General features: G+C 68.8%; 43 protein-coding genes (2 of these 43 running past the window's edge). 34 read left to right on the top strand and 9 right to left on the bottom strand.

The features are described 5' to 3' along the window. The 5 genes in view from ACQUSX_RS07810 to ACQUSX_RS07790 are tightly spaced (at most 28 nt apart) and all read left to right on the top strand, a layout consistent with a single transcriptional unit that may run on beyond the window. Nucleotides 1–792, top strand: partial view of an ROK family protein gene (locus tag ACQUSX_RS07810; RefSeq protein ID WP_428906377.1) — the 3' portion only. The gene continues 354 nt to the left of window position 1, outside the view; the window shows 792 of its 1,146 coding nt (coding positions 355–1,146); its start codon lies beyond the left edge, outside the window; it ends in the stop codon at nucleotides 790–792. Then, a complete protein-coding gene (locus ACQUSX_RS07805) occupies nucleotides 789–2,048 on the top strand; it encodes a Gfo/Idh/MocA family protein (protein ID WP_428906376.1) in 1,260 nt (419 codons plus the stop codon). The genes ACQUSX_RS07810 and ACQUSX_RS07805 overlap by 4 nt, the downstream gene beginning before the upstream one ends. A gap of 1 nt (nucleotide 2,049) precedes the next feature. Beyond that, the gene (locus tag ACQUSX_RS07800; RefSeq protein WP_428906375.1) at nucleotides 2,050–3,339 is read left to right on the top strand and encodes an ABC transporter substrate-binding protein; all 1,290 of its coding nucleotides are present in this window, start codon (nucleotides 2,050–2,052) and stop codon (nucleotides 3,337–3,339) included. A 4-nt stretch (nucleotides 3,340–3,343) separates the two neighbouring features. After that, entirely contained in the window at nucleotides 3,344–4,291 is a 948-nt protein-coding gene (locus tag ACQUSX_RS07795; protein WP_428906374.1) for a carbohydrate ABC transporter permease, read from the top strand. A gap of 28 nt (nucleotides 4,292–4,319) precedes the next feature. Beyond that, the gene (locus ACQUSX_RS07790; RefSeq protein ID WP_428906373.1) at nucleotides 4,320–5,171 is read left to right on the top strand and encodes a carbohydrate ABC transporter permease; all 852 of its coding nucleotides are present in this window, start codon (nucleotides 4,320–4,322) and stop codon (nucleotides 5,169–5,171) included. Between the two features lie 85 nt (nucleotides 5,172–5,256). Here the strand turns inward: ACQUSX_RS07790 and ACQUSX_RS07785 are convergent, their stop codons facing one another. Continuing rightward, the gene (locus tag ACQUSX_RS07785; RefSeq protein ID WP_428906372.1) at nucleotides 5,257–6,186 is read right to left on the bottom strand and encodes an aldose 1-epimerase family protein; all 930 of its coding nucleotides are present in this window, start codon (nucleotides 6,184–6,186) and stop codon (nucleotides 5,257–5,259) included. Nucleotides 6,187–6,424: 238 nt separating this feature from the next. Between ACQUSX_RS07785 and ACQUSX_RS07780 the strand changes: the two genes are divergently transcribed. Next, nucleotides 6,425–8,620: a DEAD/DEAH box helicase gene (locus ACQUSX_RS07780; RefSeq protein WP_428906371.1), complete on the top strand. Its 2,196-nt coding sequence runs from the start codon at nucleotides 6,425–6,427 to the stop codon at nucleotides 8,618–8,620. A gap of 32 nt (nucleotides 8,621–8,652) precedes the next feature. Here ACQUSX_RS07780 and ACQUSX_RS07775 read toward each other — a convergent pair whose 3' ends face one another. Continuing rightward, complete coding sequence (locus ACQUSX_RS07775) at nucleotides 8,653–10,728, bottom strand: intein-containing Rv2578c family radical SAM protein (RefSeq protein ID WP_428906370.1); 2,076 nt, start codon at nucleotides 10,726–10,728, stop codon at nucleotides 8,653–8,655. Between the two features lie 96 nt (nucleotides 10,729–10,824). Here ACQUSX_RS07775 and ACQUSX_RS07770 point away from each other — a divergent pair, with 96 nt between their 5' ends. Continuing rightward, the gene (locus ACQUSX_RS07770) at nucleotides 10,825–11,751 is read left to right on the top strand and encodes a M15 family metallopeptidase (RefSeq protein ID WP_428906369.1); all 927 of its coding nucleotides are present in this window, start codon (nucleotides 10,825–10,827) and stop codon (nucleotides 11,749–11,751) included. Nucleotides 11,752–11,930: 179 nt separating this feature from the next. Next, nucleotides 11,931–13,094 (top strand): acyl-CoA dehydrogenase family protein, encoded by a 1,164-nt coding sequence (locus tag ACQUSX_RS07765; RefSeq protein WP_428906368.1) that lies wholly within the window; start codon nucleotides 11,931–11,933, stop codon nucleotides 13,092–13,094. Nucleotides 13,095–13,168: 74 nt separating this feature from the next. Here ACQUSX_RS07765 and ACQUSX_RS07760 read toward each other — a convergent pair whose 3' ends face one another. The 4 genes from ACQUSX_RS07760 to ACQUSX_RS07745 all read right to left on the bottom strand — a co-directional run bounded on the left by ACQUSX_RS07760 (nucleotide 13,169) and on the right by ACQUSX_RS07745 (nucleotide 16,710). Continuing rightward, on the bottom strand, nucleotides 13,169–14,002 hold the full coding sequence (locus ACQUSX_RS07760) for an energy-coupling factor transporter transmembrane component T (protein WP_428906367.1): 834 nt from the start codon (nucleotides 14,000–14,002) through the stop codon (nucleotides 13,169–13,171). Then, nucleotides 13,999–15,717, bottom strand: a complete 1,719-nt coding sequence (locus ACQUSX_RS07755) for an ABC transporter ATP-binding protein (RefSeq protein ID WP_428906366.1) — start codon at nucleotides 15,715–15,717, stop codon at nucleotides 13,999–14,001. The genes ACQUSX_RS07760 and ACQUSX_RS07755 overlap by 4 nt, the downstream gene beginning before the upstream one ends. Before the next feature lie 114 nt (nucleotides 15,718–15,831). Beyond that, nucleotides 15,832–16,374 (bottom strand): ECF transporter S component, encoded by a 543-nt coding sequence (locus tag ACQUSX_RS07750; protein ID WP_428906365.1) that lies wholly within the window; start codon nucleotides 16,372–16,374, stop codon nucleotides 15,832–15,834. 39 nt (nucleotides 16,375–16,413) lie between these two features. After that, entirely contained in the window at nucleotides 16,414–16,710 is a 297-nt protein-coding gene (locus tag ACQUSX_RS07745; protein ID WP_428906364.1) for a GNAT family N-acetyltransferase, read from the bottom strand. Between the two features lie 100 nt (nucleotides 16,711–16,810). Between ACQUSX_RS07745 and recQ the strand changes: the two genes are divergently transcribed. Then, on the top strand, nucleotides 16,811–18,793 hold the full coding sequence (gene recQ, locus ACQUSX_RS07740; protein WP_428906363.1) for a DNA helicase RecQ: 1,983 nt from the start codon (nucleotides 16,811–16,813) through the stop codon (nucleotides 18,791–18,793). A 6-nt stretch (nucleotides 18,794–18,799) separates the two neighbouring features. Here the strand turns inward: recQ and ACQUSX_RS07735 are convergent, their stop codons facing one another. Further along, entirely contained in the window at nucleotides 18,800–19,216 is a 417-nt protein-coding gene (locus tag ACQUSX_RS07735; RefSeq protein ID WP_428906362.1) for an OsmC family protein, read from the bottom strand. A gap of 113 nt (nucleotides 19,217–19,329) precedes the next feature. Here ACQUSX_RS07735 and ACQUSX_RS07730 point away from each other — a divergent pair, with 113 nt between their 5' ends. The 24 genes from ACQUSX_RS07730 to ACQUSX_RS07615 all read left to right on the top strand — a co-directional run bounded on the left by ACQUSX_RS07730 (nucleotide 19,330) and on the right by ACQUSX_RS07615 (nucleotide 52,377). Continuing rightward, a complete protein-coding gene (locus tag ACQUSX_RS07730) occupies nucleotides 19,330–20,109 on the top strand; it encodes a methionine ABC transporter ATP-binding protein (protein WP_428906361.1) in 780 nt (259 codons plus the stop codon). Continuing rightward, nucleotides 20,106–20,777 carry a methionine ABC transporter permease gene (locus tag ACQUSX_RS07725; protein WP_428906360.1) on the top strand — a complete coding sequence of 224 codons (672 nt, stop codon included), beginning with the start codon at nucleotides 20,106–20,108 and terminating at the stop codon, nucleotides 20,775–20,777. Before ACQUSX_RS07730 ends, ACQUSX_RS07725 begins: the two co-directional genes overlap by 4 nt. Before the next feature lie 26 nt (nucleotides 20,778–20,803). Next, nucleotides 20,804–21,625, top strand: a complete 822-nt coding sequence (locus ACQUSX_RS07720) for a MetQ/NlpA family ABC transporter substrate-binding protein (protein WP_428906359.1) — start codon at nucleotides 20,804–20,806, stop codon at nucleotides 21,623–21,625. A gap of 137 nt (nucleotides 21,626–21,762) precedes the next feature. Beyond that, a complete protein-coding gene (locus ACQUSX_RS07715; protein ID WP_428906358.1) occupies nucleotides 21,763–23,823 on the top strand; it encodes an acyl-CoA dehydrogenase family protein in 2,061 nt (686 codons plus the stop codon). Nucleotides 23,824–23,950: 127 nt separating this feature from the next. Beyond that, nucleotides 23,951–24,526 carry a DNA-3-methyladenine glycosylase I gene (locus ACQUSX_RS07710; RefSeq protein WP_428906357.1) on the top strand — a complete coding sequence of 192 codons (576 nt, stop codon included), beginning with the start codon at nucleotides 23,951–23,953 and terminating at the stop codon, nucleotides 24,524–24,526. 192 nt (nucleotides 24,527–24,718) lie between these two features. Continuing rightward, complete coding sequence (locus tag ACQUSX_RS07705; protein ID WP_428906356.1) at nucleotides 24,719–30,817, top strand: Ig-like domain-containing protein; 6,099 nt, start codon at nucleotides 24,719–24,721, stop codon at nucleotides 30,815–30,817. A gap of 62 nt (nucleotides 30,818–30,879) precedes the next feature. Further along, nucleotides 30,880–31,851, top strand: a complete 972-nt coding sequence (locus tag ACQUSX_RS07700; protein ID WP_428906355.1) for an AAA family ATPase — start codon at nucleotides 30,880–30,882, stop codon at nucleotides 31,849–31,851. Next, nucleotides 31,851–33,110, top strand: a complete 1,260-nt coding sequence (locus tag ACQUSX_RS07695; RefSeq protein WP_428906354.1) for a DUF58 domain-containing protein — start codon at nucleotides 31,851–31,853, stop codon at nucleotides 33,108–33,110. The genes ACQUSX_RS07700 and ACQUSX_RS07695 overlap by 1 nt, the downstream gene beginning before the upstream one ends. Continuing rightward, the gene (locus ACQUSX_RS07690) at nucleotides 33,107–35,488 is read left to right on the top strand and encodes a transglutaminase-like domain-containing protein (protein ID WP_428906353.1); all 2,382 of its coding nucleotides are present in this window, start codon (nucleotides 33,107–33,109) and stop codon (nucleotides 35,486–35,488) included. Before ACQUSX_RS07695 ends, ACQUSX_RS07690 begins: the two co-directional genes overlap by 4 nt. Beyond that, the gene (locus tag ACQUSX_RS07685) at nucleotides 35,485–36,906 is read left to right on the top strand and encodes an RDD family protein (protein ID WP_428906352.1); all 1,422 of its coding nucleotides are present in this window, start codon (nucleotides 35,485–35,487) and stop codon (nucleotides 36,904–36,906) included. The genes ACQUSX_RS07690 and ACQUSX_RS07685 overlap by 4 nt, the downstream gene beginning before the upstream one ends. Continuing rightward, the gene (locus ACQUSX_RS07680) at nucleotides 36,903–37,721 is read left to right on the top strand and encodes a PP2C family protein-serine/threonine phosphatase (RefSeq protein ID WP_428906351.1); all 819 of its coding nucleotides are present in this window, start codon (nucleotides 36,903–36,905) and stop codon (nucleotides 37,719–37,721) included. The genes ACQUSX_RS07685 and ACQUSX_RS07680 overlap by 4 nt, the downstream gene beginning before the upstream one ends. Continuing rightward, the gene (locus ACQUSX_RS07675) at nucleotides 37,718–39,067 is read left to right on the top strand and encodes an FHA domain-containing protein (RefSeq protein ID WP_428906350.1); all 1,350 of its coding nucleotides are present in this window, start codon (nucleotides 37,718–37,720) and stop codon (nucleotides 39,065–39,067) included. The genes ACQUSX_RS07680 and ACQUSX_RS07675 overlap by 4 nt, the downstream gene beginning before the upstream one ends. Continuing rightward, nucleotides 39,064–40,710, top strand: coding sequence for a serine/threonine-protein kinase (locus ACQUSX_RS07670; RefSeq protein ID WP_428906349.1), 1,647 nt, complete (start codon nucleotides 39,064–39,066; stop codon nucleotides 40,708–40,710). The genes ACQUSX_RS07675 and ACQUSX_RS07670 overlap by 4 nt, the downstream gene beginning before the upstream one ends. Further along, nucleotides 40,707–41,420, top strand: a complete 714-nt coding sequence (locus tag ACQUSX_RS07665; protein ID WP_428907614.1) for a hypothetical protein — start codon at nucleotides 40,707–40,709, stop codon at nucleotides 41,418–41,420. Before ACQUSX_RS07670 ends, ACQUSX_RS07665 begins: the two co-directional genes overlap by 4 nt. 78 nt (nucleotides 41,421–41,498) lie before the next feature. Beyond that, nucleotides 41,499–42,851: a type VII secretion integral membrane protein EccD gene (gene eccD, locus ACQUSX_RS07660; RefSeq protein ID WP_428906348.1), complete on the top strand. Its 1,353-nt coding sequence runs from the start codon at nucleotides 41,499–41,501 to the stop codon at nucleotides 42,849–42,851. Between the two features lie 3 nt (nucleotides 42,852–42,854). Then, entirely contained in the window at nucleotides 42,855–44,171 is a 1,317-nt protein-coding gene (gene eccB / locus ACQUSX_RS07655) for a type VII secretion protein EccB (protein ID WP_428906347.1), read from the top strand. Then, nucleotides 44,171–45,451: a S8 family serine peptidase gene (locus ACQUSX_RS07650; protein ID WP_428907613.1), complete on the top strand. Its 1,281-nt coding sequence runs from the start codon at nucleotides 44,171–44,173 to the stop codon at nucleotides 45,449–45,451. Before eccB ends, ACQUSX_RS07650 begins: the two co-directional genes overlap by 1 nt. Nucleotides 45,452–45,567: 116 nt before the next feature. Then, a complete protein-coding gene (locus tag ACQUSX_RS07645; RefSeq protein ID WP_428906346.1) occupies nucleotides 45,568–46,317 on the top strand; it encodes a hypothetical protein in 750 nt (249 codons plus the stop codon). 16 nt (nucleotides 46,318–46,333) lie between these two features. Further along, the gene (locus ACQUSX_RS07640) at nucleotides 46,334–48,016 is read left to right on the top strand and encodes a type VII secretion target (protein WP_428906345.1); all 1,683 of its coding nucleotides are present in this window, start codon (nucleotides 46,334–46,336) and stop codon (nucleotides 48,014–48,016) included. Nucleotides 48,017–48,042: 26 nt separating this feature from the next. Then, on the top strand, nucleotides 48,043–48,918 hold the full coding sequence (locus ACQUSX_RS07635; RefSeq protein ID WP_428906344.1) for a hypothetical protein: 876 nt from the start codon (nucleotides 48,043–48,045) through the stop codon (nucleotides 48,916–48,918). Further along, complete coding sequence (locus tag ACQUSX_RS07630; protein WP_428906343.1) at nucleotides 48,894–49,685, top strand: hypothetical protein; 792 nt, start codon at nucleotides 48,894–48,896, stop codon at nucleotides 49,683–49,685. The genes ACQUSX_RS07635 and ACQUSX_RS07630 overlap by 25 nt, the downstream gene beginning before the upstream one ends. 118 nt (nucleotides 49,686–49,803) lie before the next feature. Then, on the top strand, nucleotides 49,804–50,559 hold the full coding sequence (locus ACQUSX_RS07625; protein WP_428906342.1) for a DUF2510 domain-containing protein: 756 nt from the start codon (nucleotides 49,804–49,806) through the stop codon (nucleotides 50,557–50,559). Between the two features lie 85 nt (nucleotides 50,560–50,644). Beyond that, entirely contained in the window at nucleotides 50,645–51,004 is a 360-nt protein-coding gene (locus tag ACQUSX_RS07620) for a hypothetical protein (RefSeq protein ID WP_428906341.1), read from the top strand. A 116-nt stretch (nucleotides 51,005–51,120) separates the two neighbouring features. After that, nucleotides 51,121–52,377 (top strand): hypothetical protein, encoded by a 1,257-nt coding sequence (locus ACQUSX_RS07615; RefSeq protein WP_428906340.1) that lies wholly within the window; start codon nucleotides 51,121–51,123, stop codon nucleotides 52,375–52,377. A gap of 86 nt (nucleotides 52,378–52,463) precedes the next feature. On the opposite strand, the gene ACQUSX_RS07610 is transcribed toward ACQUSX_RS07615, so the two are convergent. Then, on the bottom strand, nucleotides 52,464–54,053 hold the full coding sequence (locus ACQUSX_RS07610; protein WP_428906339.1) for an FHA domain-containing protein: 1,590 nt from the start codon (nucleotides 54,051–54,053) through the stop codon (nucleotides 52,464–52,466). Next, nucleotides 54,050–55,390, bottom strand: coding sequence for a hypothetical protein (locus ACQUSX_RS07605; protein WP_428906338.1), 1,341 nt, complete (start codon nucleotides 55,388–55,390; stop codon nucleotides 54,050–54,052). The genes ACQUSX_RS07610 and ACQUSX_RS07605 overlap by 4 nt, the downstream gene beginning before the upstream one ends. Nucleotides 55,391–55,475: 85 nt before the next feature. Between ACQUSX_RS07605 and eccCa the strand changes: the two genes are divergently transcribed. After that, nucleotides 55,476–57,671, top strand: partial view of a type VII secretion protein EccCa gene (gene eccCa / locus ACQUSX_RS07600; protein ID WP_428906337.1) — the 5' portion only. It continues 1,812 nt past the right edge of the window; 2,196 of the gene's 4,008 nt are visible here — the first part of the coding sequence; it begins with the start codon at nucleotides 55,476–55,478; its stop codon lies beyond the right edge, outside the window.

Raw genomic sequence — 57,671 nt, 5'->3', positions numbered from 1 at the left:
CTCATCCGTCGTGCGCTGGACGATGCGGCCTCCATGCCGGCGAAGGTCGTGGCGATGACCGTCGCCGTCTCGGGCATGGTCGACACTGACGGCAGACTTCTCGCCTCGGTGCTCCTTCCCGACTGGGAGGGCGTCGATGTCGCCGGGTATCTGCGCGCCGAGTTCGGCTGCGCTGTGATCGTCGAGAACGACATGCGCCTGGCCGCTCTGGCCGAACATCGCCTGGGCACAGCCCAGCTCATGGACGACGTCATCTTCTTCTTCCTGGGCCACCGTGTCGCGATGGGGCTCGTGATCGACGGTGAGCTCCGGCGCGGCCACCACAGCGCGGCGGGAGAGATCGGCGACATGGCCTTCGGTGATCTGCTTGATTCTTCCGGTGAGCTCGTGTGGACCACTGCCGCCAGCGGCGAAGAAGTGTTCCGTCGCGCTGCGGAGGGACACGCGGACTCGAAGGCGGAGGTCGACGCCTTCGTAGAGGGGCTGGCAGCGGGGATCGCCGTGGTCACGATGGCGATCGACCCCGACATCGTCGTCATCGGCGGTGGTCTCTCGCGTGCGGGGGACGTGCTGCTCGATCCGCTTCGCCGATCTGTGAGCTCCCGTATCAAGGTTCCCGTCAGGCCGTCGATCAAGGCGTCGGAACTCGGCACGGAATCCGTCGTCCTGGGTGCCCTTGCCTTGGCGAGCAGTGAGGCATCGGCGCTCACGTTCGGCGTGCGAGGGCTTCCCGATCCGGTGATCGACGTGGCGCGTGCGCGGCGGGCAGCAGAGATCGGTGCGGCCGCGTGACAGACACCTTCGTGGCCGGGGGAGCGACCTCGGCCCTGAATGCCCCCTTGCGCATCGCCGTCATCGGAGTCGGAGCCCGTGCGGCCATTGCGCGATTCGCGGTGGAGTCCGGCGACGGGCTGATCGTCGCGGGCGTCGACCCTGATGACCGCGCCCGCGCCCGGGTGCAATCCGAGCTCGCCCCCGAGGCTGCGACCTTCGCGACGCACGACGAATTGCTCGCGAGCGGCGTTCCTGTGGACGCCGCGTTCGTCACATCACCCGATCACACTCATGCCGAGATCACGATCGACCTGCTCGAGGCCGGAGTCGCCGTCTATCTGGAGAAGCCGCTCGCGACCTCGCCCGCCGATGCGGACGCGGTCCTCGAAGCGGCCGCGAGGTTTGGCACGCCGCTGTACGTCGGCCACAACATGCGTTATTTGGGCGTCGTGCAGCTGATGCGCGACATCATCGACCGGGGCGAGATCGGCGAGGTCAAGGCGATCTGGTGCCGACATTTCGTCGGCAACGGCGGCGACTACTACTTCAAAGACTGGCACGCCGACCGGTCGCAGTCCACGGGGCTCCTGCTGCAGAAGGGGGCTCACGACATCGACGTGATCCATTGGTTGGCGAACGGCACCACCACCGATGTCGTGGCGATGGGTGACCTCAGCGTCTATGGCGCGATTCAAGACCGGCGCAGTAATGCCGACCGCAGGATGCCCGACTGGTTCTCTCTCGATGCGTGGCCGCCGCTTGCTCAGAAGGAACTGAATCCCGTCATCGACGTCGAGGACATCTCGATGATGCTGATGCGTCTTGATAACGGGGTGCTCGCCTCATATCAGCAGTGCCACTTCACGCCCGACTACTGGCGCAATTACACCGTGATCGGTACAGAGGGGCGACTCGAGAACTTCGGCGACACCGGAGGCGGCGTGGTGCGTGTCTGGAACTCGCGTACGACCTACGCCCCCGAAGGTGATCTGGTCTATTCGATCGCCGGTGACGCCGAGGGGCATTCCGACGGCGACGCACTCGCCGTCGGCGACTTCGTACGATTCGTTCGGAGTCGCACATCCACGCAGACCTCGCCGGTGGCCGCGCGGAACGCCGTGGCGGCGGCGGCCGCCGCGACGGAGTCGCTTCGTGATGGGGCGACACCGCGCAAGGTGGCCCCGCCGTCTCCCAACATCGTCGACTACTTCACCCCGAATCAACGTAAGCCCTCGGGTCCTGACCTCGGACCCGCGACCCACAAGGAGAATTGACATGCGACGCACGACATTGGCAGTGGCGACAATCGCGTCCGCTGCGCTCTTGATCACCGGATGCTCGGGAGGGGGTGCACCCGCAGCCGACGACGAAGAGCTCGCGACTGCTGAGACCGAGGCCTCGATCGATTTCGCCATCTGGAATGCAGCGCAGCAGCCGGCCTTCGAGCTCGTCATCGATGCGTTCAACGAGCAGTATCCGAACATCGATGTTCAGATCCAGGTCACGCCGTTCGATCAGTACTTCACGAAGCTTCAGACGCAGGGCAGCTCGAAGACGCTCCCCGACGTGTTCACCATGAACTCGCTCAACTTCGACAAGTACGTCGATGGCAAGCTCCTCGCACCGGTGACCCCTCTCATCGACGCCGACCAGCTCGACCCCGCGAACTACCCGACCGCGCTCGTCGACGGCTACTCGGCCGATGGCACGCTCTACGGTGTTCCGCAGAACTCGCAGACGGTCGCGATGTGGTACAACAAGGCGCTCTTCGAACAGGCAGGCGTCGAACTGCCCACCGACGACTGGGACTGGGATGACCTTCGCACCGCCGCCAAGTCGATCAGCGACGCGCTCGGCGACCAGGGCGTGTTCGGAATCGCCACGGACCTCACCGGACAGCAGGCGTACTACAACACGATCCTTCAGGCAGGAGGGGACATCATCTCGGAGGACAAGCAGACCTCGGGTTTCGACAGCCCCGAGGCCATCGAAGGTCTGCAGTTCTGGACCGATCTCATCGCGGACGGCTCGTCGCCGTCGGTGCAACAGCTCGCTGACACACCCGCCCCGCAGATGTTCAACAGCGGCAAGGCCGCGATCATGTTCAACGGCGCGTGGTCCGTCGCCGAGGTGCTCGCATCCGATGTCGCCGACGTGTCGGACATCGCGCCGCTGCCCCAGGGCGAACGTCGTGGAGTTGTCGTCGCGGGAACCGCGGCGGTCGTGAGTGCATACTCGGACGAGCTGGCGGCCGCTCGCGCCTTCCAGGCGTTCCTCGGCTCGCAGGAGGCGCAGGAGATCATCGCGGGTGAGGGGCTCGGCAACCCGGCGTTCCTCGAATCCCAGCACGTCTTCGTCGAGGCGACACCGCAGTACAACGTTCAGGCCTTCGCCGACGCCAGTGAGTACGCGTTCCCATACCCCACCTCGCGCGACACGTCGGCGTGGAACCTTCTCGAGTCGAATCTCCTGCCCGCCGCTTTCTCGGGCGAACGCCCGGTCGCGGAGGTCGCTGACGAGCTTGCCACGGAGATGAACGCTCTCCTCGAGGCCGAGGCCAAGTAGATCCATGGCTGACCGGTCCGTTACCCCGGTGGGTGCGTCGAACGCGCCCACCGGGGGGATGGCGAAGCGCCGCAAGCTGCTCGGGTCGGACGGGTGGTGGCCCGCGCTGTTCGTGCTGCCGCTCTTCGCCGGTATCGCGGTCTTCTACCTCTTCCCCATCGTGCAGACCGCGTACTTCAGCTTCACGAGTTGGGGCGTATTCGGCGGAGCGACCTTCACCGGGTTGGACAATTACGCCAAGCTCCTGTCCGACCCTGAGGTCGCGCGATCCCTCGTCAACACGATCGTATACACGGCCATCGTGGTGCTGGGTGTTCCGATCGGCATCGTCTTCGCCGTGCTGATCTCGCGTCCGAAGCTGCGCTTCGCCGCGCTGTACCGCGTGCTGTTCCTCATGTCGTACATCGCCATGCCGGTCGCCATCGCGCTGGTGTGGCGCATGATGTTCAAGGGCGACTACGGCGTCATCAACTGGTTCCTCTCGCTCGTCGGAATCCAGGGGCCCTTCTGGCTCTCGACCGAGTGGTTCGCGCTGATCGCGGTGTCTGTGGTCGGTCTGTGGATCGCTCTCGGGTTCAACATCATCATTCTCGCCGCGGGGCTGCGCGGCATCCCTCCCGAGCTCTACGAGGCATCCGCGCTGGACGGTGCTGGCCGCTGGTATCAGTTCACCCGGATCACGATCCCGTTGCTGACACCGTCGATCTTCTTCGTGCTGGTGATCAACATCATCGGAGGGTTCAAGCTGTTCGATCTGCTCTACATCCTTCTCGAGCCGTCGAACCCGGTCATGCCGAAGACGCAGTCGCTCGTGTTCCTCTTCTACAACGAGTCGTTCGTCGTGAACGACAAGGGCTACGGCGCGACGATCGCGATCGTGATCCTGCTGCTGATCAGTCTGTTCACTGCCATCCAATTCCGGCTGGAGAAGAAGTGGGTGCACTATGTCTAGTTCTTCTGTGAAGATGTCTGGTTCTCCTGTGAAGACGCCCACGCCCTCTGCGAAGCCGGCCACCCAGCGCGGCAGTTACGCCGCGACGCACTTCATCCTGGCCGTCGGTGGCGTCCTGATGATCTTCCCGTTCGTCTGGCAGATCATCATGTCGCTATCGACGAACAACCAGGTCACGTCGGTGCCGCCGACATTCTGGCCCGGCACGTTCCAGTGGGAGAACTTCACCAAGGTCTTCGAGCAGATTCCGTTCCTCGATCAGTTCTGGGTGTCGGTGAGCATCACCGTGCTGCGCACGCTGGGCCAGCTCATCATCTGCTCCCTCGCGGGGTACGCCTTCGCTCGGATGCAGTTCCCCTTCAAGCGGATTATCTTCGGTCTCGTCCTGGCGATTCTCATGGTGCCCTCCGAGGTGTACATGATCCCCCAGTACCAGATCATTCAGAGCCTCGGGCTACTGAACACAATCGCGGGAATCGTACTGCCGGGCATCTTCGGCGCCTTCGGGGCGTTCCTGATGACGCAGTTCTTCCGGGCGATTCCGCGCGAGCTCGAAGAGGCAGCGCGCCTGGACGGATGCAACCCCTGGCAGATCTACGTGAGGATCATGCTTCCGCTCGTGAAGCCGGGTCTCTCGGCTCTCGCGATCCTCACGATCGTGTGGTCGTGGAACGATCTGCTCTGGCCGCTCGTCGTGACCACGGACGACACCAAGATGCCGCTGACGGTCGGCCTCGCGTCGCTCCAGGGGCAGTACACGACCGACTACGCCGTACTCATGGCGGCGAGCACGATGGCGGTCGCGCCGATCATCATCCTGTTCATCTTCATGCAGCGCCGAGTCATCGACGGCATCGCCTCGTCGGGTCTCAAGGGCTGAACATCGATCCCGCCAGCCGTAGAGTGCTTCAGTCATAGTGAACACCGGCTCAGCTACCGGCAGAGCCGGTCCACGACGCAGTCGCTCAGGCGAAGCGGATGCCCCAGCGGAGAGTCCACGACTCGTCGGGCGCCAGCCGGCGCAGGCCACGGCCCGAGTTGAACGACTCCGCCGGGGCGGTCATGGGCTCGATCGCCACGGTGAGCGTCTGCCCGGGATAGCCGGTCGTGGTGTAGGCCTGGATGTAGTCGAAGCCCTCACCCTGGTGCAGGGTGACCGTGCGCCCGTCCGGGGCGGACAGGGTCGTGCGCACCTGGCCGTCGGCGTCGCGGTGCAGACCCGCGAACCCGGTGTCGAGCTGCACGTCGCCCAGGCGGGCACCGGCGCGCAGGTCGGTGCCGGATGCCACCGGGGATTCGCCGATCGGCAGCATCCGATCATCCGTCTCGAAGTACGTCTCGGCCGGGATCCGCAGCACGAGCTCGCGCGCGTCGACGCCGCCGATCGTGAGGAACGGGTGTGTGCCGAGCGCGACGGGAGCTGCGGTGTCGGATCGGTTGGTCAGGGTGTGTGTGACGTCGATCCCGGCATCCGTCAGCGTGTACGTGACGCTCGTCTCGACGAGGTACGGGTATCCGGTCTGCGGCACGATCGCCGCTGACAGGGTCACCGACTCGTCGGACTGCTCGGCGATCTCGTAGGTGGCGAAGCGCAGCAGCCCGTGGCTGGCGTTGCGGAACTTCGGCTCTGTGATGGCCAGCGCGCGGGTGGTGTCGCCGTCCTGCCAGACGCCGTCGCGGATGCGATTCGGCCATGGTGCCAGCACGACGCCCGAGCATGAGGGGGTCGGCTCATCCTCGGGGTAGGGCGGCACGATCTCGACGCCGTCGACGACGAGGTGACGGAGCGACGCGCCGACCTGCGCGATCTGTGCGGTCACCGCGTCGCGGCGCAGGTGGAGCTGGATGCCGGTGGGCGAGGGCCGTGAATCGTCGCGAGTGCTGTCGGAGGGCATGGGGCCATCGTACGACCGGCGCTCTCCCAGCAAGAGCCTGTATCGTGGCGGGGTCGGCTTCGGGCAACCGCGGATCTGAGTTCGCGGGCGTTTGACAAGTGTGAGCCCAGGGGCCGATGGTTCATAACCATCACATGAATGGCCCCGGCCGATGAATGCCCGGGTATGTCCGCCGTGCGCTGATCTCTGTGCGCCGCCGCGGACGCTGTTCTCGTGTCAGAGACAGTCAGGAAACACCATGCCCAAGAATGGCAAGCCCAAGGGCGGACGCCCGTCCCGCAACTTCGAGCCGCGATACGCGAAGAAGACCTCGTTCCACGACCGTCACGCTGGTGGTCGTCCGGGTGGTCGCGACGAGCGCTCGGATGCCGGCGAGCGCCGCTCGTATTCGAGCGAAGGCCGCGCCGATGCGCGTCCCGGCAGCCGCAGCCCGAAGCACCGCGGTTACCGCGCGGCCGAGCCCGGCGCCGCAGCGCCCAAGCGCCGCTGGAACGATTCCGAGCGCGCAGGACGTGACGAGTCCCGTTCGATCCGCAACCGCGCCGAGTCAGGTCGCCGTGAGGCGCCGCACCACCGCGGCGAGCGCGACGACCGTGGCTTCGGCGGCCGCCGCTTCGAGGAGCGCGGAGAGCATCGTTACGACGACCGCCCGCGCCGCGACGACCGTGGCGGATACGACCGCAGCGAGCGTCCTCGTTTCGACCGCAGCGACCGTGGCGGCAGCGCCCGCGGCTCGTTCGACCGGAACGAGCGTCCCCGCTACGGACGCGACGACCGCCCGGCACGTGACGACCGCCGTGGCTACGGCAGCAGCGGCGAGCGCCCCCGCTTCGACCGCAGCGCTCGTCCTCGTTTCGACCGTGATGACCGGGGTCGCCGTGACGACCGCGGTGGCTACGAGCGTCGCGATGACCGGGGTGGCCGTGGCGGCTACGAGCGTCGCAACGACCGCAGTGACCGTACGATGCGCGACGAGCGCCCGCGCCGCGACGATCGTGATTCCCCGCGCGCGAACCGCGACGACAAGCCGCGCTACGCCCGGGACGAGAAGCCGCGCTACGCCCGCGACGAGAAGCCGCGCTACGACCGCGCCGACCGTCCGGCGCGCCCTGCACGGGAGAACCGCGAGGACCGTCCCAGCCGCAGCGACTGGAACCGTACCGCTCCGGCGGCACGCACCGAGCAGGACGACGTCGTGCACGAGCGCCTCGAGGCTCAGGCCGTTCAGGCCACCGAGGTCGCCGATGTGACCTTCGCCGATCTCGGCCTCGGATCGAACATCGTCGAGACCCTGCGCAACATGGGTGCCGAGACGCCGTTCCCGATCCAGGCGGCCACGATCCCGTCGATCCTGGAGGGTCGCGACGTGCTCGGTCGCGGACGCACCGGCTCGGGCAAGACCATCGCCTTCGGCGCACCGCTCGTCGAGCGGATCCTGAAGTCGCAGGCCGGCACGCGCCGCGAGATCGGGCGGAAGCCGCGCGCCATCATCCTCGCTCCCACGCGCGAGCTGGCGCTGCAGATCGACCGCACCATCCAGCCCATCGCGCGCAGCGTCGGTCTGTTCACCACGCAGATCTACGGCGGCGTGCCGCAGGCCCGTCAGGTGGGCGCGCTGAAGAAGGGCGTCGACATCATCATCGGCACCCCCGGCCGCATCGAGGACCTCATCGAGCAGCGCAAGCTCGACCTGTCGGACGTGCGCATCGCCGTGCTCGACGAAGCCGACCACATGACCGAGCTCGGCTTTGTGGAGCCCGTCCAGCGCATCCTGCGCAGGACCGCCGAAGGCAGCCAGAAGCTGCTCTTCTCGGCCACGCTCGACCGTGAGGTCGCGGCATTGGTCGACGAGTTCCTGGTCGAGCCCGCGGTTTACGAGGTCGCCGGTGAGGATCAGGACTCCAGCACCATCGAGCACCGCGTGCTCGTCATCGAGCACCGCGACAAGGCCGAGGTGCTCACCTCGCTCGTCGACCGTGAAGGCCAGACGCTCGTCTTCGCGCGCACCCGTGCGTACGCCGAGATGCTCGCCGAGCAGTTCGAGGATGCCGGGATCGCGGCCGTCTCGCTGCACGGCGACCTGAACCAGGCCAAGCGCACCCGCAACCTGCAGAAGCTCACCTCGGGCAAGGTGCAGGTGCTGGTCGCCACGGATGTCGCAGCACGCGGCATCCACGTCGACGACATCGATCTGGTCGTGCAGGCCGACGCCCCGGATGAGTACAAGACGTACCTGCACCGCTCGGGACGCACCGGTCGCGCCGGCCGCTCGGGTCGCGTCGTCACGCTGATCACGCGCCACCGTCGTCGCCGCATGGAGGATCTGCTCGGCCGCGCCGAGATCGACGCGCCGTTCGACCAGGCTGTGCCCGGCGACGACGTGATCGACGAGATCACCGGACGCGTGCCCACCACGGCCGAGCTCACCGCCTGACCCGCGTCGCCTGATCCGCGCCGCAGATGCCGTCAGAACAGCATCTGCGGCGCAGGAGCAGACGCGGGCGCGGTGCGGCGCTGTAGCGGGCGCATCACCCGGGAGCTCTCCGAGCTGCGGGCTTCCAGCCCGTGCATCCGGATCATCGGACGCATCCGGTTCGCCAGCCATTTCCGGTAGTCCCGCGGCGCCTCGGCGCTTATCCCCGGATACAGTGCGCGGTACGACGACACGAGTTCGGGATGCTCACGCTGCAGCCACCGGACGAACCACGGCTTCACGCCTGGACGCAGATGCAGGGCGCCGTAGATGACGTGATCGGCGCCGGTCGCCCTGATCCGCCTCAGCGCCTCGTCGATCGCGGCGACGGAGTCGGTGAGGTGCGGAAGCACCGGCATCAAGAACACCCCCACGCGGAACCCCGCATCGGTGAGCGCACGCACGGTGTCGAGTCTCGCCTGGGTCGACGGAGTGCCCGGCTCGATCGAGTGCTGCAGCTCCTCGTCGTACATCGCGATCGACATCTGCACGTCGATCGGCACCTGCTTGGCCGCCTCGGCCAGCAGCGGGATGTCGCGGCGGATCAGCGTTCCCTTCGTGAGGATCGAGAACGGCGTGCCCGAATCCGCCAGCGCCCGGATGATCCCGGGCATGAGCCGATAGCGCCCCTCCGCGCGCTGATACGGATCGGTGTTCGTGCCCAGCGCGACCGTCTCGTGCTTCCAGGATCCCCGTCGCAGCTCTCGCTCGAGAACCTCGACCACGTTCGTCTTCACCACGATCTGCGAGTCGAAGTCCCCGCCGCCGTCGAGGTCGAGGTACTCGTGCGTTCCCCGAGCGAAGCAGTTGTGGCTGATCACGCCGTTGGCGATGAAGTCACCTGTGCCCGTCGTGATGTCGATGAGGTCATGCTCGCCGGGGAGTGCCTCGATTTCGAGCACGCGAAGATCGGCGACCGACTTCACAGCGAGGCCCTCGAGGAGAAGTTTGCGCGTGATGGCGGGTCGAGTCCTCTCGAAGAATGCCGCGCGGGCGGGCAAGCCACCGGTCAGTCTCACAGTGCGTACACCATTGGCTCGGGGTGGTTCGAGCACGTGCGTGAATCCAAGACTTCGGAATGCTGCGCGGGTCGTGCCGAGCAGGGCTGGGTCGCCGTTCGCGATGCGGAGAACTCCACGGGAGCAGCTGCCCTCTGCGTCGAAGATCCCGGCGAGAAAGCCGGCCTCCCAGTTTCTGACGGGTTCGACGGGGAACGCGATGAGGTGCTCGATGCGTTCGACACCGGCTTTCGCTGCGGTGTGAATCGCAGTCATTGCCGCTCGGGTTTCGGTCTTCGGCGTGTACGGGCGCGTGAGAGTCGGCACACCCTCGAACTCGAGGTACTTCCGAGTTCGATCCAGGGCCTCGTGGTCTTTGAGGGCGAGACGGAATCGGTGAATGACCCGCACGCGCTTCTCGCTGGGGTATGAACCATGAAAGATCATGCCGTCGCCTCGGATCATTCCTGTGAGGTAGCCACGGCGGTATTCAGCATCGTCCTCAAGATCATCCGGCGCCACCGCGTTCGCGAGCCGTCCGAACCCCATGAGGCGGTTGTTCAGGGTGAGGTGCGGGCGCCGTCCCCGTTCCGCATCGGCCACGTGCTTCCAACCGCGATCGGTCAGGAAGCGATGATCGCCGCTTGCTACGAGCTCAGTGCCGTCGGCAAGCGAGACGCGGTATGCGGGCTTCTGGGTATGCCATTTCGCTTGAATGGTGGTGCGCACGTATCGTCGGTATGCGCCTCGTCGTTCAGTACCGACGATCTCGTCGCCGATCTGAAGATCCCGGAGTGGACGCTGCCTGCCGTCTGCACACAGCACCATCGTCTCGGGGGACAGGCAGTAGACGCAGGCATGACTGCATCCGCGATACGGGTTTATCGTCCAGTTGAACGGCATCTTCGAAGGTCCGGGCACGGAGTTCAGCGCCGACTTCGCCAAGACCTCGTGAAAGGTCATCCCGGCGAACTCGGGCGTCGTCACGGACCGCACGATGCCGGTGCGGTTCTCGAGTCCGGGAAGTGCGTCAGCATCCACGTCTTCGAGTGTCTGTCCCTGCCATCGCATCTCTGTATTCGAACAAATGATCTACCCGAAGTCAAGACAGGAGTAGAACATGTGTTCTGTGATGCGTTGCTCGATCCAGTGCGGGACAATATCGGAGTGAGCGCCGTGCAATCCCGACATGCCGCGCGTGAATCGCTCGCCGTGAGGGTCGCCGTGCCCGTCGGCGTGCTGTTCACCGCGGTGGCGTCGCTGGCGACCCTGCTCACTTCCGCTTCGGCTGCATCCGACGCGCCCGAACTGCCCGCGCCGGCGGCCGCGATGGCGCTGCCGACTGTGGAGGTCGAGCGCGCCGCCGCGGCGAACCCCTGCGTCGACGATGAGGTGATCGCCGCGCTCGCCGCAGGGGATGATCGTGCGACCGTTCGGGCGTTCGGCGGCGGGGCCGAGTTCCGAGCCGCCGTCGTCAGCGACAACGCTCCGTGCGTCTCGCTGAGCGATCCGGATCGCACATGGGTCGTCGTCAACAAGCATCGCCCGCTGCAGCCGGAGGCTTTCGTCCCGGCATCCCTCACCGGCGTCGGCGTGCGCGCGACGTCCGGCTCGGACGACCTGCGTCCCGAGGCGACGGCCGCCCTCGACGCGATGGCCGACGCCATCGTCGCCGAGGGCGCGGGCACGATCGGGATCAACAACGGCTACCGCTCGTACGATGTGCAGACGCGAACCTACGGCTCACATGTGCGCCAGAAGGGGCAGGCGGGGGCGGATGCCATCTCCGCGCGCCCCGGATTCAGCGAGCACCAGAGCGGACTCGCCTTCGACCTCATCGCATGTTCGCCGCAGTGCGGCAGTCATGAGGCGTTCGGCTCGACCAGTCAGGGCGAATGGGTCGCCGCGAACGCGTGGCGCTTCGGGTTCATCGTTCGCTACGAGCAGGGCGAGACGGGAACGACCGGATATGAGCCCGAGCCCTGGCACATCCGCTACCTCGGCGAGGAGCTCGCAGCGGCGTATCACGACGGTGGTTTCCACACGCTGGAGGAGTTCTTCGGGCTTCCTGCCGCGCCCGACTACGAGCACTGACGACGCACCGAGCGGCGCCCCCTGAGCGCCCCGCTTGCGGCATCCCACAAAGCTGGAACGCAGTCTCACAACTCGTGAAACGCATTCCCACAACTCTCTGTTCTCCGTCGCCGCCGATCCGTAGACTCGCGATGCGTGCACATTCACGCGAGATTCACGACCACGTTCAGGAGGACGACATGGAACGCGACATCTACGAAGAGGACCACGAGGCCTTCCGGGATCTGGTCAAGGACTTCGTCAAGCGGCACGTCTCGAACGAGACGATCGAGAAGTGGGAGTCAGCGGGCGAGATCGACCGCGAGACCATGCTCGCCGCGGGCGAGGCCGGCCTGATCGGACTGTCGGTCCCCGAGGAGTTCGGCGGCGCGGGCATGCTGCAGGACTACCGCTTCCGCACGATCGTCATGGAAGAGGTCATCGCGGCCGGTGCCGGCTCTCTCGCCGGTGCCTTCGGCATCCAGGACGACCTGGCCGTCCCCTATCTCGTGCACATGGGCACGCAGGAGCAGAAGGAGAAGTGGCTGCCCCGCATGGCCAGCGGTGAGGTGCTCGGCGCACTCGCCATGACCGACCCCGGTGCGGGATCCGACCTGCGCGGCATCAAGACCAACGCGAAGAAGGTCGACGGCGGCTACATCGTCAACGGCGCGAAGACCTTCATCTCCTCAGGCACGACGGCCGACATCGTCGTCACGTTCGTGAAGACGGGTGAGGGCACCCGCCCCGACGCGTTCAGTCTGCTCATCCTCGAGAAGGGGATGGAAGGCTTCGACCAGGGCAAGAAGCTCAGCAAGATGGGCTTCCACGGCTGGGACACCGCCGAGCTCAGCTTCACCGACGTCTTCGTCCCCGACGAGAACCTCATCAGCGGCAAGGAGGGCCAGGGCTTCATCCAGCTGATGATGAACCTGCCGCTCGAGCGCCTCTCGATCGGTGTCGCCGCTGCCGCCGCCGCTCAGGCCGCGACCGACTGGACCATCGCGTACACGAAGGAGCGCGAGGCCTTCGGCGAGCGCATCGCCGACTTTCAGAACACGCGCTTCCAGCTCGCCGACATGGTCACGACGACCGAGGTGATGTGGGCGTACATCGACCGCGCGCTGATCGCGTACAAGGACGGCAAGCTCACGGCCGAGGACGCGGCGAAGGTCAAGTACTGGGCCACCGAGCGCGAGTGGGAGGTGCTCGACACAGGTGTGCAGCTGCACGGCGGCTACGGGTACATCATGGAGTACCCGATCGCCCGCGCGTTCACGGACGCTCGAGTGCACCGCATCTACGGCGGCACCAACGAGATCATGCGCGACCTCGTCGGTCGTCAGATCGCAGGCAAGCGCTGACCCAGCGCTGATAGTCAGAGGGCCGTTCGGATGCCGCATCCGAGCGGCCCTCTGGCGTTCGGCGAGCAGCCTTCTCAGGCCGGCTGCCAGGGCCAGGTGACGATGAACACGGCGGCGGATGCCAGCAGCATCGCCACGATGAAGACGGTGTCCCGGGTGCGCCAGGGCACCAGGTGTCGTTCGGTGCGGTTCGGGTGGGCGCCGAAGGCGCGGGCATCCATCGACAGGGCGACCCGCTCGGCGTGACGGATGCCGGAAGCCAGCAGCGGCACGATGTAGCTCCAGCCGCGGACGAGCCGGGCGAGTGGCCCGCGTCCGCTGTGGTGCCCTCTGACCCGATGCGCGGCGCGGATCACGCTGAGCTCGTAGCCGAACCTCGGCACGAAGCGGTAGGCGGCGAGCGCCGTGTATCCGATCCGGTACGGCACGTGCAGCTGCTGGACCGCGGCGCGCACGAGGTCAGGGCCTGTCGTGGTCAGACCGCCGATGAGGGCGAGCGCGAGGATGGATGCCAGGCGCAGCGCGGTGGCGAATCCGACCTGCAGGGCGCCGGCGAAGAGCGTGCATCCGCCGATCTGCAGGATCGGCGCTGTGTCGTCGACGCCGGCGGCATCCACCCAGATCGAGAACCCGATGCTGATCGCGACGATGCCGAGCGGCATCGCGAGGAACAGCAGCGCGGCCGAGCTCAGCGTGATCCTTGTGCCGACGACGATCAGTGCATAGGAGAGGGAGAGGAACAGCAGCGGCGTCGCCAGGTCGCGCACGAAGAGGAGCATGACGATGGCCGGCAGGACGGCTGCGACCTTCGCCAGCGGGTTGAGGTGGTTCAGGAAGTGCCGGGGGGATGCCGGCCTGCCGGGTGCATACGGATCGATCGTCGCGGTCGGGGAGGTTATCTCGGTCATCGGGCAGCCTCGGTGAGGAAGCCGCGCAGCGCGGGATCGAGGGCTCGGTGAAGCGCGGGCAGCCGAAGGCCCGCCGATTCGAACATGTCCTCAGCTGCGAACAGATCCGGCGTGCGGCCGGATGCGTGCACTCGGCCGTCCGCCAGGATGACGGTGTGCGTCGTGTGATCGGCGACCAGCTGCAGATCGTGGGTCACGATGATGATCGTGGTGCCGTCGTCTCGGAGATCGACGAGCAGGCGCAGCAGTTCGTCGGCGCGCGCACGGTCCTGTCCGAATGTCGGCTCGTCGAGTGCGAGCACACTCGGGCGCGTGATCAGCGCGGTGCCGACCGACAGGCGCCGCTTCTCACCGCCGGAGAGCAGGAAGGGGTGTACGTCTGCCTTGTGCTCGAGCCCGAAGCGGGCGAGCATCTCCTCGACGCGCGCGGTGATCTCGGCCTCGGGCGGCTTCGCCCCTCGAGCCGACCGGAGCCTCAGCCCGTGTGCCAGCTCGTCGAAGACGGTGTGCGCGATGAACTGGTGCTCCGGATTCTGGAACACGAATCCGACGCGCGCGGCGAGCTCTCTGGGTGATGCGCTGCCCGGATCGATGCCGTCGATCATCACCTGGTTCCGCGGCGGCGGCACGACCCCGGCGAGGGCTTGGATGAGGGTGGTCTTGCCCGCTCCGTTCGCCCCGACCACAGCCGTCAGCGAACCGGCCGGGATCTCGAGGTCGATGTCGTGCAGCACCGCGGTGCGGCCGCGCTTCACGGTGAGGCCGCGAGTGCGGACGATCGGCCGGAGCGGCGACATCGGCTCGACCGCGGCTCGCTCGGCCCGGTTCGTCCCGCTGGGCTCGCTCTGCGGCTGCACTCCGGCGACCGCTGCCGCGAGCTCCTCGGGCGTCAGGGGCAGTGCTGACTTCTCCGGGAGGACGCCGACGGCGCGCAGCTTCCGCCCAGCCAAGGTCGCGGCGGGAAGCCAGACTCCCATTGCGAGCAGCTCCTCGGTGTGCTCGCGCAGGACTTCGTCGACAGGACCGTCGAAGGCGAGGCCGCCCTGCTGGTCGAGCACGACCGCGCGGGTGGCGAAGCGCATCGCGGCATCGAGGTTGTGCTCGACGAGGATGATCGCGCGCTCGCCGGATGCGACGAGATCGGTGAGCGCGTCGTAGACGTCGTCGATGCCCTGGGGGTCGAGGTTCGCGGTCGGCTCATCGAGCACGATGAGCCGCGAGCCCATCGCCAGTGCGCACGCGATGGCGAGCCGCTGACGCCCGCCGCCGGAGAGCCGATCAGGATTCCAGTCGCGGCGCTCCCACATGCCGACGCGCCGCAGCGCGTGTTCCGAACGCGAGAGCACCTCGCCGGCCGGCAGCAGCATGTTCTCGAGTGCGAAGGCGACCTCATCGAGCAGGGAACCCGTCACCAGCTGCGCGTCCGGGTCTTGGAACACCATCGCGACGTCGGTGCTGAGTTCGGCGACGGGGGTGTGCACGCTGTCGCGACCGTTCACTTCCACGCTCCCACGGACCTGCGCGGGCACGGACTGCGGGATGAGCCCGTTCAGCGCGAGGGTGAGTGTCGACTTGCCCGACCCACTCGGGCCGAGAACGAGGATGACCTCGCCGGGATGCACCTCGAAGCTCACGTCGTGCGGCGACGGGTGGGCGGCACCCGCGTGCGTGAGCGAGAGATCACGCACGCGCAGCAGGGGCGCGGATGTGCGCACGGCAGCCCTTCGGATGACTCTGGATCGGATGCCCGGAAGCGGGTACCGCTCCAGGTTAGTCGACCCTAACCTCGCTTGGCCCGCGGATGCCGGGTTCGGGTCGGATCACATCGGTCAGGTCCGGATGACGCCGGCCCGACGCAGCGCGCCGCCGATGGCCAGGCCGACCAGCGTCCATGCCAGCGGCCCGACGATGAACAGCGCAGCGAAGCCGATCGCGCCCCAGACCGGAAGCGCCGACACATCGAAGGCGAACCAGAGCGGCACGGCGATGACGACACCCGTCACGGCGGCCGACAGCAGGAACCGCCAGGGCTCCCAGTGCCGGTAGCGCGTCAACGCCGACACGCCCTCCTGGATGCCTCCGAACACCACGGCCGCCAGCAGATAACGACCGGCCATCGCCGGGACGAAGGCGATGCCGATGAGCGCCGCGATCGCATGCGTGATGAGCGCGACCCAGGGCGCGCGCAGCACCTGCTGCGCGATCACCCCGGGCAGAGCGTGGAAGCCGAGGACGAGTCCGTACAGCGGTATGGCGCCGCTGGCCGCCACGATGTGCAGGCCGGCCCATCCGGCGGAGACGATCCCGGTGGCCACGCCGACCGCGGCGCAGATCAGCAGCACGCGGGTCGACAGGACGCGGTTGTTCGGCACGCCCTCAGCCTAGCGGCGGGGCCGGAGGCCGCGACCCGCTCAGCCGGCGTTCGGCCAGCGGACCTCGGCGCCGGCCACCTCATGCGTCTTCAGGTACTTGGCGATGTAGGGGCAGTAGGGCACGATCGTGCCACCGGATGCCACGGCGTCCGCCAGCGCGTCCGCGGCGAGAACGCCGGCCAGCCCGCGGCCCTGGAACGCGTGGTCGACCTCGGTGTGCGTGAAGCGGATCTCTCCCGGCCGCCGTTCGAAATCGGCGAATCCGGCGAGCGTGCCGTCGGAGTGGATCTCGTACCGTGAGGCGTCATCGTTGCGGGTGACGGTCAGTTCGGGCATTGCTCCTCCTTCGATGTGCCTCCAACCTATGCCGGTTCCGTGCCCGTTGGGGCGGTGGAGGGCGTCAGCGGACGTCGCTGGCCCTGGCTACGCTGGATGGATGCCGCAGAATCCCCGTGACCCGTACGAGGACCTGCCGTGGGATGACACTCCGCCTCCCGAGGAGATGGACTGGATGCCGCCCGCCGACGGCTGGGAGCCTCCGCTGGACTGGGGATCGGGGCCGATGACCCCGGCATCCGCACCGTCGGCCGTACCGGCCGCCGCCCCATCCCGCTTCCCGACCGCCGTCGACGCGCTGCGCACGGTCTTCGGATACGACGCGTTCCGCGGCGATCAGACCGCCATCGTCGAGCACGTGATCGGCGGCGGCGACGCCGTCGTGCTCATGCCGACCGGCGGCGGCAAGTCGATCACCTACCAGGTGCCGGCGCTCGTCCGCGAGGGCACCGGCCTCGTGATCAGCCCGCTGATCGCGCTCATGCACGACCAGGTCGACGCGCTGCGCGCCAACGGCGTGCGCGCCGCCTACCTCAACTCCACTCAGGCGATCGACGAGCGCCGCGAGGTCGAGCGGGCATACGTCGCCGGTGAGCTCGACCTCATCTACGTCGCTCCCGAGCGGCTGTCGTCGGCGCAGACGACGCAGCTGCTGCAGCGCGGCGTGCTCAGCGTGATCGCGATCGACGAGGCGCACTGCGTGTCGCAGTGGGGTCACGACTTCCGGCCCGACTACCTCGCCCTCGGCGACCTGGCCGAGCGGTTCCCCGGAGTGCCGCGCATGGCGCTCACCGCCACCGCCACCCGTGCCACGCACAAGGAGCTCACCGAGCGCCTGCACCTCGACGGCGCGGAGCACTTCGTCGCGAGCTTCGACCGGCCGAACATCCAGTACCGCATCGTGCCGAAGGTCGATCCGCGCAGGCAGCTGGTGGAGTTCATCGGCTCACAGGCTGAGGGTGCCGCAGGCATCGTCTACGCGCTCAGTCGCAAGTCAGTCGAGCAGACCGCCGAGTATCTGGCATCCCGCGGCATCGACGCGCTGCCGTACCACGCGGGGCTCCCCGCCGAGGTGCGCACGGTGAATCAGGCCCGCTTCCTGCGCGAGGACGGCATCGTCATGGTCGCCACCATCGCCTTCGGAATGGGCATCGACAAGCCCGACGTGCGCTTCGTCGCGCACATCGACCTGCCCAAGTCGGTCGAGGGCTACTACCAGGAGACCGGTCGTGCCGGCCGCGACGGCGAGCCGGCGGTCGCGTGGATGGCATACGGCCTCGGCGATGTCGTGCAGCAGCGGCGGCTCATCGACCAGAGCCCAGGCGACCGCACCTTCAAGATGCGGATGGGTCAGCACCTCGACGCGATGCTGGCGCTGTGCGAGACCGTCGCCTGCCGGCGGCAGAACCTCCTGCGGTACTTCGGTCAGGACAGCGACGCGTGCGGCAATTGCGACACCTGCCTCGAGGCCCCCGAGACCTTCGACGGGTTGGTCCCCGCGCAGAAGCTGCTGTCGACGATCGTGCGCCTGAAGCGCGAACGCAATCAGGCCTTCGGCGCCGGGCACCTGATCGACATCCTGCGCGGTGCGTCGACCGACCGCATCCGCAAGATGGGCCACGAGCAGCTCGCGACGTACGGCATCGGCGCCGATCTGACCGACCAGGACTGGCGCAGCGTCGTGCGGCAGCTGCTGGCGCGAGGCATCCTCATCGCACAGGGCGACTACGGCACCCTCGCGCCAGGAGACGCGGCCGCGGGAGTGCTGCGCGGTGAGACAGCGGTGCCGCTGCGGCGCGACACGATCGGCCGGGCGACCGCGACCCGTACCCGCAAGTCGAGTGCGGCGGACGCCCTGGCTGAGGGCGACCGCGACCTGTTCGAGGCGCTGCGCGCCTGGCGCGCCGAGACCGCGCGCGAGATCGGCAAGCCCGCCTACATCGTCTTCGGGGACGCGACCCTGCGCGCGCTGGCCGAGCACCGGCCGACCTCGGCCGCGCAACTGGACGGCATCAGCGGCGTCGGGGCGAAGAAGAAGGACGCCTACGGCGACGCCGTGCTCGCCGTGATCGCAGCCCACTGACCGCGATCAGGCGGCCGCGTAGGGCTCCGAGTGCACGCGCACAGTCGACGAGCCGGCGAGCAGCTTCGACACGGGACAGCGGGCGTTGGCGGATGCCAGCAGCTCGGCGCTCTCATCAGCGGAGCCGCCCTCGAGTGACAGATACGCGTCGACGTGGAACTCGTATCCGACGCCGCCCTCCACCGAGTGCAGCTCGACCTCGATCCGCACCGCGGTGCGCTGGCGGCGCTTGACGATCGCCTGTGCCGTGGAGTTCAGGCACGTCGCCCACGCCAGCGCCAGCAGTTGCTCGGGGTTCGTGGCATCCGGGTCCGGGTTCGGACCGAGCGGGGATGAGACCGAGACCTCCATGCCGTCGATGATGCGGCTGGTCGCGTCGCCGCCATCGGTGTTGATCGCTGCCGTCCGATACCTCATCGCCATGGCTCAACTATAATTGGATCACGTACAGAAAGGGCTGACGGCCCTCTCCAGGGCCCCGACCGCCCCGCCGCTGACACGGCGCCCCCACTGACACGAAGGGCCTGCCCACCGCGATGGCCACCGCCACACCCGCGCTCGTGGAGTTCCGCGGCATCACCAAGCGGTTCACTTCCGCCACGACCGACTCCGCCGCGCTCGAGGGCATCACTCTCAGCATCCGCAAAGGCGAGATCTTCGGCATCGTCGGCGAGAGCGGTGCCGGCAAATCGACCCTGCTCGAACTCGTCAACGGGCTCGTCGCACCCACCGCAGGCGCGGTCAGCGTCGGCGGCACCGACGTCACCGCCCTCGATCGCGCAGGTCTGCGCGCCCTGCGCCGCGACATCGGCATCGTCTTCCAGGGGGTGCACCTGCTCAGCAACAGCACGGTGCGCGACAACGTCCGACTGCCCCTGCGTCTGTCCCGCCGTGACGGCGGCCAGGTCCTCAGCCGGAAGCAGCAGAAGGATGCCGTCGATGAGATCCTCTCGTTCGTCGGCCTCTCGCACCGCGCCGGTCACTTCCCGGCGCAGCTCAGCGGTGGCGAGCGCCAGCGCGTCGGTCTCGCCCGCGCGCTCGTCTCGCGGCCGCCACTGCTGCTGTGCGATGAGCCCACCTCGTCGCTGGACGCGTCGACCACCGGCGACGTGCTGCGGGTGCTCTCGGATGCCCGAGAGAAGCTCGGCACCACGGTCGTCGTCATCACCCACGACCTGGACGTCGTGAAGGCGATCTGCGACCGCGCCGCTCTTCTCGAGAAGGGGCGCCTGCGCGAGGTGTTCCCGATCACCGGCGGCGGTCTGCGGACGCTGCCGTCGTACTACGAGCAGGTCAAGCGGGAGCTGATGTCATGACCTGGCTCACCGACCTGCTCGCCGAGTACGGCGAGGACATCGCGACGTCGATGGCAGAGACCGGGTACATGATGCTCGTCTCGCTGCTGGCCGCCGTGCTGATCGGGCTGCCGCTGGGCATGATCGTCTATCTGACCGAGCGCGGCGGCATCGCAGAGAACCGTGCGATCGCGACGATCGCCAACCTCTACATCAATGTGGTGCGCTCATTCCCCTTCCTGCTGCTGGTGGTGTTCCTGATCCCGTTCACGCGGCTGGTGATGGGCACGAGCTTCGGCACCCAGGCGGCCACGCTGCCGCTGTGCTTCGTGGCAGTCGCCATCTACGCCCGGCTCACCGAGCAGATCCTGCGGGAGATCCCTCCGGGCATCCCGAAGGTGGCCCAGGCCTCCGGCGCCACCGTGCCGCAGACTGTGTTCCTGATGCTGCTCCCCGAGGCCCGCTCCGGACTCGTCTACGCCCTCACCTCGGCCGCCATCAGCCTGCTGTCGTACTCGACCGTGCTCGGCGTGGTCGGCGGCGGCGGCATCGGCGACTTCGCGATGCGCTACGGCTACCAGGAGTACAACGACAGCCTCATGTACCTGACCATCGTCATCATCATCGTGTGCGTGCTGGCCATCCAGGCGGTCGGCCACCGCACCTCCGTCCGGCTCGACCACCGTTGAGCCCCCCCGAAATGAGAAGAGAAGCAATGAAGAAATCACGCACCCCTCTGCTGGCAGCAGTGCTCACCGCAGCGCTGGTGGTCACCGGCTGCGCAGGAGGAGCGGCGGATGAATCCTCGGATGCCGACGGCGCCGCGCCTCAGACGCTGAAGGTCGCCGCGGTGATGTCGCCGATGACGGACGTCGTCGAGGCCGCCGGCGAGGCGATCGAGGACGGCTACGAGATCGAGCTGGTCGAGGTGGCCGACTACATCACGGCCAACACGATCCTGAACAGCGGCGACGTGTACGCGAACTTCTCGCAGCACATCCCGTACATGGAGACATTCAACGAAGGAAACGACGGAACGCTCGTCGGGGTCCAGCCGGTGTACAACTTCGTCATCGCGTTCTACTCGAAGACGCTCGACGACATCGCCGACCTCCCTGAGGGCGCGACCGTCGCGATCCCCGATGACCCTTCGAACACCGGCCGGGCGCTCAAGCTGCTCGCCGGCAACGACATCGTCGCCCTCGACCCCGAGGTCGACCCGTATGCCTCGACGGTCAAGGACATCGTCGACAACCCGAAGAACCTCCAGTTCCTGCAGGTGCCGATCGCATCGCTGAACGCCGCGTACGAGGAGGCCGATCTGGTCTTCCAGTGGCCCTCGCACATCAAGGCGCTCGGACTCACGCCCGAAGAAGATGGTCTGATCACCGAGCTGGACGACACGTTCGCACTGAACGTGGTCGTGCAGCAGGCGGATGCGGACTCGGCGGCCACCGCGGCGCTGAAGAAGGCGTTCACGAGCGACGAGGTGCGCGAGGTCATCGAGTCGAACGGCACGATCGAGACGGCGTGGTGACGCGTTCTGTGGCCAGGTGACAAGGGCAGGCGGCGTCGCGGGCGGATGCTGTTGTGTTCGCCCTACATGCGACTTCGGCAGTTATTGTTGAAGTCCTACCGTTGTGGCATCCCCACCGTCCATCGAGAGGAACCATCATGGTCGACGCCGCCGTCCGCTCCGCATCCGCCGACGCGACTGAGCGCGATCCGCGCGTCGACGTGCAGCGGGTCAACGATCTGCTGCTGGGCACCTGGGCCGACATCCGTCGTCAATCGCGCGAGTTGATCAAGGACCCGGCGCTGTGGCGTGACGACAGCCTCGGCAAAGACGAGCACCGCGAGCGCGTCCTGTCGCAGCTCCACCTGCTGGTGCAGAACGGAGCCGTGCACCGGGCGTTCCCGAAGGCGTTCGGCGGCGAGGAGAACAACGGCGGCAACGTCGCCGGCTTCGAAGAGATGGTGGCCGCCGACCCCAGCCTGCAGATCAAGGCCGGCGTCCAGTGGGGACTGTTCGGTTCAGCAGTGCTGCAGCTGGGGACGGCGGAGCACCACGAGAAGTGGCTGCCCGGGATCATGAACCTCGAGATCCCCGGTGCGTTCGCGATGACTGAGATCGGCCACGGCTCTGACGTCGCCGCACTCGGCACCACCGCGACGTACGATCCGGCGACCGAGGAGTTCGTCATCCACACGCCGTTCCGCGCGGCGACCAAGGAGTACCTCGGCAACGCCGCGCTGCACGGCGTCGCGGCCACGGTGTTCGCACAGCTGATCACGAACGGCGTGAACCACGGCGTGCACTGCTTCTACGTGCCGCTGCGCGGCGAGGACGGCGCCGATCTGCCAGGCATCACCCGTGAGGACGACGGGCTCAAGGGCGGGCTGAACGGCATCGACAACGGCCGGCTCACGTTCGACCAGGTCCGCGTGCCGCGCACGAACCTGCTGAACAAGTACGGCGACGTCGCGGTCGACGGCACGTACAGCAGCCCGATCGACAGCCCGGGTCGCCGGTTCTTCACCATGCTGGGCACTCTCGTGCAGGGTCGCGTCTCGCTCGACGGCGCCGCGTCGTGGGCCTCCGCGCTCGGCCTGCACATCGCCATCACCTACGGCTCCCAGCGCCGCCAGTTCGACGGCGCGGACGGGCAGGAGAAGGTGCTGCTGGACTACGGCAAGCACCAGCGGCGTCTGCTGCCGCGCCTGGCGACGACGTACGCACAGCTCTTCGCGCACGACGAGTTCCTGCAGAAGTTCGACGGTGTGTTCTCGGGGCGCACCGACACCCCGGATGACCGGGAGGACCTCGAGACCCTCGCGGCGGCGCTCAAGCCCCTGTCGACCTGGCACGCGCTCGACACGCTGCAGGAGGCGCGCGAGGCCTGCGGCGGAGCCGGGTTCATGTTCGAGAACCGCCTGGTGGGGCTCCGTCAGGACCTCGACATCTACGCCACGTTCGAGGGCGACAACAACGTGCTGCTTCAGCTGGTCGGCAAGCGCCTGCTCACCGACTTCGCCTCGCAGTTCAAGGACAAGGATGCCGCAGCGTTGGCCCGCTACGCCGTCGAGCAGACCGCGGGCAAGGTCTTCCACGGTGCGGGGCTGCGCCAGTTCGGTCAGGCCGTCGCCGACCTCGGCTCCACCGCGCGCTCGGTGGAGTACGGCCTGCGCGAGGAGCAGCAGCACGAGCTGCTCGCCGATCGCGTGCAGCAGATGGTCGCCGACATCGCCGGACGCCTGCGCCCCGCGGGGAAGGACAAGGTCCTCGGCGAGAAGCTGTTCAACGAGAACCAGTCCGAGCTGATCGAGGCGGCGCGCGCGCACGGAGAGCTGCTGCAGTGGGAGGCGTTCACCGATGCGGTGCACACCGTCGACCATGAGGAGACGAAGCAGGTGCTCACCTGGCTTCGCGACCTGTTCGGACTGCACCTGATCGAGAAGCACCTCGCCTGGTACCTGATCAACGGCCGCCTGTCGGCGCAGCGCGCAGCATCCGTCTCGCGGTACATCGACCGGCTCTGCCAGCGGCTGCGGCCGCACGCGCTCGACCTGGTGGGCGCCTTCGGCTGGGAGCCCGAGCACGTGCGCGCCCCCATCGCGAGCGGCATCGAGCAGCAACGTCAGGACGAGGCGCGTGCGCACTACGCCGCGCTGGAGGCATCCGGCGAGGCGCCCGTCTCGGAGAAGGTTCTGCAGAAGCAGAAGAAGCGCGCCTGAGCGCGAGCGCTTCGCGCGGACTTGTACAGCTGCCGCGGACGAATTCGACGAATTCGTCCGCGGCAGGCGTACTTTCCCGCGGCAGGTGTACGCGGTCGGTGCGCCGGGTCGCTAGTAGCGTGAAGCCATGACCTCACTGCGCACCGGACCGGACGAGCGGGCACGCTGCAGCTGGGTCGGCGACGACGCGGAGTACCGCCGATACCACGACGAGGAGTGGGGGCATCCGCTGCACGGCGACAGGGCGCTGTTCGAGAAGATGGCGCTGGAAGGCTTCCAGGCCGGGCTGTCGTGGATCACGATCCTGCGAAAGCGCCCACGGTTCCGCGAGGTGTTCGCCGGCTTCCAGCCGGAGATCGTCGCGGAGTTCGGGCCGGACGATGTCGAGCGGCTGATGTCGGATGCCGGGATCATCCGCAACCGCGCGAAGATCGCGGCGACGATCTCGAATGCCGCGCTGGTGCGCGACCTGCCGGCTGGCGAGCTGGACGCCCTGATGTGGTCGTTCGCCCCTGCGGCATCCGATCGACATCGTCCGCGCGAGCTGGGTGAGGTCCCCGCTGTCACGGCCGAGTCGACGGCGCTGAGCAGGGCGCTGCGCGCTCGAGGCTTCCGCTTCGTCGGGCCGACGACCATGTACGCCCTGATGCAGTCCGCGGGAATGGTCGACGACCACGTCGACGGATGCTGGCGAGCCACCTGAGATCGCGATCCGCCGAGGATGGGGAGTTCTTCCCGCCCTCGCGGCTCGGCGCCGCGAAACATCGCAGGTAGTATTGCCCCGGCGCGTCGCGCGTGCTCATGCGGGGGGAACCGGCTAAGGGGCTTGTCGTGCGACGCCCGTTCTGATGCTTGACGCACAGACACCGAAGATGACTGCCGGAGGAACGCACGCATGAGAGCCCTGACCTGGATGCGCAAGCGCCCCAAGACTCTCGCCTCGACCGCCGGTGTGCTGATCGGCACCGTCGCCCTGACGGGTATGGCGGTGGCCTATGACGGCCTGCCGACCACCAAGGTCGACCTGAACGATGCCGGCGTGTGGCTGACGAAGGCGTCGAGCCTGCTGGTGGGGCACTTCAACAACGCGTCGACGGTGATCGACGGCGGTCTGCGCACCAGCGGCGAGGACTTCGACATCCTGCAGGACGAGCAGAACGTGCTGGTCGTCGACGGCGGCAACGACACGGTGACGGCGGTCGATCCCGCGACGGTCACGCTGGCGGACTCGGCACCGATCCCCGGTGACGCCAAGGTGTCGCTGGGCGGCACCACCACGGCGATCCTCGACCGTGCATCGGGATTCCTGTGGGTCACCCCGGTGAACGAGCTGTCGGGCTTCGATCTGAAGGCGGCGGATCCGCTCGCGAAGCTCGGTAAGAAGGCGGATGCCACGGTCGGGCGCGACGGCACGGTGTACGCCGTGTCGGCCGAGCGCAGCGAGGTGCTCACCGCGCGGATCGACGCGCAGGGCGAGATCAGCACGGCGGAGTCCAGGCTGGAAGAGTTCGGCAAGGGCGCCGAGCCGACGATCACGGCCGTGGGGGAGACCCCGGTGGTGCTCGACGCGACGAGCGGGGTCGTGCAGACCCCGGGCGGGTTCCGCACTGAGATCGCCGATGCGGAGTCGGCGGTGCTGCAGTACCCCTCGGCGCAGGCGGATGCTGTCACCCTGGCCACCACCTCTCATCTTGTGCACGTGCCGCTGGACGGCAGCGAGGTGCAGGAGGTCTCGACGAACGGCCAGGGCAACCCGGCCACGCCGGTGTCGCTGCGCGGCTGCACCTACGGGGCGTGGGCGGGATCGGCCCGCTTCGTGCGCGACTGCGCCGGTGAGTCCGCCGACATCAACGAGCAGATCCCGGGTGCCCAGAAGGCGCAGCAGCTGACATTCCGGGTCAACCGCGACGTGATCGTGCTGAACGACGTGCTCACGGGCGCGGCCTGGATGGCCGACGAGAGCCTGAAGCAGGTCGACGACTGGAGCGTGCTGACTCCGCCCGAGGGCAACGAGGAGGACGAGGAGAACACCTCCGAGGAGACGGTGGAGACCACCCTGCCCGAGCGCACGGAGAAGAACACTCCGCCGACGGCCGAGGACGACCGCTTCGGAGTGCGCCCGGGCGGCACCACGATGCTGCCGGCGGTTGACAATGACAACGACCCCGACGGCGATGTGCTCGTCGCCTCGCTCGCAGACCGCCAGCCCAAGGTCGGCAACGTGCAGCCGGTACTCGGCGGCGGCGCGCTGCAGATCATGACCGAGGAGGACGCCAAGGGCTCGGCGACGTTCCGCTACGAGATCGACGACGGCCGGGGCGGCACGGACACGGCCAACATCACCGTCGATGTGCATGACTGGGACACGAACGGCGCACCGAAGCCGAAGCGCGTGACCAAGCTCGCGGTCGAGACCGGCGGCACGGTGTCGTACAACATCCTTCCCGACTGGATCGACCCTGACGGCGATGACATCTACCTGCAATCGGTGACACCTGCCGCGGGGGACGAGGTCGACTTCACCACCGATGGTCAGATCACCTACCGCGCGGTGGCCAGCCTGCAGGGACGCAAGAAGGTCGAGTTGGTCGTCGCCGACTCGCTCGGCGAGGTTGCAACGAGCAGCATCTACATCACCGTCAAGCCGCAGGGTTCGATGGACCCGCGCACGAACGCCGACCACGTGATCACCCGGGTGAACGAGCCCGTCACGGTGTCGCCGTTGGCGAACGACTCCAGCGCCGGACGCGAGCAGCTGCGGCTGACCAACGTCGACGCGGTCGAGGGTGCGGAGATGACACCCGACTACCCGAACAAGCAGTTCTCCTTCCGATCGGCTTCGCCCGGCGTGTATTACGTGCAGTACCTCGCGTCGGCCGGGGCGAAGAGCGCCATCGGCATCGTGCGGGTGGACGTGCTCGACGAGAGCCAGACCGACCAGCCACCCGTCGCTGTGCGCGATGTCGCGCTGCTGCCGAGCGGCAAAGAGGCGCTGATCGGCGTGCTCGCCAACGACAGCGACCCGGCGGGAGGAGTGCTGGTGGTGCAGTCGGTCACGGTGCCGCCGCACAGCGGCATCTCGGTGTCGGTGCTCAACCACGAGACGCTGCGCATCACGGATCAGGGCGCCCTGGACGCGCAGGTCCGCATCCGCTACCGGATCTCGAACGGCACGCACAGTGCCGAGGGCGATGTGATCGTGGTGCCCATCCCGTCGGCATCCAAGCTCCTCCCGCCCGTCGCGAACGATGACGAGGCCGTCGTTCGCGTCGGCGACGTCGTGACGATCCCGGTGCTCGACAACGACACGCACCCGAACGATGACGCCATGCACGTCGCACCCGATCTGATCGAGCCGCTGGTCGATCCCGAGGTGGGTGAGGCCTTCGTCTCGCAGGACACCGTGCGCTTCCGCGCCGGACCGGAGCCGGGCACCGCGTACATCACGTACGAAGTCGTCGACTCGCTGGGGCAGAAGGATGCCGGGTACATCACGGTGCAGATCCTGCCGGTCGACAAGGAGCGCAACGCCGCACCGAACCCCCGCGATCTCACTGCGCGCACCGTCGGCGGAACCTCCGCGAACATCGCGATCCCGCTGAACGGCATCGACGCCGACGGCGACTCGGTCGAGCTGCTGGGCCTGGCGACCGCCCCCTCGAAGGGACGTGTCGCGGAGGTCGCGCAGGACTACCTCGTGTACGAGGCGTTCGATGACGCCACGGGAGTCGATGCGTTCACCTACAAGGTCCGCGATCGGCTCGGCAAGGAGGGCACTGCCTCGATCCGCGTCGGCATCGCTCCGCCCGAGTCGTCCAACCAGGCGCCATACGCCGTGAAGGATGCTGTGGTGGTCCGCCCTGGCCGCTCGGTTGCCGTTCCGGTGCTCGCCAACGACTCCGATCCGGACGGCGACGAGATCGCACTGGTGACAGAGGGGATCGAGCGCCCCGACGTGGACGGGCTCACCGCCGATGTCTCCGGCGATCGTGTCGTCATCGAAGTCCCGGATCATGAACTCGAGTCCTCACTGCAGTACACGATCCGCGACGCCCGCGGTGCCGAGGCCACGGCACCGGTGCTGGTCACCGTCGATGAGGACGTGCCGCTGCTGACGCCGATCGCCCGTGACGACAGGGTGCTGGTGTCGGACATCAAGGACGCCCTGAGCGTCGACCTCGACATCATCGCGAACGACGAGGACCCCGACGGAACCACCGAGGGATTGACCGTCGAGATCGAAGAGGGGGCGACGCTGCTCCCCGACGGCAAGGCTCGCGTGACGGTGGGAGAGCAGCGCCAGCTGATCCGCTACACCATCACCGATCAGGACGACCTGACTTCGTCGGCGTTCATCTTCGTGCCCGCTCTGAAAGAGCTGAGCCCGACGCTGCGCACGACGAAGCCGTTGCAGGTCAAGAGCGGTGAGACCAAGGAGCTGCCGCTGTCTCAGTATGTGATGGTCGCCGGCGGCGGCGATGTGCGCATCACCGAGGCCGCGAAGGTGAGCGCCGTTCACTCCGACGGCGCGGATCTGATCAAGGATGAGCAGACGCTCGTGTACACCTCGGAGGACCGCTACTTCGGCCCCGATGCGCTGACCTTCGAAGTGACGGACGGCACGGGACCCGACGATCCGGACGGCCGGAAGTCGACGCTGACCATTCCGATCGAGGTGCTGCCTCCCGAGAATCAGCCGCCGGTCTTCGTCGACGGGCAGATGGACGTCGCTCCCGGTGAGGACGCCACGTCGCTCGATCTCGCGGCACTGGCCACGGATCCCGATCCGGAGGACGCCGACAAGATCCGGTTCACCATCACGGGTGAGCCGAGCAAGGGCGTATCGGCGCGCATCGACGGCACGACCCTTCTGGTCGAGGCTGAATCGAACGCGCGCAAGGGCGACAGCACCACGGTGGAACTGCGCATCGAGGACGGCACGACCGATCCCGTCCGCGGACGTGTCACCGTGACGGTGACCGCATCCACGCGCAGTCTTCCGGTTGCCAGCCCCGACACGGTCGAGGAGGTCGATCAGGGCCAGACCATCACGGTGCCGGTGCTCGAGAACGACATCAACCCCTTCCCGGAGACGCCGCTGGAACTCGTGTCGGTCATGCGCGAGAGCGGCGAGGGCGAGGTGAAGCGGTCCGGCGACATGGTCGAGATCACGCCGGACGCGAACTTCGTCGGCGTCATGGTGGTGCGCTACCGCATCCAGGACGCCACCGAGGATCCCGATCGCCAGGTCGACGGACGTGTGACGGTGATGGTGCAGGGTGTGCCGGACGCCCCCGGTCAGCCGACGGTGTCGAGTATTCAGGACCGCACGGTCGTCCTCTCCTGGTCGCCACCGGCGAACAACGGCGCCGAGATCACCGAGTACACGGTGACCTCGGTCGGCGGCAATCCGTACACGAAGACGTGCACGTCGACCACGTGCACGCTCGACGGGCTGACCAACAACGTCGAGTACACGTTCCAGGTGACGGCGACCAACCGGGTGGGCGAGGGCCCGGCGTCGCCCGCGTCGAACCCCCCGGCTCGTCCGGACGTGCGCCCGGAAACCCCGACCGCACCGACTCTGGTGTTCGGCGACAAGTCACTCGAGGTGTCTTGGACCACGCCGAAGTCGAACGGGTCGCCGGTGGAGTCGTACACCCTGCAGATCTCTCCGGCTCCGCCGGCAGGATCCGCCGAGAAGACGGGCGTGACCGGCAACTCGCTGGTGTGGGAGGGCCTCGAGAACGGCACCAACTACACCGTGCGCGTGCAGGCGCACAACCGCGCCCCCGACCCCTCGAGCTTCAGCCAGTGGTCGATGGCCGAGATCCCGGCCGGCCCCCCGCTCGCGCCCGGTGCGCCGACGACCAAGGAGCTGTCGCCGGTCGGCAAGCAGGCCCAGATGGAGGTCAGCTGGCAGCAGCCGAACACGAACGGCGATGCTGTTCGCGGTTACCAGATCCAGGTGCTCAACGGTGGTTCGCTCGTCGAAACGGTCTCTGCCGGAGCGGATGCCCGCTCGCAGGCGATCGTGGTGAACACGAGCGAGACCGGCTACACCTACAAGGTCCGTGCCGAGAACAAGGCCGGATGGGGTGACTGGAGCGATGCATCCGCGGCTCGCCGTGGTGTCGTCGCCCCCGAGCCGCCGACTGCGGTGACGGCCACGCCGAAGGACCGCTCCATCCAGGTCGGTTACACGCAGGGCGCCCGCAACGGCGCCAAGGCCGGCGAGATCAGCATCCAGTACAGCCTCGACGGCGGCGGCTGGCAGAGCAACTGGGACGGCCGCACGATCACGGGCTTGGCCAACGGCACCACCTACGCGGTCAGACTGCGCGCGGTCGCCACGGTCGACGGCTCGACGTACGCCGGCGGAGCATCGGGCGCGGCGAGCGCGAAGCCATACGGCACTCCGCGGGCGCCGGCAGTGTCGGCGACGAAGGTGGGTGGCGGCGACACGATCAGGCTCGCCTGGGACGGAAGCAGCTCCGCCAATGGCCGGCCCGTCCAGGTGCAGGTCAGCATCGACGGCGGTGGCTGGCAGAACGTCGCCGTGAACAGCAGCACCGACCGCGCGGGCGGGTACAGCAAGACCCACTCGATCAAGGCGCGCGCCGTTGCACAGCCACAGGCGGAGGGCGGTATCTCACCGGAATCGGCGACGAGGTCCGCGACCACCGACCCGAAGCCGGTGGATACGACTCCCAAGGCGTGGCTGGAACCCGGGCCGGTGGTGTCCGGATGCTCGGCGGTCGGCGGTGGCGCATGCCATCGCATGAAGATCGTGACCAACCAGTACTTCAAGGCGGGCGACTACAAGATCGAGTGCTATGCGGGCGGCGATTACACGGGCAACAACGCCGGGTACCCGGTGCACATCCCGTCCGGCGGTGCTGCTCAGCTCCAGTGCTACAACGGGTTCAGCAGCGACAAGCGCGTCAAGATCATCGGTGGCAATCCGGCCAACGCGTACGGAACGTTCAAATAGCCGACTCGAGATCGCTTCGCGCTCCCGCTCTCTCACGACACGAACATGAAGGAACGACACGAATGAGCATGACCCCCGAACAGGCCGCCTGGTTCCAGGGCACCTTCGACCGCCTCGTCGAGAACATCGACAAGGCGCTGCAGGGCAAACCCGAGGTGGTGAGTCTGGTGCTCTCCGCCATGCTCGCCGAGGGCCACGTGCTGCTCGAGGACGCGCCGGGCACCGGCAAGACCCAGCTCGCAAAGGCGGTCGCTGCCACCGTGCAGGGCACCAGCTCGCGCATCCAGTTCACGCCCGACCTGCTCCCCTCCGACGTCACGGGCGTGACGATCTACGACCAGCAGGCGCACCGCTTCGAGTTCCACAAGGGGCCGATCTTCGCGTCGATCGTGCTGGCCGACGAGATCAACCGCGCCTCGCCCAAGACGCAGTCGGCCCTGCTCGAGGTCATGGAGGAATCGCGGGTCACCGTCGACGGCGTCACTCACGAGGCCGGTCGGCCATTCCTGGTGATCGCCACGCAGAACCCGGTCGAGCAGGCGGGCACTTACAAGCTGCCCGAGGCGCAGCTCGACCGCTTCCTGATCAAGACCTCAATCGGCTACCCCGACCTCGACGTGGCCGCGCGCATCCTCGCCGGCGCGTCGCAGCGCAACCCCTCCGCGTCGCTGTCGGCGGTCATCACGACCGGTGCGGTGGCCGACATGGCCGACCTCGCGGCGACCGTCCATGTCGAGGCCGCCGTGCTGCGCTACGCGGCAGAGCTCGCCGAGGAGACCCGCAATGACCCGGCGATCCGGCTAGGCGTGTCGGTGCGCGGTGCCATCGCGATGGTGCGCATCGCGAAGGTGTGGGCGGCGGCGCACGGCCGTCACTATGTGCTGCCGGACGACATCAAGGCGCTGGCCCGTCCGGTGTGGCAGCACCGTCTGCTGCTGGACCCCGAGGCGGAGTTCGCCGGCACGACGGCGGACACCGTGATCGCCCGGGTGCTGGAGGGTGTCGCCGCTCCGCAGGCGCGCACCGCGGCCTGATGTCGCAGGGGACGATCGCCGCGCCGGGGGCGGGCGAGCAGGAGGCGGGCTGGCGCGACGTCGCAGCCGTCGTCGGCGCGCGCGTGCTGCGCCGGATGCAGCTCATCGCCTCGGTGGTGCGCCCGCTGGGGTGGACGCTGCTCGCGCTCACCGTGCTGTTCTGGATCACCGGCGCGCTGCTGGGATGGCGTGAGCTGATCATGGCGGCGTGGATGCTCGGACTGGTGCTGCTGATCTGCGCGGCATTCCTGATCGGCCGCACAACCTATGACGTGTCGCTGGATCTGGCTCGCACCCGTGTGGTGGTGGGCGAGCGCGCGATCGGCGCACTCACGCTGGCGAACCGGAGCTCACGGGCGATCCTGCCCTCGCGCGTGGTGCTGCCGGTGGGCTCGGGGCGCGGTGACTTCTCGGTGCAGCGACTCGCTGCGGGCGAGGAGGCGGAAGAGCTGTTCGCGATTCCCACGCAGCGCCGTGGTGTGGTCAAGGTGGGTCCGGTCAGCATCGTGCGCGGCGATCCGCTCGGCGTCTTCGAGCGTGCGCATCGGCGCGATGATCCCGTCGATCTGTATGTGCACCCCAAGACCGTGCTGTTCGGCGGTCAGTCGCTCGGCTTCCTGCGCGACCTGGAGGGGCTTCCGGCCGCCGACCTCTCCCGCGACGACGTGTCGTTCCACGCTCTGCTGGAATACCAGCCTGGCGATGATCTGCGCCACGTGCACTGGCGATCGACTGCACGCACCGGCACCATGATGGTCCGCCAGTTCGAGGAGACCCGCCGCTCCCACTTCGTGATCGGGCTGTCCCGCTCGCGCGGCGACTACCGCACCGACGATGAGCTCGAACTGGCGGTCTCCGTTGCCGGGTCGATCGGTCTGCGGGCCCTGCGCGACTCCCAGCGTGTGGACGTACGCGTGCAGGGTCGAGAACTGGCATCCGGCACCGGCAAGCGCCTGCTCGACTCGCTGTCGATGGTCGAGCCGTCCAAGCCGCGCGAGGGCGGCATCGCCGACCTCGCCGGCGTGCTCGCGGCGACCATGCCGCTGGCGAGCGTCGTGGTGCTGGTGTGCGGATCGAGCACTCGTTCGGAGGACCTGCGGCAGGCGTGCTCGCGACTGCCGTTCGGCGCGAAGGCCCTGGCGGTGGTCGTGCAGTCCGGTCTCGAGCAGCCCGCCCTGCGCCGCATCGCGGAGGCCGACGTCGTCACGGTCGGCGCGCTCGACCAGCTGCCGCTAGCTCTTCAGAAGGTTCTCGCATGACCGCGCTCTCCCTGTCCGAACGGCCGATCCGGCGCTGGGCGCTCGACGTCGCCGCCGTCGGCCTGCTGCTGCTCGTCGCTCTCGTCGGATTCTGGCCCACCTTCGGCGGACCGGCGTTCCTGATCTCTGTCGTCGGCGGACTGCTGCTCGGCATCGCGATCGCCCTGGTCTGCGCATGGCTGCACTGGGGCATCCTCATCGCCACCGGCCTGACGATCGGCGCCTACTTCGTCTTCGGCGGGGCGCTCGCCCTGCCGCACACGACGATCGCCGGAATCGTGCCGACGCTCGACACACTGCGCGCGCTCGCCCTCGGCGCCGTGACCTCGTGGAAGCAGCTGCTCACCACCGTCGCGCCGGTATCGGTGCAGGACGGTCACCTGCTGGTGACGTTCCTGATCAGCCTGGTCTCGTCGGTCACCGCGGCCTCGCTCGCCCTGCGACTGCAGCGCGCTGTGTGGGCGCTGCTCCCGATCGTCGGCGCGCTCGTGCTGGTGATCGCGCTCGGCGTGCCGCAGGCCGCGTTCCCGATCGTGCAGGGTCTCGTGCTCGCCGCCGTCACGGTGCTCTGGCTGTCGCTGCGCGCGTGGTGGGCACCGCAGCAGAACGCCGTCGACGTCTCTGAGGCCGACCCGGACCGCGCCAGGCACATGCGGGTGCGACGTCTCATCGGCGGCATCGCGATCATCGCCGTGGCCGCCGGCGCCGGCGTCGGGCTCAGCGCGGCGACTGCTCCTGCGCAGCCGCGTCACGTCTTCCGCGACGCGATCATCCCGCCGTTCGACATCCGCGACTACGCCAGCCCGCTGCAGTCGTTCCGCAAGAACGTGCGCGACGAGAAGACCAAGACGCTGTTCACCGTCGAGGGACTGCCCAAGGGCGCCCGTGTGCGCATCGGCGCGATGGACGATTGGGACGGCACGGTCTACAACGTCACCGACGGCGGTCCTGGGTCCTCGAGTGCTTTCACACCGTTGCGCTCCGGCATGGCGCCCGAGGCCGAGGGCGTGCCGACCACGCTGAGATTCGCGATCGACGAGTACAAAGGCGTCTGGGTGCCGGGTGCGCCGATCCTCGACGCGATCACGTACACAGGCTCACGGGGTGAGCAGCTGCGTCGCAGCACCTACGTCAACAACACCACCGATACGACCGTCGCGACCGCCTCGCTCGAGAAGGGCGACACGTACACCGTCGAGGCGATCGTGCCCGTCGAGCCGACCGACGCGCAGCTGAAGGACGCCGCGTTCGCGAACGTCAAGCCGCACACCGCGTCATACGTCCCCGAGGACCTGGCGAACATCGCGGCCGACGTGGTGACCGATGCCGAGACGCCGATCGAGCAGGTGCGCGCCCTGGAGGCGCACTTCTCGAAGGACGGCTTCTTCAGCCACGGACTCGAGGGAGAGGTCCTCTCGCGCGCCGGGCACACCGCCGAGCGCATCAGCACGCTGCTGGGCGGCGATCAGATGGTCGGCGACGACGAGCAGTACGCCGTGGTGATGGCGCTCGCCGCCGGTGAGGTCGGAATCCCCGCTCGGGTGGTCATGGGGTACTACCCCGACGAAGAGGACGCCGGAGGCGTCTTTGAAGCCACCGGTGACGACGTGCACGCCTGGGTCGAGGTGCCCTTCGAGGGCATCGGCTGGGTGGCGTTCGACCCCACTCCGCCCGAGGACCAGGTGCCCAAGAACCAGAACACCAAGCCGCGGGTCGACCCGAAGCCGCAGGTGCTGCAGCCGCCGCCTCCGCCGCAGGAGCCGGTCGACCTGCCGCCGACCGTCCCCGACGACCGCGAGCCGCAGGACGACACCCCGAACATCCTCGGCATCATCGGGATGATCCTGGCGATCGCCGGCATCTCGCTCGGCACGCTGCTCCTGCTGCTGTCGCCGTTCATCGTGATCGGCGCCTGGAAGGCCGCCAAGAGGCGATCGCGGCGCAACGCCGAGAGGATCTCCGATCGGATCAGTGGCGGCTGGGACGAGTTGACCGACCGCGCCGTCGACCATGGAGCACGGCTCGCGCCGGGCGCGACTCGCGGCGAGGAGGCGGCTGTGGTGGCATCCGCCGTCGCCGCTCCCACCGCCACGGCGCTTGCAGTGCGCGCCGACAGCCAGGTGTTCGGCCCGGGCGAGCCGACGGCCGAGGACGTCGATGCGTTCTGGCGCGAGGTCGATGAAGCCGTGGGTGGCATCCGCGCCGGGGCCGGGTTCTGGGCACGCACGAAGGCGCGGCTCAGCATCCGCTCGCTTACCGGCGGCAGCCGGCTGACGGCTCGGATGCAGGGGCTCCGCGATGCCGCAGCCGCGCGCGTGAAGCGCGAACCTGGCAACATCGACAGCAAGAGCACGACCTCCGAGAGTGAGAACCGATGACGATGCTTCCCTTCGGCGACGTCGCGCCCATCCAGCGACGGGTCGTGGCGTACGTCATCGACGCCCTGATCGCCGCGATCATCCCCGTGATCGGCACGATCGTCGCGATCGTGATGACCGTCACCGCGCTGGGCGGGGATGATCCCGCCGCCGCCGTGCTCGTGCTCACGTTCGTCGTCATGCCGGTCGTCGGCGTGCTGATGCTGGCCTGGCTCATCGTCTACACGGTGATGCAGGCGGGGAGCGGCTCCATCGGCATGCGCGCACAGGGCATCCGGCTCGCGAACGCCTCCGACGGCGCCCCCATCGGCTTCGGTCGCGCGCTGCTGCGCAACGTCATCTGGGGCCTGGCCGCCAGCATCGTCGTCGGCTACTTCTCGGTTCTGTTCGACGGCTCGGGCCGTTTCCAGGGCTGGCACGACAAGGTCGCCGGCGCCGTGATGCTCGACGCGCGCACCGCATCGCGCAACGCCGCGCAGGCGGTGTCGACGCAGGTGCCGGCCGCTCCCGATCGCGCCCAGGCGGACGGCGCGCCGATCGCGATGCCCGGATTCGCGGCGCCCGCCGCCGCGACGTCGATGCCTGGATTCGCGCCGAGCCCCCAGGGATTCCCGCCGCCGCCATCTGCCGCACAGCCCGGCTCCGGTTTCGCGGTGCGCCCTCCGGAGCCTGCGGAGCCGATCGCCCCCACGGCGCCCGCCGAGCCGTCGGTCTCCCACGAGGCAGCCGACGACGAGTTCGTCGAGCATACGGTGATCTCACCTCGCATCCATCGAGACCTCCCCGACGATCCGCTCATCTCCTTCGTCCCGGGCATCACCCAGGAGCCCCCGCAGCGGTCGGGGAATGCCGATCAGGTCGTCGCGGAGCCGTCAGCCCCGTCGGCCCCGGCGGTTCCTCCGGCCCCGCCGGTTCCTCCAGCCGAGGCGGTTCCTCCGGCCCCGCCGATTCCTCCCCGCCCGCCGCTTCCGGCGGCGCTGCCCGACTTCCCGGCCCCTCCGGTCACGCACGCGAAGCCCACGCAGCCTGCGGCCCCCGATCTCGACGACATCGAGGACATGGACGACATCGAGTCGACGCGCATCAGCGTGCCAGGGCACCGCCTGGTGTTCACCTGGGATGACGGACAGCGGGCGACGGTGTCCGGGCGCACCGTGTTCGGACGCAACCCCGAAGAGGGCAGCGGCGCCACCAACGTCGCCGTGCGGGACGAGACCCGCTCGCTGTCGAAGACCCACTTCGAGGCAGGCGCCACGACGCGGGGCGGCTGGGTGATGGACCGGCAGTCGACGAACGGGACCGTCGTCGTCCGCGAAGGCGTCCGCATCGCGTGCCCTCCGGGGCAGCGAGTGCCAGTGCGACTGGGCGACTCTCTCGAGATCGGCGATCGCATCGTGACCATCGGAGGATACGTATGAGTGCGCCGATCGTCACCGCCAGCGCAGGTGCCACCGACGTCGGCGCGCGCCGCAAGCTCAACGAGGACGCGTACCTCGCAGCGGCCCCGCTGTTCATCGTGGCCGACGGGATGGGCGGGCACGATGCGGGCGAGGTCGCGAGCGCCACCGTCATCGAGCACTTCTCCCGTCTGATCGGCAGGGAAGCTCTGTCGATCGGCGACCTCAACGACGCCCTGGCATCCTCGCGAGCCGCTGTGGGAGCGTTGGGACATCACGGCGCCGCCGGCGCGGGAACGACGCTCAGCGGCGTCGCGATCGCGGCGGTGGACGGCCTCGGCTACTGGCTCGTGCTGAACATCGGCGACTCGCGGACCTACCAGTTCTGCAACGGAGAGCTCGAGCAGATCACCGTCGATCACTCGTACATCCAGGAGCTGATCGAGGAGGGCGAGATCACCCCTCAGCAGGCGAAGTCCGATTCGCGGCGCAACATCATCACGCGCGCGATCGGCGCCGGCAGCGTCGGCGACGCCGACTACTGGCTCTTCCCCGCCGAGAGCGGAGATCGGATGCTGGTCTGCTCGGACGGACTGACGACCGAGCTGACGGATGAGCACATCGCCGAGGTGCTGCGCAGCGAATCCGACCCGCAGCGCGCCGCCGAGATCCTGACGGCGGATGCAGTGCGCTTCGGCGGGCGGGACAACGTGACCGTGGTGGTCGTCGATGCAGTGACCGTGGCGTCCGCGCGCGGCATCCACGTGCAGGCCGACGAAGCCGATGACCTTGCCGACACGCGTCCGCGTGCGGCGGTGGATGGAGGAATGCGATGAATGACGTCACTTATCGGCCAGGAGAATGGCAGGTCGTCATCGAGGAATCCGGCATCGCCGCCCTCCCGGCGGATGCGAGCGCGGACAAGGTCGTCGCGCTGTCCGCCATGCTCGGCAGCGGTGTCCCCGAGCTGACCGAGGTCATCGACGTGCTCTCCGGCGGAGCGATCACCGGGTTGGGCTCGTTCGCCGTCGCCCTGATCGGACCGAACGGCACGCGGTTCGCCGTTCGCGGGGCGGTGACGGTGAGCACCGGCCTGGATGAGAGCTTCTCGGGTGAGCACATCACCACCTGGAGTGAGCGCTTCATCGCAGAGCCGCCGCGTTTCGAGATCGGATTCGGCGCGGCATCGTCGGTCGAGTATCCGATCCGCTCCGGTGTGGTGCTCGCCTCCGGCGTGCGCGTCGGGGAGCCGTTCACCGAGCAGGCGGCCGATGGAGCCGACGAAGACGTTACGGCGATGATCACGACGGATGACGATGAAGAGCAGGCGGCCGACGCCGAATCTCCGGTGACTTCCGAGGACGCGCCCGAGGACGCACCTGAAGAGGCGGATGCCACGGCTGAGGACGCTGCCGCCGAGCCGGCAGACCCTGAGGCGGGCGCCGATGCAGCGCCGACCGAAGAGGCCGTCACCGATGAGGTCGCGACCGCGACGATCGCTCCCGACGAGGTCGCGGACCTGCGTGGACGAGCGATGGAGCAGGACGCTGAGGGCGATTCACTCGGGGAGCCGGATCTGGGCGCGACGATCGCCCCGCCCGTCCGCGGTGCGGAGCCCGCGCCGCCGATGCCTGCGCCGCCCGTTCCCGGGGCCGTCCCCGCCGTCCTGCCGCCGCCGGCGCCTCCCGCCCCGCCGGCCGCACCGGCTGCGACCGACATCGGAGATCACGACGGTGCCACGATCTCCCTCGCCGAGGCCCGGCGCCTGCGCGGCGCGACCTCAGCCCCGGATGCGCCGACGGAGGTCATGCCGGTGCTCTCGGACGGCCAGGGCGGGTCGACCTCCGCGCGGATCCGCATGTCGACCGGTCAGGTTGTCGAGCTCGACCGGTCCGTCATCATCGGACGCAAGCCCCGCTCCACGCGGGCCAGCGGCGCCACGCTGCCGCACCTGATCGCGGTCGACAGCCCGCAGTCGGACATCTCCCGCAATCACCTCGAGGTCCGTCCGGAGGGCGACTCCGTCGTCGTGATCGATCTGCACACGACCAACGGCTCGACGCTGCTGCGCCCCGGGGCGGACCCGGTGCGCCTGCACCCGGGCGAGCAGACACTCGTGCTCGGAGGGGACGTCATCGACGTGGGTGACGGCGTGACCGTCGCCATCGAGGAATTCGGATGACACGCGTCGCCTCGCCGCCGCCCCAGCTGCCGGGCTTCACCTATGTCCGCCCACTGGGCACGGGTGGCTTCGCCGACGTCTTCCTCTACGAGCAGCAGCTGCCCAAGCGCGAGGTGGCAGTGAAGGTGCTGCTGGCGGATCGCCTCACCGCGGGCGCGGCCGAGGAGTTCACCAACGAGGCGAACGTGATGGCGCTGCTGTCGACGCATCCCGCCATCGTCACCATCTACCAGGCCGGCGTGGCGGACGACGGCCGTCCGTACCTGGTGATGGAGTACTGCCCCAAGCCCAACCTGCAGATCCGCACGCGCAAGGAGCCGTTCTCGGTCGCCGAGGCGCTGCGCGTCGGCGTGCAGGTCAGCGGCGCGGTGGAGACCGCCCATCGCGCCGGAGTGCTGCACCGCGACATCAAGCCGGCGAACATCCTCGTCACGGCTTACAACCGGCCCGCGCTGACCGACTTCGGCATCGCGTCGACGACCGCTGCCTCCGGATCCGACGGCGAGGCCGCGGGAATGTCCATCCCCTGGTCGCCGCCGGAGTCCTTCGCCGACAACCCGACCACCGGAGTGCGCACCGACGTGTACGCACTCGGAGCGACCGTCTACACGCTGCTCTCCGGACGCTCGCCGTTCGAGCGGAAGGGTGAGCGCAACAGCAGCGCCGATCTGATCGAGCGCATCGAGCGGATGGCGGTGCCGCCCCTCGGACGCGCCGACATGCCCGACAGCCTGCAGGCGACTCTCGCCCGTGCGATGTCGAAGCGGCCCGACGATCGCTATCCGAGTGCAGTGGCGTTCGCCCGCGCCCTGCAGAAGGTGCAGATCGAGCTCGCGCATTCGGTGACGCCCATCGACATCGTCGACGAGCACCCGCACCACGATGGCGAGGACGATGACGACGACGGCCTGACGCGGGTCCGTGAGGTCAGGTCGATCAATCCCGATACGCAGTCCTCGACTCGACCGTCCGCCACGACGCTGCGCAAGCAGCCGGATGCCGCGGTCGCGAACGTTCCGCGCTTCGACCATCCGCCCGCGGCGGCAGATCTCGACGAGACGCAGCGTCGGATGCCGTCGGCGCCGGCGACCGCGGAGGACGACGAGGCCACGGTGCTGCGCCGACCCACCGTGGTCGCACCCGAGGCGGGCGTCCGGCCGCCGGCCGGCCCGTCCGCGGCGGCTCCGGCAGCATCCGTCCACGACGCGCCGCCGTCCCCGAGCCGCTCGGGCATGCCGTGGTGGGGCTGGCTCGTCGCCGGGCTGGGCGTGGCGGCGCTCGTGGTCGGCATCGCGTTCTCCGGGGCCATCACCGACGCGCTGGTGCCGGATCCCGAGCCGACCACGGCGGACACTCCTGCGCCGCAGGACCCGCTTGCCGGCCTCGTGCCTTCGGTCTCGGATCTCGAGGGCAGCAGCGACGGCGGTGTCGTGAGCTTCTCGTGGCAGAATCCGCAGCCCGAGGAGGGGGACTCGTACCTGTGGTACGAGGTGACCCTCGACGGTGCCGGCGAGCCGAGCAGCACGACGGAGAACAAAGTCACACTCGACGGGGCGCGTTCCGAGCGCACCTGCATCGAGGTGGTGCTGAGGAGGGACGACGGCAGGTCGTCCCCGCAGCCGATCAGGGGGTGCGTGGACTGATGGATCTCACGGTGGAGTACGCGGGGGAGTACTTCTCGCTCGACACGGACGAGCCGTTCTACGTCGGACGGCAGGGAGACCTGGAACTCGACGACAACCTCTTCCTGCACAGGCAGTTCCTGGAGATCTCCAACGCCGACGGGCTGTGGTGGCTGTCGAACGTCGGAGCGCGCCTCACGGCGACGGTGACTGATTCATCCGGCGGGGTGAACGCGTGGCTCGCACCGGGGGCGAGGCTGCCGATCGTGTTCGAGCAGACCACCGTGGTCTTCACCGCAGGACCGACGACGTACGAGCTGACGATCCACATGAAGGGCCCGGCGTTCCGCATCGCACCCCGCGACAGCTCGGATGACGGCGAGTCGACGATCGGGCATGTGCCGCTGACCGCGAGCCAGAAGCTGCTGATCCTGTCGCTGGCGGAGCCGGTGCTGCGGCGAGAGGGGACCGGCACGAGTGAGATCCCGAGCTCCGCTCAGGCGGCCGAGCGGCTCGGCTGGACCAGCACGCGGTTCAACCGCAAGCTCGACAACGTGTGCGACAAGTTCGACCGCATCGGCGTGCAGGGCATGCGCGGAGGGCAGGGCCGTCTCGCCACCAACCGGCGGGCACGGCTGGTCGAGCACGCCGTGTCCAGCCGGCTGGTGACCAGAGACGACCTGGCGCTGCTCGACGCCGTGGCTGCCGGCGGGGACGACGCGGACGCGTAGCCCTCACTGCGCATGCAGAGGATCTTGCCGACCGCGCGATATTGTGGAGCGCGCGTGCTCAATGAAAGCGGGGGATGAATGTCGCCTCAGACGACAGCTGTCGCGCCGACGCAGCTCATGCGCATCACGGTGCAGTGGGAGTCCCAGCGCATCGATGTGTCGGTGCCGGGTGGCGTTCCCGTCGCAGAGGTGCTCCCGTCGCTCACCCGGCGTCTTCGCGTTCTCGACAACGTCTCCGCCTCGTCGGGGTTCCGCCTGGTTCGCGCTGAGGGGACGCCGCTGGACGGCGACCGCACGCTGTCGGCGCAGTCGGTGCACGACGGGGACTTCCTCGTCCTCGAGCAGGGCGCGACCGCGGCGGTGTCCAAGCGCTACGACGATCTCGTGGAGGCCGTCGCCGACGTCGTAGAAGAGAATGCTCCCGCATGGTCTTCCCAGAATTCGGTCACGACCGCGACCGTGGTGGCATCCGTTCTGCTGATGCTCGGCCTCGTCCCGGCGGTCTGGGCGTGGATCGACACGGGCACCGTCATCACCGCCGCGGGGTCGGGTGCGGCCGCCGTCGTGCTCCTGGTCTGCGCTCTGGTGATGGATCGCACGGCCGCGCCGCAGCAGGCGGCGATGGCCCTCGCGCTGGTGTCCTCGGTGTACGCCGGCGTCTCCGGCTACACCCTCATGCCGTCGGACGACGGCTGGGGAACGCCACTCATCGTCGGCAGCGCGGCGATGCTGGTCTTCGGCGCCATCACCATGCTCGCGCTGAAGCGGCTGCGCGAATACGGGCTCATCCCGGTGGTCGTCGGCGGCGTCCTCCTCGTGATCGGCGCCCTGACCGCTCTGCTCGATGCACCCACCGCGGGCACGCTCGCAGCTGTCATGGCAGTGGCGGCGATCGCGGGGCTCGGAGCCCCGTGGGTCGCACTCGCGTCGGTGCCACTGCGCGTGGTCTCGGCGCGGGACGACTCCGAAGTGTACGACGCACCGACGCACATCTCCCCGGAGGATGTCGCGAAGCTCTACGTCCGCGCGCACCGGTACCAGGTCTCACTGCGCATCGCCGTCTGCCTGATCGTGCTGATCGCGACGGTTCCGGTCGTGGCATCCGGGTTCTGGGGTCTGCTGCTGAGCGCGGTGACGTACATCGGCATGTTCCTCGGAACCAGGCAGGTGTACTCCCGCTTCGACATCATCGCCGTGGCATCCGGTGCGCTGTCGGGCGTCGCCCTCGGTGTGTTGACCGCGATCGTCGTGCATCCGGAGTGGATCGGCGGACTGGTCGTCGGCCTCACGGCAGCGGCGATCTGCGTCATCGTGGTCGTACTGCTCGGAACCAAGGCACGGCTGGGTCTCACGCGCTTCGCGGACTTCGCCGAATGGGCGATGATCGCCCTGCTGCTGCCGCTGGCCATCATCGCCGGAGGCTGGTTCTGATCCATGGCGTCGAAATCCGAGCTGCTTCAGGCGCAGGCGTTCAACCGCCGCCGTCTCCGCACCGCCTTCACCAGCGGGGCACCGGGCGGGCGTGAGCTGCCACCGGGAAAACCCTTGCGGGGCGTCGTGGTCAGCGTCGTGCTGGCGATCCTCACCGTCATCGTGTCGCTGCTGATCGGCACATTCACCGGCAGCCTGCCCAAGGGCTGGGGCGACGGCTCGATCATCGTCGTCCAGGGGGAGGGGTCGCGCTACGTGGCCCTCGGCGACACCCTGTACCCCATCAGGAACCTCGCCAGTGCGCGCCTGCTCGCCGGGACCTCCGAGATCACCTCCGTGCCGGCCAACAAGCTCGACGGCATCGATCGCGACCCGACACCGGTAGGCATCGAGGGCGCCCCCGACCATCTGCCGGCTCCGGATCGGCAGTACACCGGTTCCTGGTTCAGCTGCGTCGCCGCCGCGTACCCGCTGGAGATCTCCACGCGCCTGCTCGATGACCCCTCGGGGCCGCCCGATCAGGCGGCTCTGGTCAAAGACGACGACGGCGAGTACTGGTACATCCAGGGCGCCCGCCGATACGCTGTCGAGGCCGACAACGTCGCCGTGGTCGCGAGCGTCTTCCTGGGCATCGACGATGTGCAGGCAGTGCCGACGGTGTCGGCGCTCTGGCTCAATCTCGTCGTGCCGGGCACGCCGCTCGGCGCCGACCTGGGCCGCGAACTGGGGTCAGACAGCGGCACCGCGGGACTCATGGTCGGTCAGGCTGTTCAGACCGAGGCCGACGGCGAGATCGTGGCTGAGTACATCGTCGACGGCAGGGGTGACCTCGTCCCGGCGACGCCATTCACGCGCACTCTGATGACCGCGTACGTCGGCGTCGAGCCCGTCGTCATGACCGTGGCCGAGGCCACCAATCTGCGCAACGTGAACTCGGACGCCGTGCCCGACGACTGGCCTCGGCAGGTGCCCGTCGTCGCCGAGGATCCCACTGCCGCGTGCCTGCAGATGGAGCCGAGCGGTGACGGCCCGGTCGTCTCCGTGGCATCCGCTCCGGCCGAGCTCGAGCCGGGAACACGCGTCACGCCCGGTTCAGGGACGGCCGTCACCACTCAGGGCACCGGCACCGGCGCGACCTACGGTTTCGTGTCGGAGGCCGGCGTGTTCTTCCCCGTCGAGTCCGCGACCGATCTGGGGCTGCTGGGATACAAGACCGACGCGTCCGTGACCGTCCCCGCGTCGTGGACGCAGCTGCTCGCACAGGGCCCGACGCTCAGCCAGGCGATCGCGCAGAGGACGGCACCGAGGCAGGCGGAGTGATGCGCCCTCGTGCGCTGCGCGGCGCCGCGGCAGCAGCGGGTGTCATCGCGATGCTCCTCACCGCCGGCGCGGGCGCGCCCCACGCGGCATCCGCGGCGTCCTCGACCGGGACGCCCCCGAGCGTCGACGCGACAGCGCAGCAGTGCACGCCGGGACAGCGGGTTCTCACGCCGGCCACCAGCTATCTGGTCGAGCGGCTGGGACTGGAGGACGCCTGGGCGCTCAGCCGCGGCAGCGGGGTCACGGTGGCCGTCGTGGATTCCGGCGTCGAGGCCGGAAACGTCCACCTCTCCGGAGCGCTGGTGCGCGGACACACCACCTTCGGCGACGGATCCGCTCCCGCTGATGACGACCTCTTCGGGCACGGGACGGCCATCGCGGGCCTCATCGCCGCGCGGCCGGTCGACGGCTCCGGCGTGGTCGGCATCGCCCCCGGAGCCAAGATCATGCCCGTCCGCGCGTTCGAATCCGCCCCCGAGGACGGTCAGTCCTCCCGCGACATCACCGGGCCGTCGGCTGCATCCGTGTCAGCGGGCATCCGATGGGCGGCTGAGCACGGCGCCCAGATCATCAACGTCTCGCTGTCGGACGACCAGTCCGCAGGCCAGTACCGCACCGCGGTCGACTTCGCCCGCTCGCGGGGCGCCCTCGTCATCGCAAGCGCGGGCAACCGCAAGACGGCCGACTCGAACCGGCCCGACCCCGTACATTTCTACCCGGGAGAGCTCGACGGGGCGCTCGCGGTGGCGGGCGTCCTGCGCGACGGGACGTGGGATCCGAACTCGTCGTATGCGGGAGCGCACGTCGACATCGCCGCGCCCGGCCAGGCGATGCCGTCGACGTACATCTCGGGAGGCGACTGCGTCTTCAACGGTGACTCGGCGTCGTCGAGCTACGCCACCGCGGTGGTCTCGGGCGCCGCCGCACTCGTCGCGGCGCGCTTTCCGGACGAGTCGCCCGACCAGTGGGCGTTCCGGCTGAAGCAGTCGGCGATGCGGGTCTCGCCCGCCGAGCGCAGCAACACGGTCGGCTGGGGCGAGGTGCGCCCGGCTGAGGCGCTCGCGCTCGTCGACGACGGGATGCTGCCAGGGCCTCCGTCTGCCGTGCACCCCGCACCGACGCCGGTGCCCACCCCTCCCCGCACGATCTCGATCGATCCGGTCCCGGATCCGCTCGATCCGGCGAGGGCGATCGTCGGGTGGGCGTTCGGCGCCGGAGCGACGATCTCGGCCATCGTGCTTCTTCTCGCACGGGCACGGTCGCGCCGCGCGCGCCGCTGAATCCCCGGCGTCACGGTCGGCCTCTCGCCGCAGGGTGATGGGGAGTCCTCCCCCTATGGCGCTTCTGCTGCTCTCCGTAGGATTGCCTCATCGGTCCGAGAGAGAGGGAGACCATCGTGAACATGGACATGGCGGATGCCAGCCGGCTGATGGCGGAGCTGCAGGAGACTGCGGCGGAGCTGCAGCGGGAGCTGCGCGCACTGTCGGCCGCATCCGACGAGATGACCTCTGTCACGGTGGAGGACGAGAAGCGGGCCGTGAAGCTCACGCTCGCTCGCAACGGCGCTGTCGAGGCGATCGTCCTCGACGAGGACTGGCGGGACACGATCGGCGAGGAGAGCCTCGGCCTCGTCGTCAGCACGTGTTACCGGAGTGCTCTCGAGCAGCGCATCGGACTGTGGATGAAGGCGTACACCGAGAACGCCGAGGAGGCGATCGCGACCGCGAACGTGCCGGTGCCGATGCCCGCCCCGGTCGAGCTCGGAGACCCCAGCGCGGACTGGGCGATCGAAGGCCGGGAGCAGCTGCGTGCCATGTACGACGCGGCGGATGCCGAGCAGCAGGACTTCCTGGCGCACCGCGCGCAGCGCGCCCGTCAGGCCCGCGACGGCGTGAACTCGTCGAAGACCATCGCGGTCACCCGCGAGGGAGACACGATCACCGCGGTGACGCTGGACGAGCGCTGGGTTCGCAACACGAACGACAGCGTGATCGAGCGCGAGATCGTCGCCGCGATGAACGGCGTCATGGCGATGGCCGCTCGCGAGCGCGAGAACAAGTATGAGGGTTTCCCGGCGATCGAGCAGCTCGCCAAGATCGGGCACAACCCCAGCGAGCTGATGCGCCGCATGGGCGCCATCCGCTGAGAGAGGAAGTGTAGACATGGGTGTACTTGGTGACATCGTCGATGCCGTCAACCCGGTGGATGAGATCGTCGACTTCGCAGGAAACGTCGCGGAGGGGGATCCCATCGGCGCACTGACGAACGTGCTCGATGCGGCCACGCCGATCGATGAGATCGTCAGCGCGGGCAACAACGCGGCCCAGGGGAACTGGGGATTCGGCGGCGGCTCCGATCCGTTCAGCGGCGGCGTCGACACTGCCGACCCGGCGCCGCTGCCCGAGGCAGAGGGGGAGTCGGTGCTTCCGACCCCACCGCCACAGCCCGGGCCGTCGTCCTTCGGTCCCGAAGGCGAAGTCGACGTCAAGACCGAGTTCCTGCGCAAGGACGCCGGCCTCTGGGATTCGGCCGCGAGTTCATACGGCTCGATCACGTCCGCGGCCGAAGGGCTGGATATCGACGCAGCGGCGTTCTCGTTCATCGGCGGGCAGGCCGCGAGCGCTTACAAGACGTTCCAGGCGACGATGGTGCAGCTTCTCGGCACGGCGCCCGGTGCGCACACCGGCTTCGCTGAGTCGCTTCGGCTGACCGCGACGTCATACGACGACACCGACCAGACGTCGGGAACGAACCAGAAGAAGGACGTGAGCACGTCTGAGCCGACCGTCAACGGCGGCGGTGGCACCGGCGGTGGCACCGGTGGTGGCGGTACCGGCGGCGGCACCGGTGGTGGCGGAAGCGTCGGCGGCGGCGGAAGCGTCGGGGGCGGCGGGAGCACCGGTGGCGGTGGCGGAACCGTCGACCAGCCCCAGGTCGACGGCGAGATCGACGGCGAGGTGCAGGACGACGCCCTCGATGCAGAGCTCGACGCGAAGGCGGACCAGCTCGACGCGCGTGCGGACGCACTCGATCGTCAGGCTGACCAGGCCGATAAGCACGCCGACACGGCGCAGCAGCAGGTCGAGGCCATCGAGGCGGAGATCGACGCGCTCGAGGACCGTGCGGCGGAACTGGACCGCAGCGCGACCGATCTCGATCGGCGCGCCACGGAGCTCGATCTGAAGTCGGAGCAGCAGGCGGCTGCGGGCGATCCCGACGCCGCGCTGCAGACGCGCACCGAGTCGGCGGCGCTGCGGGCGGATGCTGCCGCACAGCGCGCTGAGGCGGCCGCGATCCGTCTCAAGATCGAAGAACTCGAGGCAACGCAGGACGAGGCATTCGAAGAGATGACGGATGCCCGCGAAGATGCCGCCGAGCTGCGCGACAAGGCCGCAGATCTCCGTGACCAGGCCGCAGAGCTGCGCGACCAGGCCGCCGGCGGCGCATCGAGCGCTGAGGTCTCCGGCGACGTCGATGTCGCACCGGCTCCGGAGCCGGACGTCGATGCCGAGCTGCCTGATGAGACCGGCGGTGATGTCACGCCGACTCCTGAGCCGAACGTCGATGGCGAGACCGGCGGCGACGTCGACGGCGAGCCCGCGCCGGTTCCGGGTGAGGGTGACGTCGATGGCGAGCCGACCCCGGTTCCCGGTGAGGGTGACGTCGAGGGTGAGCCCACCCCGGTTCCCGGTGAGGGTGACGTCGATGGCGAGCCGATCATCGCTCAGCCCGCGCCGGCGCCCATGCCCGCCGAAGGCGGCATCGCGGCAGAGCCCGGAGATACGACGAGCGACTCCACCCCCGCAGCCGCGGTGCCCACCTGGCAGACCCGGCTCAACAGCTGATCTCCCGACTGGAAGAAGACGAAATCATGGCAATACGTCCCAGGATCCCCCGCGTACCGCACGGTGGCGGCCCGTCCGGTTCCCCCAACCGTCCCCCCAGCGCATTCGGCCCTGGCGCCGACCGCTCGCCCAGCACGCCGGGTCGGCGCGGTCCCGCCGGCGGCAGCGGCCGGGACAACGCATCGGATGTCGCGAACTCCAAGTCGAAGTTCCAGGAATTCGTCGACGGCGCGAGCTCGGTGATCGGTCTCATCAATGAGCTGATCGGACTCGCGACGCACATTCCGCTGATCGGCGATCTGATCGCCAAGATCCAGGAACTGCTCAACAAGATGTTCGAGAAGGTCAACGAGGCGATCTCGAAGACTGCGGAGATCTTCGCCTACGTCGGCAGCCCGACCACGCTCCGCCAGGCCGGCCTGAGCTGGGTGGAGAGCGTGGGCGCGCCGGCGACGCAGGCCACCGCGACCATCGTGCCGTCCGCGCTGCCGAGCACGGGGAACTGGGAGGGCAAGGCCCACAACGCCTACATCGCACGGGTCGAGCTGCAGCAGCCGGCTGCGGAGGATGTCTACTCCAAGTGCGTCATGATCGACGAGCAGCTGAACACCTTCGCCGACGCGATCGTCGACTTCTGGGTCGCGTTCTCCATCGCCGCGATCACCACGGCGATCGGGGTCGGGCTCGGCATCGCCGAGATCGTCTCGGTCATCGGCGCGCCGGGCGGGGTCGGCACCATCATCCTCGCGGTGGTCTCGTTCATCACCGACGTGATCGGCCTCGTGAACATCATCCTGACCGCCAACCAGGCCGCGTCGGACTTCATGATGGAGGTCACCAACTCGCTCGGCTCGACCGCCGCGTTCCCCAACGGGGCATGGCCCCGCCACACGGCGGCGTGACGGTGTCCGGGGGGATGCAGCCGGCAGAGACCACCGCGGACTCGACATCGCGGGGCGCGCTGCTGCTCGACTTCGGGGGCCGTCGCGAGAGCATCCCGGCCGGGACGGTGTTCGTCATCGGCCGGGCCGCGGATCTCTCCATCGACTCGAACCCGTACATGCACAGGCGATTCCTGGAGATATCCGAGCGCGACGGCATGTGGTGGCTGGCCAACGTCGGCTCCGGGCTCACCGCATCGGTGGCGTCGGCTGACGGGCTGGCTCAGTCGTGGCTTGCCCCGGGGTCATCGATGCCGCTGGTGTTCGGCGTCACCACCATCATGTTCACCGCCGGCTCGACGACGTACGAGCTGTCGCTGACCGCGGAGACGCCGTTCTACGAGGTGTCGACATCTTGGACCCCGGTCTCTGAGGCGAGCGGGGTTGCCGAACTCCTCTCTCCCATGCAGCGGATCGTCCTCACGGCGCTGGCGGAGCCGCTGCTCCGCCGGCGCGCGGAGGGGGCGGTGCAGCTTCCGACGGCAGAGCAGGTGGCCACGCGACTCGGATGGCCGGTGGAGAAGCTCGAGCGACGGCTGGGGAGCCTGTCCGACAAGTTCGCCCGCCATGGCATCCGAGGTCTGGGACGCGGGACCGACGGCGAGACCCCCGCAGCCCAGCGCGCGCGTCTTGTGGAGCACGCGGTCGGCGCGCGGATCGTGACCACCGACGATCTGTCCCTGCTCGACGCGTTCGTCGCGCAGGAGACCGCCGGCGCCAGTGTGTGACCCATCGGCTCGCAGAGAGTGCATCGGGTCGAGCTGATATACACATAGCGGTGCTTTCGCGCCGCGAGGAGGGGTCGCGCGTCGTCGACGCGCGACGAAGACGACGAGGAGAATCCGCATGAGCACACCGGCCGGATGGTACGACGACGGTTCCGGGCGGCAGCGCTGGTGGGACGGCACGCAGTGGACCGAGAACTACGCGCCCGCGGGCGAAGGCGACGACGGCGCTGCCAGCCAGGCGGCGCCTGCGCAGTCGGACGTCCCGTACCCCGGAACGTCGCTGGCCTCACCGGCATCCGCGGGTCCGAAGCTGACGCCGACGCTGGGTTTCGTCGGTCTGGGTCTGGCGGTGCTGGGCACGATCCTGGCGTGCATCCCGACGGTGGCCACTTTCGTGATCGGAGGCGTGGTGCTCCTGGCTGCGCTGGTGGTGTCGCTGATCGCCGTGTTCAAGAAGAACACGAAGAAGTGGCCCTCGGTCGTCGGGATCGTCCTGTCGGTCGTCGGCGGGATCATCGGCGCCATCGTGTTCTCTGTCGTGCTGTTCGTGTCGCTGGTGAGCACCGCCGGCCAGGGCTTGCCGTCGGCAGTCCCCGTCCCGCCGGCCAGTGAGCAGCCCTCCGAGAACGCCGACTCGCGTCCCTCCCCGGAGTCGCTCGGGGAGGGCACCAGGATGCTGCTGCACGACGGGGGCATCACGCAGTACGACGATGTCCCCGGGTTCTACCTGTGCACCGGGCAGTACTTCTACGACTCCGAGCTGTCGGACGAGGCTCTCCAGCTCGTCGCCGCCGGAGCCGATATCACCGGCCCGGAGCGGGATCTGGCGATCCAGGTGGCGGCCGAGGCGACGATGGCCTGCGATCCGCAGTAACCGATGGATGGGGAGCAATCCCCATGGAGGCCCCGCGGTCTCTCGGGTTAGTATCGTCGCGAGCGGGATCTCGGAGGGGAGTGTGATGGTCATGAAGGTCATGCAGATGAACGCGGACTACGCCGACTCGCAGGTGAAGCTTCTGCAGGAGTGCGTCGAGACGCTGGCCTCATCGCGGAAGGTGATGGTCAATCTCCGTGAGGGGCAGACCGCCAGTCTGTGGACGGCAGATGGAAAGGCCGTCGCTCTGACCGATGCGCTCAAAGGCCGGTACAACTCCGCGCAGCTGTGGCTCGACGAAATCGGCCGGCAGCTGGAAGACGCGCGCGTGGATCTCGAGAAGGCGATCAAGGAGACCGATCAGCTGGACGACGGTCAGAAGGCTTACTACCAGAATCTGCTCTACAACGTGTCGGGCGGACCGACCAAGGCCATCGCGGTCTGATCGGGGGGAACATGGGACAGCACGTTGAAAGACTCAACCGTCTGAAAGCCAACCGCTCGAACTTCATGACGATCGGTCTGAGCATGTCTCAGACGGCGCAGCGCACCGTATCGGCCGTGGCGGTCAGATCAGCGTCGGCGAACCTGCAGAAGGCGACGCGGACCGAGGGATTCGAGGGAGATCTCGGTGTTCTGATCAGCGACAAACTCGCATCGCTCCATGCCGAGCTCGCGCGCTTCGACGAGTACCAGGAGCAGCTCGGCAAGTCCGTCGGACTTGCCAATGACGCGCTGCGGAACACCGCGGGAGGAGTCGACGGGCTTCCCGAGACGGGACTGACGACGCAGCAGCAGAGCACGATCGACATGGCGACCAAGACCGGAAGTCCGGTGCAGGTCTCACCGGGAGTATCGCTCACGCCGACCCAGGCCGCCCAGTGGTACCGGGATCAGGCCGAGGCGGAGCAGGAGGAAGCCGCGCGCAAGCTCAACGAGGCTCTCGACATCCGTCTTCAGGAGATCATCGACGCCATGCCCGTGTCGGAGTACGACGAGAAGCCTCCGACGAAGGACAGCGCCGATGGCGACGGTCCCAGCGGCGGCCCCGCTGTGCATGGCCCCGGCCCCGGTGGAGGGAACACCGGCGTGACCGGCCCCGGCTCGGGCGGGCAGGGCGGAACCGGTAACGGCGGCTCCGGCAGCGGCGGCTCCGGCAATGGCGGATCCGGTGTCGAAGGCCCGGGCACGAACAATCCCCCGACCATCACGCATCCGCCCATCGCACGCCCTCCGCTGCCCGAGCCGCCCATCGGCTGGGTCCCGCCTGAAGAGCCTCAGGGCCCGAACGTCGACGGCGGCATCGATGGTGTCACGCCGCCGCCCGGCGGCACCGGCCCCGGTGGGGGCATCAACGGGCCCGGACCCGGCGGTGGAATCACCGGACCAGGGCCCGGCGGTGCGAACCCCGGTCCTGGTGGCGGTGTCACCGGCCCCGGCGGATTGGTCGGGCCAGGCGGCGCCGGAGGTGCCCGCGTGGCCGGGGGCCTCGGCGGTGCCGGAGGTGTCGGCGGCGCTGGCCGTGTCGGCGGCATCGGCGGAGTCAACGGCCCGGCTGGAGCCGGAGCCGCAGGTGGCGCGGGTGGTGTCGGTGGAGTCGCTCAGGGCGGCGCCGGGTCCGGATCCCGCGGCATGATGGGCGGCGTCCACGCCGGAGCCGGCGGAGCTGCGGGCAAGGGCAGGAAGAATCGTCGACGTGGTCAGGATCTGCTCGCGTACGAGATCGATGACGAGGGCGACGAGGTGGTCGCTGATCTCGGTGCCGCCGGCGCAGCCGGAAGCTCGTCATCCGACGGCAGGGAAGAGCTGGGCTGGTAGACAGCCGTACACGTCCGCCCACTCGCACTCCGCGGGTGGGCGGACGTTTCTGTGTCAGCGGACGCCTCTGTGCGGTGGGGTCCGCGTCAGTGCGCGATGACGCGGATGATGCAGTCGCCGAGTTGCAGAACCATCCCTGGAACCAGAGTGAACCGCTGGTGCGGGGTCATCGGACCAGAGCGGCCGTCACCCGTGCGAAGCGCAGACCCGTTTCCCGATCCGAGATCCTCGAACCAGGTCTGATTCTGGAGGATGCCGAATCGGCCGTGTGTGCGTGACACCGAGCGGTCGCCATCGGGGACGGCGATGAGGGCGGCATCCGTGCGTTCGCCTTCAGGCAGGCTGGGGGCGCGGCCGATGTAGCCGGTGCCGCTGATCGGCACCGTCGTGCCGTCCTGGAACTGCAGCGCGACCGTCGCGACATCGACGGACGCAGGCTGAGGTGCCGCGTCGGGGGTGGCCTGCGCGGCGGTCGGCGCCGAGGACGGCGCAGCTGCTGCGGCCTGCCGGGCGGATGCCCGCGTCGCCGCCGCCTGCGACGGGAGCGGTGCGACGGGAGCCGGCGCTGGGGCCGGCGCCGCCCCCTGCGCACGAGGGGCACCATCCGCCCGGAGTGCATCCTGCACCGGAGCGGCGCCCTGCGCCGGGACTGCGCTCTGCGAGCGGTCGACGACCCGTCGGAAGGTGAGCTTCGCGTCGCCGCCGAGGACGAGCACGTCCCCTGGCACCAGGAAGCACGGGGTGTGCGGCGCGAGATCGGTGACGCTGCCGCCGAGATGATGGACGGCCGCGCCGTTCGCCGAGCCGAGATCCTGGACCCACAGCTGATCGTCCTCGACACCGAAGGACGCATGGGTCCGCGAGAGCGAGCGGGCGCCGTCCGGCACGCGCACGAGCACGGCGTCCGGGATCGACTCCGGCGCGCGCGGCGCGCGACCGATGAAGCCCAGGCCGGATGCGCGGATCACCGTGCCGTCGCTGAGCTCGAAGACCGGCACCGTGGCCGCACCGGACGGGACGTAGGGCTCCTGCACGGGAGCTTGAGCAGGAGCAGGAGTCGCTGACGGTGCGGGCGGCTGCACCGACACCGTGTGCGGTTCGGCGAGCGGCGTCCGCGTGATCAGACGCTGTTCGGGCCCCGAAGCCGCGAGTACTCCCGGAACGGCAACTGTCCCGTTGACGCGGGCATCGAGGCTCGGAGCGCCGCCGAGGTGGGCTCCCGCCGACTCCCTGGCCTTCTTGACATCGATCACGCGAACGCGAGAGACGCCGTCCAGCGCACCGGAAGCGGTGAGTCCCAGTGGAAGCAGGATCGGGATGATGTGCGCCAGGCCCACCAGCAGGCTGCGCGGCAGCAGACGGGGAGCGCCGACGCTGAGAGGGCCCTCTCGACGCACGGTGCGGATGCCGCAGACCAGGTTTCCCGGCGTCGCACCGCTGTGGCCCTCCCAGATCCAGCCGATCGCCCACAGCTCGATGACGGCGACGGCGACGAGCGGCAGAGAGCCGGTGAACAGCCAAACGAGCACCCCGACCATGGCGACGATCGCCACGTCGATGAGGTAGGCGCCGGCGCGCTTTCCCGCCGATGCATCCTCGCGCGCGTTCGCTGTGCCGTCGGAGCGCACCTGCGGAACGGCCGGCGGCGGCGTGAGAGCAGGCGGCGAGAGAGTCACGAGAAGACCTCCAGAATCTGTCCGGCGATCCCGGAGCCGTACACGAGGGCCGCGGGCGACAGTGCGAGCAGGATGGCTTCGATGATGTCGCCGGTGCGAGACCAGCCCAGCGAGCGCCAGTCGCGGGCCAGCGGCACCGCCATGCATCCGACGATCGTTCCCGCGACCACCAGGACGATCGCGACCAGCAGCGGGCTGACGTGCAGGGCTCCCAGCAGTGCCGTTGACGAGAGCACGACGATCACCGTGCCGGTGATCAGAGCGGCACCGCGCGACAGCCCGTCACGCAGCTTCCGCGACGTCAGAAGGAAATAGCATCCGATGCCCACCGATCCACCGAGAATGCACCATGCCTCGATCGAGTCGCCGCCGACGGTGAGCAGCGTGTACATCGACGACAGCAGTGCCAGGATGCATGCCGTGACGGTGCCCGCGTCCGAGCGCCGCCGTGCCCGGAGGAACTGGCGCGCAGCTCGATCCGCGTGGATCGGCGAGGGCTCGACCGGCGGCCGCGCGCGGATGCCCTGGGCATCGCGGATCACGAACGGGGTGTCGATCAGATCGTCCGGATCGACGTTCAATGCGCCACCGCGCATGTAGTGGAAGATCGGGGCAGCGCATGCGAGCTGCACTGCCGCGATTGCCGCCGCCGACACCTCGGCGATGAACGCCGCGGCGTTGAGGACGGCGAAGACCGCCCAGAGAGCCGCGATCACTCCGGTGGCGCCGGCCGAGTCGCGTCCGTGCACGCGCGCTCTGGCATGACGGACGCAGGCGGCTGTCGCGCCGGTCACCGCGCCGGCTGCCATCATCGCCCCCGCGTCGCCGAATCCGGCGAGCGCCACGGCGCCGCCGGCTGCGGCGAGGAGAGGCGCGAGGAAGGCGACGTACACGTTCTCGTCGCGCACCGGCTGCGCGAGCAGCGCGATCGAGGCGGCCAGCAGCACGATCGCCGAGAGCAGGATGGTCAGCGGCGTCTGCGCGATCGTCGCGCAGGCGACCATGCCGATCGCGACGGCGAGCAGCACGCTCAGCAGCGTCCACCGCCCGCGTCCCGGTGCCGTGGAGGCGGCGGCGGTCTCGACCCGCGACGGCCGTGCCGGAGCGGAGCCTGCCGCGGCCCGGTCGAACAGCCAGATCACACCGCCGTCGCCGGGGGTGGCCGACACTTCGCTCTCCAGCTCGATGGCGGTGCCGGACGTGGTGATGCCCATGTAGCGCCGGAGGTCGACGCCCCCCACGGTCAGCAGCTCGGCGACGGTCGAATCGGCGGGGACGACCAGGTCGTGTCGGCTGTGCGCATCAGCGACAGTGAGACGAATTGTCTTCGCTGCCATGCCCAGCCCCTCGACGATCCTCGGCATGACGACGCTTCATGCCCGCACCCTGACACAATAGTATGCGACTCGAGGAGGGCATGCTGTGAGCACCACCACCAGCCGTCGTGCGCCGAAACCCCCGGCCGGCGGCCAACTCACCCTGCAGCAGGCACCGGAGCTCCCCAAGCCGGAGGGGGCCTCGAACACGATGATGATGGCGCTGCCGATGGTGGGCAGCCTGGGATCCGTCGCCGTGCTCTCCCTGACGCAGGGTGGCGATGCCACCCGCACCTACATCATGGGCGGGATGTTCCTGTTCATGGCGCTGTCGATGGTCGGCGGTCAGATGTGGCGGCAGAAGTCCCAGCACGCCACGAACGTGGAGAACACTCGACGCGAGTACCTCGCCTATCTGTCGGAGACGCGGGACGCCGTGCGAGAGGTCGCTTCGCGTCAGCGGCGGTACGAGGAGTGGATGCTGCCCGCACCGGAGATCCTGCCGTTCATCGTCGAGGAGGGATCGCGGGTGTGGGAGCGCACCGTCGGCGATCCCGAGCTGCTGATGGCCAGGGTGGGAACCGCGACGCAGCCCCTCGCGATGACACTGGACGAGGCGCCGATCCCGGCGCTCGCGCAACTGGACCCGGTGAGCGCCTCGGCCGCCCACCGCTTCGTCCTCACCCACGATCAGGTGCCCGATCTGCCGTTCGGCATCGATCTGGCCACGTGCGCGAAGCTCGAGGTCGTGGGCGACACCGTTCGCGCCCGCGGTCAGGTGCGTGCGATCATCGCGCACCTCGCGACGTTCGTGGCACCGGAGGATCTGCAGATCGCGGTCATCGCGGCGGCCGAGGATCTGGCGTACTGGGAGTGGATGAAGTGGCTCCCGCACGCCCAGTCTGACAGCGTGTCGGATGCCGTCGGCGGCGCTCGCCGGATCGGCTCGTCCTGGTCGCAGCTCGAGCCTCTCGTGACCGACATCCGCTCGCGCGGCCCGATCAGCGGGCAGAGCGGCGGCGCCGTGCCGCACCTCGTCGTGATCACCGACGGCACGGATCTGCCGCCGGGTCACCCGCTCACCGAGGAAGGCGGTCTGGACGGTGTCACCGTGCTCGACATCCCACGCGCCTGGGGTGAGCTGGCCGACCCGTTCACCATCCGGCTCGTGATCGGCGATGCCGCTGACGGCGTCTCACCGCTGACCGTCGCGCGGCGCGGCGTCGGCGCGGTGCAGGCATCACCGGATTTCCTCGGCATCGCATCGGCGGAGGCCGTGGCCAGGCGGTTGACCGGGCTGGTCGAGACGGCGGACGACGAGGAGGCGGCCGGCGGAGGCGGCGCCCGCACGATCTCGGCGGAGCTCACCGATCTGCTGGGGCTGCCGGACGTGCGCGACTTCGACCCGGAGGTCGCCTGGCGGGCCCGGTCGGCCCGTGACCGACTGCGCGTGCCCATCGGGCTCACCGCGTCCGGGCAGCCCATGGTCCTCGACATCAAGGAGTCCGCGCAGCAGGGCATGGGCCCGCACGGCATGCTGATCGGTGCGACGGGTTCCGGAAAGTCCGAGGTGCTCCGCACGCTCGTGCTGTCGCTCGCGCTGACGCATTCGTCCGAGGCGCTGAACTTCGTGCTGATCGACTTCAAGGGCGGTGCGACCTTCGCGGGCATGGCCGACATGCCGCACGTCTCGGCGGTCATCACGAACCTCGGCGACGACCTGACGCTCGTGGATCGCATGCAGGACGCCATCCAGGGTGAGATGACGCGCCGCCAGGAGCTGCTGCGCGACGCCGGGAACTTCGCCAACGTGACCGACTACGAGGCCGCGCGCAAGGGCGGCCGCACCGACCTCAAACCGCTCCCGGCGCTGCTCATCGTCGCGGACGAGTTCTCCGAGCTGCTGGCCGCCAAACCCGACTTCACCGAGCTCTTCGTCGCGATCGGTCGTCTGGGCCGCTCACTGCAGGTGCATCTGCTGCTGTCGACCCAGCGGCTGGAGGAGGGCAAGCTGCGCGGGCTCGAATCGCACCTGTCGTACCGCATCGGCCTGAAGACCTTCTCCGGTGCTGACTCGCGGGCGGTCATCGGCGTTCCCGACGCCTTCACCCTGCCGGGCGGCGGCGGTCACGGCATCCTGAAATCGGATGCCGAGACGCTGACCCAGTTCCGGGCAGCCTACGTATCGGCGCCGCCGAAGACCCGCAGGCGGCGAGCGGGCTCGACGCCGGAGGCGGGCGAGGTCGAGCAGCCGATCCGCGCCATCGAGGCCCGGGCGTTCACCGCGGCACCCGTCATCGTG

This window comes from Microbacterium alcoholitolerans, assembly GCF_050408615.1.
GTDB lineage: Bacteria > Actinomycetota > Actinomycetes > Actinomycetales > Microbacteriaceae > Microbacterium.
Note: the sequence above shows the minus strand (reverse complement) of the source record. Positions and strands in the feature narration are given on the sequence as shown.

Excerpts from the sequence above, each read along its gene's own strand:
- ACQUSX_RS07775 (WP_428906370.1), bottom strand. The coding sequence starts at position 10,728 with ATGCGATGGCAGGGACAGACACTCGAAGACGTGGATGCTGACGCACTT.
- ACQUSX_RS07720 (WP_428906359.1), top strand. The coding sequence starts at position 20,804 with ATGAAGAAATCACGCACCCCTCTGCTGGCAGCAGTGCTCACCGCAGCG.
- eccD (WP_428906348.1), top strand. The coding sequence starts at position 41,499 with ATGTCGCCTCAGACGACAGCTGTCGCGCCGACGCAGCTCATGCGCATC.
- recQ (WP_428906363.1), top strand. The coding sequence starts at position 16,811 with ATGCCGCAGAATCCCCGTGACCCGTACGAGGACCTGCCGTGGGATGAC.
- ACQUSX_RS07650 (WP_428907613.1), top strand. The coding sequence starts at position 44,171 with ATGCGCCCTCGTGCGCTGCGCGGCGCCGCGGCAGCAGCGGGTGTCATC.
- eccB (WP_428906347.1), top strand. The coding sequence starts at position 42,855 with ATGGCGTCGAAATCCGAGCTGCTTCAGGCGCAGGCGTTCAACCGCCGC.
- ACQUSX_RS07735 (WP_428906362.1), bottom strand. The coding sequence starts at position 19,216 with ATGGCGATGAGGTATCGGACGGCAGCGATCAACACCGATGGCGGCGAC.
- ACQUSX_RS07795 (WP_428906374.1), top strand. The coding sequence starts at position 3,344 with ATGGCTGACCGGTCCGTTACCCCGGTGGGTGCGTCGAACGCGCCCACC.
- ACQUSX_RS07780 (WP_428906371.1), top strand. The coding sequence starts at position 6,425 with ATGCCCAAGAATGGCAAGCCCAAGGGCGGACGCCCGTCCCGCAACTTC.
- ACQUSX_RS07685 (WP_428906352.1), top strand. The coding sequence starts at position 35,485 with ATGACGATGCTTCCCTTCGGCGACGTCGCGCCCATCCAGCGACGGGTC.
- ACQUSX_RS07670 (WP_428906349.1), top strand. The coding sequence starts at position 39,064 with ATGACACGCGTCGCCTCGCCGCCGCCCCAGCTGCCGGGCTTCACCTAT.
- ACQUSX_RS07625 (WP_428906342.1), top strand. The coding sequence starts at position 49,804 with ATGAGCACACCGGCCGGATGGTACGACGACGGTTCCGGGCGGCAGCGC.
- ACQUSX_RS07620 (WP_428906341.1), top strand. The coding sequence starts at position 50,645 with ATGGTCATGAAGGTCATGCAGATGAACGCGGACTACGCCGACTCGCAG.
- ACQUSX_RS07745 (WP_428906364.1), bottom strand. The coding sequence starts at position 16,710 with ATGCCCGAACTGACCGTCACCCGCAACGATGACGCCTCACGGTACGAG.
- ACQUSX_RS07680 (WP_428906351.1), top strand. The coding sequence starts at position 36,903 with ATGAGTGCGCCGATCGTCACCGCCAGCGCAGGTGCCACCGACGTCGGC.
- ACQUSX_RS07730 (WP_428906361.1), top strand. The coding sequence starts at position 19,330 with ATGGCCACCGCCACACCCGCGCTCGTGGAGTTCCGCGGCATCACCAAG.
- ACQUSX_RS07700 (WP_428906355.1), top strand. The coding sequence starts at position 30,880 with ATGAGCATGACCCCCGAACAGGCCGCCTGGTTCCAGGGCACCTTCGAC.
- ACQUSX_RS07765 (WP_428906368.1), top strand. The coding sequence starts at position 11,931 with ATGGAACGCGACATCTACGAAGAGGACCACGAGGCCTTCCGGGATCTG.
- ACQUSX_RS07635 (WP_428906344.1), top strand. The coding sequence starts at position 48,043 with ATGGCAATACGTCCCAGGATCCCCCGCGTACCGCACGGTGGCGGCCCG.
- ACQUSX_RS07630 (WP_428906343.1), top strand. The coding sequence starts at position 48,894 with ATGGCCCCGCCACACGGCGGCGTGACGGTGTCCGGGGGGATGCAGCCG.
- ACQUSX_RS07710 (WP_428906357.1), top strand. The coding sequence starts at position 23,951 with ATGACCTCACTGCGCACCGGACCGGACGAGCGGGCACGCTGCAGCTGG.
- ACQUSX_RS07705 (WP_428906356.1), top strand. The coding sequence starts at position 24,719 with ATGAGAGCCCTGACCTGGATGCGCAAGCGCCCCAAGACTCTCGCCTCG.
- ACQUSX_RS07695 (WP_428906354.1), top strand. The coding sequence starts at position 31,851 with ATGTCGCAGGGGACGATCGCCGCGCCGGGGGCGGGCGAGCAGGAGGCG.
- ACQUSX_RS07725 (WP_428906360.1), top strand. The coding sequence starts at position 20,106 with ATGACCTGGCTCACCGACCTGCTCGCCGAGTACGGCGAGGACATCGCG.
- ACQUSX_RS07675 (WP_428906350.1), top strand. The coding sequence starts at position 37,718 with ATGAATGACGTCACTTATCGGCCAGGAGAATGGCAGGTCGTCATCGAG.
- ACQUSX_RS07640 (WP_428906345.1), top strand. The coding sequence starts at position 46,334 with ATGGGTGTACTTGGTGACATCGTCGATGCCGTCAACCCGGTGGATGAG.
- ACQUSX_RS07690 (WP_428906353.1), top strand. The coding sequence starts at position 33,107 with ATGACCGCGCTCTCCCTGTCCGAACGGCCGATCCGGCGCTGGGCGCTC.
- ACQUSX_RS07800 (WP_428906375.1), top strand. The coding sequence starts at position 2,050 with ATGCGACGCACGACATTGGCAGTGGCGACAATCGCGTCCGCTGCGCTC.
- ACQUSX_RS07760 (WP_428906367.1), bottom strand. The coding sequence starts at position 14,002 with ATGACCGAGATAACCTCCCCGACCGCGACGATCGATCCGTATGCACCC.
- ACQUSX_RS07715 (WP_428906358.1), top strand. The coding sequence starts at position 21,763 with ATGGTCGACGCCGCCGTCCGCTCCGCATCCGCCGACGCGACTGAGCGC.
- ACQUSX_RS07605 (WP_428906338.1), bottom strand. The coding sequence starts at position 55,390 with ATGGCAGCGAAGACAATTCGTCTCACTGTCGCTGATGCGCACAGCCGA.
- ACQUSX_RS07785 (WP_428906372.1), bottom strand. The coding sequence starts at position 6,186 with ATGCCCTCCGACAGCACTCGCGACGATTCACGGCCCTCGCCCACCGGC.